The 57,671-nt window shown below is 41.0% G+C and carries 50 protein-coding genes (1 of these 50 running past the window's edge); 22 read left to right on the top strand and 28 right to left on the bottom strand.

Annotated features, from left to right (window positions below):
* A protein-coding gene (locus H6G74_RS24280) for a Uma2 family endonuclease (RefSeq protein ID WP_190970087.1) crosses the window boundary here: on the top strand, positions 1–73 show its end. 485 nt of this gene lie to the left of the window's left edge; only the last 73 of its 558 coding nucleotides appear in the window; its start codon lies beyond the left edge, outside the window; its stop codon occupies positions 71–73.
* 34 nt (positions 74–107) lie between these two features.
* On the opposite strand, the gene H6G74_RS24275 is transcribed toward H6G74_RS24280, so the two are convergent.
* Together H6G74_RS24275 and H6G74_RS24270 are read right to left on the bottom strand one after the other, a co-directional pair.
* On the bottom strand, positions 108–2,474 hold the full coding sequence (locus H6G74_RS24275) for a WD40 repeat domain-containing protein (protein ID WP_190970086.1): 2,367 nt from the start codon (positions 2,472–2,474) through the stop codon (positions 108–110).
* A 571-nt stretch (positions 2,475–3,045) separates the two neighbouring features.
* Positions 3,046–3,435 (bottom strand): hypothetical protein, encoded by a 390-nt coding sequence (locus H6G74_RS24270; RefSeq protein ID WP_190970085.1) that lies wholly within the window; start codon positions 3,433–3,435, stop codon positions 3,046–3,048.
* Positions 3,436–4,118: 683 nt separating this feature from the next.
* Between H6G74_RS24270 and H6G74_RS24265 the strand changes: the two genes are divergently transcribed.
* Positions 4,119–7,340, top strand: coding sequence for a Calx-beta domain-containing protein (locus H6G74_RS24265; RefSeq protein ID WP_190970084.1), 3,222 nt, complete (start codon positions 4,119–4,121; stop codon positions 7,338–7,340).
* 71 nt (positions 7,341–7,411) lie between these two features.
* On the opposite strand, the gene H6G74_RS31630 is transcribed toward H6G74_RS24265, so the two are convergent.
* Positions 7,412–7,543: a hypothetical protein gene (locus H6G74_RS31630; protein WP_277927180.1), complete on the bottom strand. Its 132-nt coding sequence runs from the start codon at positions 7,541–7,543 to the stop codon at positions 7,412–7,414.
* A gap of 244 nt (positions 7,544–7,787) precedes the next feature.
* On the opposite strand from H6G74_RS31630, the gene cobJ reads away from it, so the two are divergent.
* Positions 7,788–9,482 (top strand): precorrin-3B C(17)-methyltransferase, encoded by a 1,695-nt coding sequence (gene cobJ, locus H6G74_RS24260; RefSeq protein WP_190970083.1) that lies wholly within the window; start codon positions 7,788–7,790, stop codon positions 9,480–9,482.
* Between the two features lie 261 nt (positions 9,483–9,743).
* Here cobJ and holB read toward each other — a convergent pair whose 3' ends face one another.
* Together holB and tmk are read right to left on the bottom strand one after the other, a co-directional pair.
* Positions 9,744–10,712 (bottom strand): DNA polymerase III subunit delta', encoded by a 969-nt coding sequence (holB, locus tag H6G74_RS24255; protein ID WP_190970082.1) that lies wholly within the window; start codon positions 10,710–10,712, stop codon positions 9,744–9,746.
* Between the two features lie 92 nt (positions 10,713–10,804).
* A complete protein-coding gene (tmk, locus tag H6G74_RS24250) occupies positions 10,805–11,434 on the bottom strand; it encodes a dTMP kinase (protein WP_190970081.1) in 630 nt (209 codons plus the stop codon).
* 205 nt (positions 11,435–11,639) lie between these two features.
* On the opposite strand from tmk, the gene H6G74_RS24245 reads away from it, so the two are divergent.
* On the top strand, positions 11,640–12,251 hold the full coding sequence (locus tag H6G74_RS24245; protein WP_190970080.1) for a pyridoxamine 5'-phosphate oxidase family protein: 612 nt from the start codon (positions 11,640–11,642) through the stop codon (positions 12,249–12,251).
* 296 nt (positions 12,252–12,547) lie between these two features.
* On the opposite strand, the gene H6G74_RS24240 is transcribed toward H6G74_RS24245, so the two are convergent.
* A complete protein-coding gene (locus H6G74_RS24240) occupies positions 12,548–13,372 on the bottom strand; it encodes a class I SAM-dependent methyltransferase (RefSeq protein ID WP_190970079.1) in 825 nt (274 codons plus the stop codon).
* Between the two features lie 26 nt (positions 13,373–13,398).
* Entirely contained in the window at positions 13,399–14,196 is a 798-nt protein-coding gene (locus H6G74_RS24235) for an alpha/beta fold hydrolase (RefSeq protein WP_190970078.1), read from the bottom strand.
* A gap of 504 nt (positions 14,197–14,700) precedes the next feature.
* Between H6G74_RS24235 and H6G74_RS24230 the strand changes: the two genes are divergently transcribed.
* Together H6G74_RS24230 and H6G74_RS24225 are read left to right on the top strand one after the other, a co-directional pair.
* Positions 14,701–15,555, top strand: coding sequence for a class I SAM-dependent methyltransferase (locus tag H6G74_RS24230; RefSeq protein WP_242051341.1), 855 nt, complete (start codon positions 14,701–14,703; stop codon positions 15,553–15,555).
* A 173-nt stretch (positions 15,556–15,728) separates the two neighbouring features.
* On the top strand, positions 15,729–16,115 hold the full coding sequence (locus H6G74_RS24225) for a COG3650 family protein (RefSeq protein ID WP_190970077.1): 387 nt from the start codon (positions 15,729–15,731) through the stop codon (positions 16,113–16,115).
* 1 nt (position 16,116) lies between these two features.
* On the opposite strand, the gene nblS is transcribed toward H6G74_RS24225, so the two are convergent.
* Complete coding sequence (gene nblS / locus H6G74_RS24220) at positions 16,117–18,009, bottom strand: two-component system sensor histidine kinase NblS (protein ID WP_190970076.1); 1,893 nt, start codon at positions 18,007–18,009, stop codon at positions 16,117–16,119.
* A gap of 118 nt (positions 18,010–18,127) precedes the next feature.
* Positions 18,128–19,408, bottom strand: coding sequence for a phosphoribosylamine--glycine ligase (purD, locus tag H6G74_RS24215; protein ID WP_190970075.1), 1,281 nt, complete (start codon positions 19,406–19,408; stop codon positions 18,128–18,130).
* Positions 19,409–20,086: 678 nt separating this feature from the next.
* Here purD and H6G74_RS24210 point away from each other — a divergent pair.
* Both H6G74_RS24210 and H6G74_RS24205 read left to right on the top strand, forming a co-directional pair.
* A complete protein-coding gene (locus H6G74_RS24210; RefSeq protein ID WP_190970074.1) occupies positions 20,087–21,034 on the top strand; it encodes an NAD-dependent epimerase/dehydratase family protein in 948 nt (315 codons plus the stop codon).
* Positions 21,007–21,216: a hypothetical protein gene (locus tag H6G74_RS24205; RefSeq protein ID WP_190970073.1), complete on the top strand. Its 210-nt coding sequence runs from the start codon at positions 21,007–21,009 to the stop codon at positions 21,214–21,216. The genes H6G74_RS24210 and H6G74_RS24205 overlap by 28 nt, the downstream gene beginning before the upstream one ends.
* A 44-nt stretch (positions 21,217–21,260) precedes the next feature.
* Here the strand turns inward: H6G74_RS24205 and H6G74_RS24200 are convergent, their stop codons facing one another.
* Together H6G74_RS24200 and H6G74_RS24195 are read right to left on the bottom strand one after the other, a co-directional pair.
* Entirely contained in the window at positions 21,261–22,742 is a 1,482-nt protein-coding gene (locus H6G74_RS24200) for a site-2 protease family protein (protein WP_190970072.1), read from the bottom strand.
* A gap of 321 nt (positions 22,743–23,063) precedes the next feature.
* Positions 23,064–24,992 carry an alpha-amylase family glycosyl hydrolase gene (locus H6G74_RS24195; RefSeq protein WP_190970071.1) on the bottom strand — a complete coding sequence of 643 codons (1,929 nt, stop codon included), beginning with the start codon at positions 24,990–24,992 and terminating at the stop codon, positions 23,064–23,066.
* A 738-nt stretch (positions 24,993–25,730) separates the two neighbouring features.
* Between H6G74_RS24195 and H6G74_RS24190 the strand changes: the two genes are divergently transcribed.
* A complete protein-coding gene (locus H6G74_RS24190; RefSeq protein ID WP_190970096.1) occupies positions 25,731–26,783 on the top strand; it encodes a hypothetical protein in 1,053 nt (350 codons plus the stop codon).
* 10 nt (positions 26,784–26,793) lie between these two features.
* Here H6G74_RS24190 and ligA read toward each other — a convergent pair whose 3' ends face one another.
* Positions 26,794–28,830, bottom strand: a complete 2,037-nt coding sequence (gene ligA, locus H6G74_RS24185) for an NAD-dependent DNA ligase LigA (RefSeq protein WP_190970070.1) — start codon at positions 28,828–28,830, stop codon at positions 26,794–26,796.
* Between the two features lie 281 nt (positions 28,831–29,111).
* Here ligA and H6G74_RS24180 point away from each other — a divergent pair, with 281 nt between their 5' ends.
* Positions 29,112–30,080 (top strand): glycerophosphodiester phosphodiesterase, encoded by a 969-nt coding sequence (locus H6G74_RS24180; RefSeq protein ID WP_190970069.1) that lies wholly within the window; start codon positions 29,112–29,114, stop codon positions 30,078–30,080.
* Positions 30,081–30,374: 294 nt separating this feature from the next.
* Positions 30,375–31,076, top strand: coding sequence for a peptidoglycan-binding domain-containing protein (locus tag H6G74_RS24175; protein WP_190970068.1), 702 nt, complete (start codon positions 30,375–30,377; stop codon positions 31,074–31,076).
* A 125-nt stretch (positions 31,077–31,201) separates the two neighbouring features.
* Here the strand turns inward: H6G74_RS24175 and H6G74_RS24170 are convergent, their stop codons facing one another.
* From H6G74_RS24170 to H6G74_RS24160, 3 genes are all read right to left on the bottom strand, one after another.
* Positions 31,202–31,942 carry a superoxide dismutase gene (locus H6G74_RS24170; RefSeq protein ID WP_242051340.1) on the bottom strand — a complete coding sequence of 247 codons (741 nt, stop codon included), beginning with the start codon at positions 31,940–31,942 and terminating at the stop codon, positions 31,202–31,204.
* Positions 31,943–32,152: 210 nt separating this feature from the next.
* Entirely contained in the window at positions 32,153–32,842 is a 690-nt protein-coding gene (locus H6G74_RS24165; protein WP_190970067.1) for a Uma2 family endonuclease, read from the bottom strand.
* A gap of 65 nt (positions 32,843–32,907) precedes the next feature.
* Positions 32,908–33,456, bottom strand: coding sequence for a Uma2 family endonuclease (locus tag H6G74_RS24160; protein ID WP_190970066.1), 549 nt, complete (start codon positions 33,454–33,456; stop codon positions 32,908–32,910).
* A gap of 58 nt (positions 33,457–33,514) precedes the next feature.
* Here H6G74_RS24160 and H6G74_RS24155 point away from each other — a divergent pair, with 58 nt between their 5' ends.
* Entirely contained in the window at positions 33,515–34,018 is a 504-nt protein-coding gene (locus tag H6G74_RS24155) for a DUF29 family protein (protein WP_190970065.1), read from the top strand.
* Positions 34,019–34,078: 60 nt separating this feature from the next.
* On the opposite strand, the gene H6G74_RS24150 is transcribed toward H6G74_RS24155, so the two are convergent.
* Positions 34,079–35,500 (bottom strand): NADP-dependent isocitrate dehydrogenase, encoded by a 1,422-nt coding sequence (locus H6G74_RS24150; protein WP_190970064.1) that lies wholly within the window; start codon positions 35,498–35,500, stop codon positions 34,079–34,081.
* A 311-nt stretch (positions 35,501–35,811) separates the two neighbouring features.
* Here H6G74_RS24150 and H6G74_RS24145 point away from each other — a divergent pair, with 311 nt between their 5' ends.
* From H6G74_RS24145 to H6G74_RS24130, 4 genes are all read left to right on the top strand, one after another.
* Positions 35,812–36,534 (top strand): GUN4 domain-containing protein, encoded by a 723-nt coding sequence (locus tag H6G74_RS24145; RefSeq protein WP_190970094.1) that lies wholly within the window; start codon positions 35,812–35,814, stop codon positions 36,532–36,534.
* Positions 36,535–36,574: 40 nt separating this feature from the next.
* Positions 36,575–36,763, top strand: a complete 189-nt coding sequence (locus H6G74_RS24140; protein ID WP_190970063.1) for a type II toxin-antitoxin system HicB family antitoxin — start codon at positions 36,575–36,577, stop codon at positions 36,761–36,763.
* A gap of 111 nt (positions 36,764–36,874) precedes the next feature.
* Positions 36,875–37,027: a hypothetical protein gene (locus tag H6G74_RS24135; protein WP_190970098.1), complete on the top strand. Its 153-nt coding sequence runs from the start codon at positions 36,875–36,877 to the stop codon at positions 37,025–37,027.
* A gap of 87 nt (positions 37,028–37,114) precedes the next feature.
* Positions 37,115–38,236 carry an ABC transporter ATP-binding protein gene (locus tag H6G74_RS24130; RefSeq protein ID WP_190970062.1) on the top strand — a complete coding sequence of 374 codons (1,122 nt, stop codon included), beginning with the start codon at positions 37,115–37,117 and terminating at the stop codon, positions 38,234–38,236.
* Here the strand turns inward: H6G74_RS24130 and H6G74_RS24125 are convergent.
* From H6G74_RS24125 to H6G74_RS24105, 5 genes are all read right to left on the bottom strand, one after another.
* Entirely contained in the window at positions 38,233–38,406 is a 174-nt protein-coding gene (locus H6G74_RS24125; RefSeq protein ID WP_190970061.1) for a hypothetical protein, read from the bottom strand. The two genes, H6G74_RS24130 and H6G74_RS24125, sit on opposite strands and share 4 nt — an antisense overlap.
* A gap of 268 nt (positions 38,407–38,674) precedes the next feature.
* Positions 38,675–39,145 carry a hypothetical protein gene (locus H6G74_RS24120; protein ID WP_190970060.1) on the bottom strand — a complete coding sequence of 157 codons (471 nt, stop codon included), beginning with the start codon at positions 39,143–39,145 and terminating at the stop codon, positions 38,675–38,677.
* Positions 39,146–39,373: 228 nt separating this feature from the next.
* Positions 39,374–40,594, bottom strand: coding sequence for a retropepsin-like aspartic protease (locus tag H6G74_RS24115; protein ID WP_190970059.1), 1,221 nt, complete (start codon positions 40,592–40,594; stop codon positions 39,374–39,376).
* Positions 40,595–40,611: 17 nt separating this feature from the next.
* Entirely contained in the window at positions 40,612–41,676 is a 1,065-nt protein-coding gene (gene mtnA / locus H6G74_RS24110) for an S-methyl-5-thioribose-1-phosphate isomerase (protein ID WP_190970058.1), read from the bottom strand.
* Positions 41,677–41,728: 52 nt separating this feature from the next.
* A complete protein-coding gene (locus H6G74_RS24105) occupies positions 41,729–42,352 on the bottom strand; it encodes a TetR/AcrR family transcriptional regulator (RefSeq protein ID WP_190970057.1) in 624 nt (207 codons plus the stop codon).
* Positions 42,353–42,523: 171 nt separating this feature from the next.
* On the opposite strand from H6G74_RS24105, the gene H6G74_RS24100 reads away from it, so the two are divergent.
* From H6G74_RS24100 to H6G74_RS24080, 5 genes are all read left to right on the top strand, one after another.
* Positions 42,524–42,958 (top strand): YdhR family protein, encoded by a 435-nt coding sequence (locus H6G74_RS24100; protein ID WP_190970056.1) that lies wholly within the window; start codon positions 42,524–42,526, stop codon positions 42,956–42,958.
* 25 nt (positions 42,959–42,983) lie between these two features.
* Positions 42,984–43,415, top strand: a complete 432-nt coding sequence (locus H6G74_RS24095; RefSeq protein ID WP_190970055.1) for an SRPBCC family protein — start codon at positions 42,984–42,986, stop codon at positions 43,413–43,415.
* A gap of 158 nt (positions 43,416–43,573) precedes the next feature.
* Positions 43,574–44,500, top strand: coding sequence for a Sll0314/Alr1548 family TPR repeat-containing protein (locus H6G74_RS24090; protein WP_190970054.1), 927 nt, complete (start codon positions 43,574–43,576; stop codon positions 44,498–44,500).
* A 126-nt stretch (positions 44,501–44,626) separates the two neighbouring features.
* Positions 44,627–45,079, top strand: coding sequence for a DUF3531 family protein (locus tag H6G74_RS24085; protein ID WP_190970053.1), 453 nt, complete (start codon positions 44,627–44,629; stop codon positions 45,077–45,079).
* Positions 45,080–45,087: 8 nt separating this feature from the next.
* Positions 45,088–45,519 carry an NUDIX hydrolase gene (locus H6G74_RS24080; protein ID WP_190970052.1) on the top strand — a complete coding sequence of 144 codons (432 nt, stop codon included), beginning with the start codon at positions 45,088–45,090 and terminating at the stop codon, positions 45,517–45,519.
* 380 nt (positions 45,520–45,899) lie between these two features.
* Here H6G74_RS24080 and H6G74_RS24075 read toward each other — a convergent pair whose 3' ends face one another.
* From H6G74_RS24075 to H6G74_RS24050, 6 genes are all read right to left on the bottom strand, one after another.
* Complete coding sequence (locus tag H6G74_RS24075; protein ID WP_190970051.1) at positions 45,900–46,538, bottom strand: histidine phosphatase family protein; 639 nt, start codon at positions 46,536–46,538, stop codon at positions 45,900–45,902.
* Positions 46,539–46,681: 143 nt separating this feature from the next.
* Complete coding sequence (locus tag H6G74_RS24070; RefSeq protein WP_062295745.1) at positions 46,682–47,014, bottom strand: hypothetical protein; 333 nt, start codon at positions 47,012–47,014, stop codon at positions 46,682–46,684.
* Positions 47,014–47,400, bottom strand: coding sequence for a hypothetical protein (locus H6G74_RS24065; protein WP_190970050.1), 387 nt, complete (start codon positions 47,398–47,400; stop codon positions 47,014–47,016). The genes H6G74_RS24070 and H6G74_RS24065 overlap by 1 nt, the downstream gene beginning before the upstream one ends.
* Before the next feature lie 272 nt (positions 47,401–47,672).
* A complete protein-coding gene (locus tag H6G74_RS24060) occupies positions 47,673–51,836 on the bottom strand; it encodes a PAS domain-containing protein (protein WP_190970049.1) in 4,164 nt (1,387 codons plus the stop codon).
* Between the two features lie 2 nt (positions 51,837–51,838).
* Positions 51,839–52,288 carry a response regulator gene (locus tag H6G74_RS24055; protein ID WP_190970048.1) on the bottom strand — a complete coding sequence of 150 codons (450 nt, stop codon included), beginning with the start codon at positions 52,286–52,288 and terminating at the stop codon, positions 51,839–51,841.
* A gap of 276 nt (positions 52,289–52,564) precedes the next feature.
* Positions 52,565–54,811, bottom strand: a complete 2,247-nt coding sequence (locus H6G74_RS24050) for an ATP-binding protein (protein ID WP_190970047.1) — start codon at positions 54,809–54,811, stop codon at positions 52,565–52,567.
* A 161-nt stretch (positions 54,812–54,972) separates the two neighbouring features.
* Here H6G74_RS24050 and H6G74_RS24045 point away from each other — a divergent pair, with 161 nt between their 5' ends.
* Entirely contained in the window at positions 54,973–56,391 is a 1,419-nt protein-coding gene (locus tag H6G74_RS24045) for a DUF3370 domain-containing protein (protein WP_190970046.1), read from the top strand.
* A gap of 185 nt (positions 56,392–56,576) precedes the next feature.
* Here H6G74_RS24045 and H6G74_RS24040 read toward each other — a convergent pair whose 3' ends face one another.
* Positions 56,577–57,452, bottom strand: coding sequence for a M48 family metallopeptidase (locus H6G74_RS24040; RefSeq protein ID WP_190970045.1), 876 nt, complete (start codon positions 57,450–57,452; stop codon positions 56,577–56,579).
* Positions 57,453–57,671 lie beyond the last annotated feature (219 nt).

Genomic DNA, 57,671 nt, shown 5'->3' with positions numbered 1-57,671 from the left:
ACTCCCAATTCTCAGCAATATTGATTTAACTTTAACTGTTGAGCAAGTTTTTAGCTGGTTAAATCTTGCGTAAGTATTTTTCCAACTCAGCACTCAGCACTCAGCACTTAGCACTTTGCTATCAGTTGCCAAATTTTGATGGTTTTATCAGAACTACCACTGACAAGAAACTTACCATCAGGACTGAGGGCGAGAGAATTGACGGTTCCTGAATGTCCGGTGAGGGTGTAGAGGATTTCGTTGGTAGCAATCCGCCAGATATTAATTGTACGATCGCTACTTCCACTAAATAATAGTTTGCCATCGGGACTCAAGGCAATTGATTTCACTTCATCTGAGTGACCGTTGAGAGTCTGCAACAGTTTACCTGTCAGTAAATGCCAAATCTTAATCGTTGTATCCGCACTCCCAGTAAACAGCAGTTGTCCATCCCGACTCATAGCGATTGATTTTACCTCGCCTGTATGACCTGTGAGGGTGCGGAGGGGATCACCTGTATGGGGGTTCCACAGCCTGATTTTGCTATCGGAACTACCACTGGCGAGAATGCTACCATCAGGGCTGATGGCTACAGCATGAACGGATGAAGAATGCCAAAGTGTACAAATGCGATCGCCTTTGTGTAGATTCCAGATTTTAATTTTATTACTGCCACTAGCAAGAATTTGCCCATCTGGACTAATATTAACGACGTTGACTGGTCTTTGATGCCCTAATAGGGTGTGAATTAACTGACCAGTTTGTAAATGCCAAACTGTGACGTTACTTTTGGGATGTTGACAACTCCCCACCGCTAAAAAATTGCCATCTGGACTAATAGCCACTGATGAAACTTCACCTAAATTACCGGAGATAGTTCTGATTTGTTTGCCGGTTTGCAAATTCCAGATATTAATTGTTTGGTCTGCACAGCCACTCACTACTGTTTCGCCATCGGGACTAATAGCCACCGATGCAACTTTACCGGAATGACCAGTTAAGGTATAGATGAGTTCGGGAGATTCAAGGTTGCGTTTGTGTTTCAGGGTGGCGATCGCTTGTAAAATTTTTTCTGTAGAGGCAACACTTTGGCGATCGCCCACTGCGATAAAATATTCCTGGAGTTTGTAGATATATTCCTCATCTTCGATTTTGATGGCAGATTGCATTGCTTCTAGAGCATTGGGAAATGCTTGAGTTGCAACTTGACGCAATTCCAACCAAGTGTTAACCGAATAATCAATTTGTTCTGCTGCCCAAGTGCGATCGGGTAAATGTGATAAACTCTGGGCTAATTGTAAAGCTAATTCCGGAACCCAATATCGACGCTCTTTGGCCAAAGCTTGATAAACTTGCTGATAACCTGCGGCATACACCTGCAAAATATTATCTTCTGACATTGCCTGTACGGTCGGCAAATCCAGCCTATCTTTGAGAAAACTAGGTAATAACTCCGGTAATAATGGCGGTACATCATGATGGACTAAGTGATAAGCATCTGCTACCCAAGCCGCAACTAAACAGTGACAAGTAATTAATACCTGACAAAACTTAGCAATATCCTGCTGATTTATTTGGTATTTCAACGACAGTTTACTAATATCAATACCTTTGGACTGCCATTTTTCAGTCTTTTCTAAAATTGCTAAATTATGGACATTATCACCACCTAATTGATTGATTTCCTCTAAATCTTCCCCTAAATTAATTAATTCATCTCTAATTTTTTTCCATTCTAATGCCCGACTTTTAGCAAACTCTTGTAAAATTTCTTTATATGGTAAACGTGAGATAGTTTTATAAAAATAATTTTCCTGCCCTAAACCCCAGTAAGCAATGCGAAAATTTAAATAATCCCCATCATGGTCTGATTCTAAAATTAAAATTGGCTCTGTCTTCAACAGACTAAACAAAGCTTTAATACTAGATTCACTATGAAAACGTTTACTATCCCAAGCACCTGCTAAAAATTCTGTTGGTCTTGTTGGGTGATGTAGAGAATAATTGGTATTAATAAATTCTCGGATACCTTCGGCTAAAATTCTTTCAACTTCCGAAATTTCTTCAGGATGACAATCAAATTGATCAAACTTAATTTGGGGAGGAGCTAGAAAAATTTTTAAGGGAATATTTGTCCTTGTATTCCGAGTCTCTAAAATTTGCGAAGGATATAATCTTAATGGCCAGCTATCTAAAACTTTATTAACTTCAGGTAACTGAAGAGACGTATCTCTTTGCTGCTGTGCTATTTGTAATTGTGTTTCTCGTTGATAAACAGCTAATTGCTGTTGCAGGATTTTTTCTTGATGAAATTCATCTTCTGAATTTTTACTATTAGTTGTAATATTGACAAATTCAATAACTTCTTCGATAAATTGCGGTATTTGAGAATTTGTTGTCGTCAGACCTTCTGTTGTTCTCTTTTGTACTAGGTTGACAACTACAGGTGCAAACTCTAGTACGAGTTGGATAAGTAACCTTAACCCTTGTTCCATAAAGGGATGCCTGTTAGATAAATAACATTAATCTTGGAATAGGAAATACGTGTGTGCAGCAGTTTGTTATAAAGTACTGCTGCAATTCATCACTTAAAATAATCGCTATAAGTCATCCTACTACTGAGCGGGATCATATTTGCCCAGAAATTAAATTTTTAACTCCCTGACCAATTACCGAGCATCATAGTAGAATTGCCAGGAAATTTTGTCTAGCGATCGCCGCCTTAATTCAATTTTAAAATAGTCAGAAACCTAAGTAAACTAATTCCTGCCCAAACTTTTAAAAACCGAATAAATTTAAGCTTTGTGTTATAATTAAAGCTTGTATTAATATTCTAGCAATAAATTAGACTTAAATAATTAAAAACGGCTGATTTTTGGCATAATCAACAGCATAAATAGTAATGAGTGTGGGCATGATCATCACAACTCTTCATTAACTAATAATCTAGTAGTCAATGCCCACCTTAAAGATACTTAAGTATTTTGCGAAAATCAAAGATGATGTCTATATCTTCCACTTTTAGAAAGTATTTTACTAAAAAATACCCCATTTTGCCCGAAATAATTAAAATCTAATTCCTAGCTGCCCATTCAAACCTCTCACAGAATTATAACCAGCCCCCACGAAAACATTTTTTGTTGCACCCACCTGAACACCACCAGAAACAGCCACACCCTTATCTTGAGAATATAATCCCACTCCGACATAAGGAGAAATCACTGGTAAATTGATAAACTTCAACACATCTACTCCCGTCGCACCGTCAGGGCCATTTCCCACTTCCACACCCAAATTTAAAGCTCTTGCGCCCACAGCATAAGTTACATCACCCTCTTTGCTACCAACAGATACCCAAGGCTGAGGTACTAGTTGAGCTGACGCTTGGCTTGGTGCAAACAAAGCTAACAAACTAATTGATGTTATGAATGTTTTAGTAATAATTGCTTTTTTCATTCTTGCCTCTTGATATTAATCAGTAATCATGATTAATCGTGACGCATTTACCTAAATTAAGTGCCTGGTAGAAGAATTCAGAAGTCAGAATTCAGGAGTCAGAATCAGTCAGAAACAATTTAGTTAAAGATATATTGAGTTAAACAATATTTGTTTATTGCTGCTTAATTCTGCTTATTTGTACCTGATTTATTTTTGCAATTTTGCTGACTTTGATATCCATTTACCTAAACCTCACTAGCTGAACTGTATTTTTACCTAAGCTAGTTTTTTATACTGACTGAATTACACCAAAATCATACTCCTAATTTTATTCAATGACTAGTTGAAAGTAATGGAATAAATTAATTCTGTTGCAATTTTTAACTTCCTTCCTGGAAAATTCCGTATATTTATTTAAATTTTGCCGAAAATTAATAACATCATCATCTATTAATCAGCAGAAAAATAATAGTAGATAAACTCAGGTAAGCAGATTTCAACAGTATTAGAATGTAGCAAAATACATCCGTACTTTAAAATCTGTTTTGTAATTTCTCCATATTGAGTTTGCAATTGTTATGCCAAAAATAGCTGATATATAGATGCTCTTAATCATGTAGTTCCGACTCACGCAACTTTGACAAGCAATAGCTAAACCTCACTTTCCTATCGCTTGTGATAGTTGCGTAGGTCTTAATTTTATGAATAATATTTTGAATTCTGCTCTCTCGTTAACATACACTCAACTTAGCAACTTTTCTGATTTAAAAAACTTCTGGAATTTGTTTGAGACTGTTTTTGGCAATCAATATAACTACAATGCTGCCAATAATTTGCGTTCTCAATGGCAATCTGGAGACTTTAGTCAATTTCCAGAAATTGAAATTAATAGTAATAATATTTTTGACAATACTCAGATAGGTTATGTCAGTAGTACTAACAAAATTTATCTGTTAGAAAGCTTTGTTAATACAGCAACACCAGCAGCCATCAAAGCTGTTTTATTGACAGAAATTGGCAAATTTATTCATGATGCTGTTCAACCAACAGACCCCTCTGGCGATAAAGGGGCGATTTTTGCTGATTTAGTTCTTAATAATAGCTCAACCAACCTAGCACCTACATCTATCCTCCAACCTACACTGCTGCAAGCTCTTCAAGGCAGTAAGGCACATGCTCAAATTTGTAGTTGTTCTTCTTGTATGTTTGCGCCAGTCAATTTAAATTTAGTCAACGCGGAACAGTCACCAGTAGCCCAAGCAACATCAGGTGTTTTAGATTTATCCAAAACTTTCTTTTTGAATAGTTTAGCAGGAGCCAACCAGACAATTTATTTAGATTTCAATGGACATACCACTTCTGGGACTTACTGGAACACAGATTATAAAGGTGGGGCTAACATTGTCACTCCAGCTTTCGATTTTGATGGCAATACAGCATCTTTTAGTTCGGCGGAACTGGAACGAATTCAGTATATTTGGCAACGTGTAGCTGAGGATTTCAGCCCGTTTAATGTCAACGTTACAACCCAAGCGCCAACAGACATTAATGACTTGATTAAGAGTGGTTCTACCGATACTCGCTGGGGTGTGCGGGTTGTGATTGGTGGTAGCAGTAATGATTGGTTTGCTAGTGGGGCTGGAGGAGTAGCTTTTTTAGATTCATTTAATTGGAATAGTGATACTCCTGCCTTTGTATTTAGTGACATCTTGTCTGATAACGAAAAATACGTTGCTGAAGCGATTTCCCATGAAGTAGGTCACACTCTGGGACTGGAACATGATGGTAGAATTAGCCCCGCAGAAGAATATTATCGGGGACAGGGTAGCGGTGTTACTGGCTGGGCTGGAATTATGGGTTCAGGGTATTACCAGAATTTAACCCAGTGGAGTAAAGGCCAGTATGCTTCTGCTAACAACACTGAAGATGATTTGCAGATTATTACCACTTACAATGGTTTTAGCTACCGAGCCGACGATGCTGGTAATACAATTGCCACAGCAAAATCATTGACTATTTCTGGTACATCTGTCAGTGGTAGTGGCATTATTGAGCGCAACACAGATGTAGATTTTTATAGTTTTGTCACGGGTGCAGGTGCGATTAATTTGACAGTGAATCCCTTTAGTCGCGGCCCTAACTTAGATATATTGGCAAAGTTATATAATTCGGCTGGGACTTTAATTGCCTCGTCTAATCCCACTGATTTATTATCTGCTGCGATCGCCACCACAGTCACGGCTGGAACTTATTATTTAGCTATTGATGGTGTCGGCAAAGGAGATCCACTTTCTACTGGCTATACAGATTACGGCAGTTTGGGACAGTATTTTATCAGTGGCAGTGTTGTTACTTCTACTAACCCAGGCAGTGTTGTTAGTACTCCCACTAACCCAACTGTTACTCTCGCCTTATCATCCACTAGCGTCACCGAAAACGGCAGCAGCAATTTAGTTTACACCTTCACCAGAAGCGGCAGCACCTCCAATGCTTTGACAGTTAACTACAGTGTTGGCGGTACGGCAACCTTTAACAACGACTACCGCCAATTGGGTGCTAAGAGTTTCACCTCTACAACCGGCACAATTACCTTTGCGGCTGGTGCAAGTACAGCCACACTCACCATTGACCCCACAGCAGATACCACTTTTGAAACTGATGAAACTGTTGCTTTAACTTTAGCAGCTGGTAGCGGTTACACCATTAACACAACCACACCCGTCATCGGCACCATTGTTAATGATGATTTACTACCGACAATAAATATCAGTGGTGGACAAACTATTGTCGAGGGCAATACCACTTCACAAAATGTAACGTATAAAGTTACTCTCTCTAACGCCAGTAGTCAAACTATTACCGTTCAATACGCTACTGCTAATGTTTCAGCCATAGCAGGTTCAGACTATACTGCCACCGCCGGAACTTTGACTTTTAACCCAGGTGTCACCAGTCAAGTTATCAATATTCCCATTCTCGATGATTCTGTGAATGAAGCAAATAAGACCTTCACTTTCAGCTTTACATCTCCTACTAATGCCACCCTGGGTAAAAACACAACTGTTACCACAACTATTACCGATACTCTTAGTAGTTCTGTGACTACAACTCTACCAACAAACGTCGAAAACCTCACCCTTACAGGCACAGCCGCAATCAACGGTACAGGAAATGCAGGTAATAATATTCTCAAAGGTAATAGTGGCAATAATACTCTGAGCGGTGGCAATGGCAATGATACTTATGTGTTTATTGCTAACTCTGTTTTAGGTATTGATGGAATTATAGAAGCAACCACAGGTGGAATTGATACTATTGATTTGCAAAATACTACTATCTCCAGCAGTCTAAATTTAGGTATCACTACAACACAAACAGTTAATAAAAATCTCCAACTTACACTCTCTGCCAATGACGTTATCGAAAACGCCATTGGTGGTAAAGGCAATGACTTTCTGACGGGGAATACACTGAATAACTTTTTGACTGGTGGTAATGGTAATGACCAACTGCAAGGGTTAGCAGGAGATGATACTCTTTGGGGAGGACTAGGTAATGATATCCTCATCGGAGACGCTGGTAAGGATAAATATTTATTCCAGGCTGAAGGTGCTTTCACTACCAGCTTAGGTGTTGATCGTATCACTCAGTTTGAAGTCTTACAAGATAAAATTGTGCTGAGTAAAAATACTTTCAATGCCATTACTAATAATGTGGGACAAACTTTAACTGATTTTGCAGTTGTTACTAGTAATGAGTTTGTCAACGCCAGCAGTGCGCGGATTGTTTATAGTCAAAGCACTGGCAGCTTATTCTATAACCAAGATGGAAATGTCTTGGGTACAGGAACAGTGTTTGAGTTTGCCCGTTTAGGCAATAGTAATATTACTCTTACTAGCGGCGATTTTATTTTAATTGCCTAGTACAGCTACGCTAAAGTCAAAAGTCACCCTTCGTAAATCAAAAAATCCCCGACTTCTTTAACCCGAATTTCTCACGTATGGGTAGCGGGTGTGGTGAGTTTGGGGAGAGAGGGGAGTGTGGGGAGAGAGGGGGGAAAGATTTCTTCACCATCCTCCCACACCTCCCACACCTCCCACCCTTCCCACACCCCTGGATTTCTCACAAGAGAGAAATCCAGGTTTAAGAAGTCGGGGATTTTTGCCTCTTGATTTTCACAAATACAATAGGATTGCTATATGTAATACCAATTCACAATTCGCAAGTCGCAATTCGCAATTAAAAAACTTAGATACAGTAAACCTTTCAGGGTTTACATCTGTATCAGATTTTTCGTGAAATGGTATAACGTCTCTACAAGATTTGTATTATAAACTTTGCACAATATCTACTCAAATTCCAGAATTCTCATGATCAAGGTTGCACCTGCTGTTATAGTGTTGGGTCAAAATAGTGTAGCAATAGCTCGTAAAATGATGGGTGTCTTGCCAGGAGCAAGATTATATGGTTTAGCAGGACGAACTTCTGGAGTTGATGTTAGTTTTAGCAATTTTGGCGAGACTGTGCGCGAGTTGTTTGCTGCGGGAACACCTGTGATTGGTATTTGTGCTGCTGGTATTCTGATTAGAACTTTAGCTGCTTTGATTTCTGATAAGCGTCAAGAACCGCCAGTGTTGGCTGTGGCGGAAGATGGTAGTGCGGTAGTTCCTCTGTTGGGTGGACTGAGTGGAGTCAATGATTTGGCACGCCGCATTGCTGAGGTGTTGGATGTTCAAGCAGCAATTACAACTACCGGGGATATTCGGTTTCGCACGGCGTTGTTATCACCTCCTGCTGGCTATCATTTAGCCAACCCAGATGATGCGAAAACTTTTATTTCGGATTTGTTGGCGGGGGCGCGAGTTAAATTAGAGGGAACTGCACTTTGGTTGAGTAATAGTCAATTGCCAATTGATGCCCAAGGAGAATTGACTATTAAAGTTACAGAACGGTTGGTAAATTCTACAGCCAATTGTCTGGTTTATCATCCCCAAACGGTAGCGATCGCCATTACTCAAACTAATGTTAATTTAGCTACAGTTAAACAACTACTGACTGATGCTGAAATTGCACCCGCCTCTATAGCTGGAATCTTTGCACCTCTTTGCATTGCTGCTCATCCAGAAATTCACAATATCGCTGAGGCGTTTGGTGTACCCACGCGCTTTTTTACTCAAAACCAGTGGAAAGGCGCACAAGCAATGGCTTTAGCTATCACTGGTGGTCAACTCATCCCGACGACATCTGCTGATATAGCCCTGGCTATTGCACCCGCACCCATTGACCCCAACACCATCGGTCAACCACGGGGTAAGTTAGCCATTATTGGGACTGGCCCTGGTGCAGCACAGTGGATGTCTCCAGAAGTCAAAGAAATTCTCAGGTTGGCGACTGACCTTGTAGGTTACAAAACTTATCTTGATTTAGTTGGGTCTTTAGCTGATGATAAGCAACGCCATGAGTCTGACAATCGTGAAGAAATAGCACGGGCTACAATGGCGCTAGATTTGGCTGCTACAGGTAAGTATGTCGCTGTGGTTTCCTCTGGTGATCCTGGAATTTATGCAATGGCGGCGGCGGTGTTTGAAGTCCTCGACCGTCATCCCAAACCAGAATGGGACAGTATCGAAATTTATGTTGCACCGGGAATCTCTGCAATGCAGGCAGCTGCGGCAGCAGTAGGCGCACCTTTGGGACATGACTTTTGCGCGATTTCACTGTCAGATATTTTAAAACCTTGGTCAATTATCGAACAACGAATTGCGGCGGCGGCTGGAGGAGATTTTGCGATCGCCTTTTACAACCCTGTCTCTAAAGACCGCACGTGGCAACTTGCAGCCACTAGAGATATATTGCTGCGGTATCGTACACCAAACACCCCCGTAGTATTAGGCAGAAATTTAGGCAGACCAGGACAAACAATCAAGGTAATTTCTCTTGAGCAATTAACACCAGATGTCGCTGATATGCGAACAGTGATTATTGTTGGTTCTAGCCAAACCAGGACTATTCAACGCCGTGATGGAAGTGTTTCAGTTTATACGCCGCGTCGATATGCCCAGTAATTTCAGTCAGCAAGCCCTGATTAAGATTGTAGGGTGGGCATAATCATGCTCACCCTACAAAATCTATACCCGAATTTCTCACGTATGGGTAGCGGGTGTGGGGAGAGAGGGGAGTGTAGAGAGTGTGGGGGGAAAGATTTCTCTTCACCATCATCCCACACTTCCCACCCCTCCCACACCTCCCACACCCCTGGATTTCTCACAAGAGAGAAATCCAGGTATACACTCTGAAATATATAAATAATTACTCATATGCACATCTTAGTTCTGCACATTACATTGTTGATGTACAGATAATAAAGTACATTCCCAAACTAAACGCGGTTGGGCATAAACGAAAAGTGCCTTACGTGCTTGTTCTAGCTGATTAATAATTCCTGGCTGATGCCATTTTTGCCAATAAGAATGTTGCAGATAATCAATTAACCATAGTTGTGATTCTGTATCTAAATCCTTATCAATTTTCTTAGCTAGTTCTAAAGCGTGGCGGGCAGATTTTGGCGCTGCGGTGAGATGTGTGAGTAGCTCAGAGGGGATAACTTGTAATTGTTCATAACAGGCGATCGCATTTCCGGGACTACCAGCCGCTATACTCAACACAGCCGGATGCTGCAAAATTTCTGGATGATTTGTTTGCTGCAATACTTGAGTTAAAGCTGCACTATCTAAACAATAAAAAGGAATCTTTTGACAGCGCGAAACCAAAGTTGGCAAAACAGACTCCGGTGCAGGTGCAATTAAAATAATCGTTGCTTGTCCAGGTTCTTCTAACGTTTTGAGTAGTGCATTTGCGGCTGGTTCCGCCATTGTTTGCGCTTCTTCCAACACCACCACATTTCTTGGTGCTTCCAAAGCCGGACGACTGAGAAACTGTGTAATTTCCCGAATTTGTTCTAACCGAATTAAAGGTGGTGCTTTGCGCTTGAGTTTCTTTTCTGCTGCTTCGGCGGCTGTTAATCTTTGCCCTTGATATTGATATGTTGGCTGTACCCACAACAAATCAGGATGATTCCCTTGACGCACTCGATTCTGCACCGATGCAACCAAATGTGTTTCCACAACACTAGAAAATAATAACTCGACAAAACAACGAGCCGCTAAACTTCTGCCTACACCCTCTGTCCCCACAAACAAATAAGCTGGCGCAACTCGATTTTGTCTCACAGCCTCAGTCAGCAATTCTATAGCTTGCTGTTGTCCAACAAGTTGTGCAAATGGATTGTTAGTCATCTCTGTGCGTTTCTGTGCTACGCCAGTTGCTACAACGCGGGGAACCCACGCAACGCACTGGCCCCTCTGCGTGAAACTGTCATCCCTTCAGTTTAAACTTGCAAACGTTGGCGCAAAATTTCTTGAATAACACTGCTGACAGTTTCTTTACTCAAACTACCATCAACTCGCACAATGCGGGATGGGTGCGCCGCAGCTAACTGGCTATATCCTTGTTGAACGCGGCGATGAAAAGCGATGGTTTCTTGTTCAATGCGGTCTAAACCTACTGCGTCGCCACGTTTGCGGCTAAGTCCCACCTCAACATCCACATCTAACCAAATTGTCAAATCACTAGTTAAGCCAGATGTGGCAATATCGTTGAGTTTTTCAATTAAACTCATATTCAAACCCCGACCGTAACCTTGATAAGCAACGGTAGAATCAGTGTAGCGATCGCACAATATATATTTTCCGGCTGCTAAATTGGGTTTGAGTTCTTGTTCAACATGCTGGGCGCGATCGGCCGCATATAATAACAATTCAGTTACATCTGCAACTGGTTTATCCTCCGACTTTTCCAACAATAAACGCCGCAAATGTACACCTAACTCTGTTCCCCCAGGTTCACGAGTGACCACTACTGAAATACCCAAACTTTCTAACCATTGACAACAAAGCTGCATTTGTGTTGTTTTTCCGCAGCCTTCTACCCCTTCAAATACAATTAATTTGCCACTCATACTAGTTTACCGAAAATATGGGTTTGAGGTTCCTCGCCCTTTAAAGGCGACTTTGTTTAATTTAGGGGAAATCTGGGAATTTTAGCATCGAATTTTTTGTAAAAGGAGACATACTTCCGCTTGCTTGTACTGGTCTGTACTCATAAAAAATTGCCCATATCAAGAGTTGGTATCCACCCTCGTAAAGTTCACTTAGGAGTCCATTATGCCGCGCAAATTTGGAGAAATTGCTTTTACACCAGAAGTTCAAGCCGCACAGTTACAAAGGGGTTCGCGGCAAACTTACGAACGCTACATTGCCAATGGCCCAGCTAATGATTCAATTACCCCACAAATAGCAGAATTTATTGCTCATCTTGATGGATTTTATTTAGGAACAGTCAGTTCTAATGGCTATCCATATATCCAGTTTCGCGGCGGAGCGCCTGGCTTTCTCAAAGTCATAAATGACAAAACCTTGGGCTTTGCTGACTTTTCTGGAAATGTGCAGTACATAACAGTCGGTAACTTATCAGGAGAAGCCAAAGCATTTCTATTTTTAATGGATTATCGCCATCGAAAACGTATCAAAATCTGGGGAACAGCCGAATATATTGAAGATGATGCTGTTTTGATTGAGCAACTCCGAGTTCCCGACTACCCAGCAGAAATTGAGCGAGCAATTCTGTTTCATGTCGAAGCCATAAGTGAGAATTGTCCCCAGCACATTCCCATTCGCTATTCTATGACTGAAGTTGAAACAATGATGGCTCCTTTACAAGCACGAATTGCCGAATTAGAGCATTTGTTAAGAGAAAAAAATTCTCCATCTGATTGAAAAAGAAACTCTCAGAAGTTGTTTGAAAAGTGATTGGTTGTAATTATTCACTTGTCGAAGTGTTCCCTATTTCTACAAATGCATTTAATTTTGTGCAACTTACTTCTAGCCTCCTGCTATAGCAGTCCTAAATCATTTGTTAAATTTCTGGGTTCTTATCTTGGCGCTCTTGGCGACTTGGCGGTTCGATATTTTTTAACGAACCGCAAAGGGCGCAAAGGACACAAAGAAAGAGAAAGAGGAAAAGAAAGAGAATTTCACAAATGATTTAGGATTGCTATATAATTTGCATAATTTTAAATTTTTCTGCCAATATGAAAAGCAGAAATATATGAAAGTAGCAAATTCCCACCAAAATCATTATCAATTCTTTGACTTAACTCAGCAAATAAAGCTTTTTTAATATCTGGCTCTAATTTAATATAAGGAGAATAGGTATTGAGCAACGTTAAATATTCATCAGTGCTGTAAACTACCTCAGATTTAACTTGCCCAAATTGAATATCTTGAAATTTGCCTGAATCAATTAATATATTGCCAAATTCTTGAAATACTTTTTGTTGGGCTTCCCAATCTTCATAACGGTCGAGAGAGGGAGCGTGTTTTTGATAAACTGTCGACAAGCTTTGATAAACCTCATAACTCGGTTGTAATTCCTTATTCCAGAATAAAAGTAAATGACCATTTGCTTTTAAAGAACTTGCCGCTTTGGGATATCCTACTTCTGCTGGTATCCAATGAAAAGAACTGGCAGCTAAAACAGCATCAAACTGTTCAGGTTGCAAACTCCATTCTTCAAAAGAAGTATTGTGAATTTCCACATTTGGATAAAAGTAACAATTTTGTTTAGCTAACTCATAAAAATCTGGATTTGGTTCTAAACAAAGCATCGAATAACCTAATTGAGCAAAGGAAATTGTTGCTGTTCCAGGGCCACATCCTACTTCTAAAATTTTTGCATCTGGAGATAATTTGGAAAGCTGAATAACTTGCTCAATAAAGTTTTGGGGATAACGAGGTCTAGCTTTGTTATATGCCTCTGCTGCTGGCGAGTACCAATTTTTTCGTACTTCCAAATCTTTTTTTGCAAAGCTGGCTATTGTTTGTTTGAGGTCTTCCATAATTTATTTCATTAGAAGTAAAATGATTATTTAAATTTACTTAAAAAATTGAGTATAGCTTGAGCAACTATTTCTGTGGATTCAATTAAAAAGCCATGACCACCATGTTCAATCACTTGCAGTTCAGCTTGAGAGATTTGTTGAGCAAGTTTTTCAGAAAATGCTACAGGTGTGAGAATATCTTGTTTGCCAACCATGACTAATGTTGGACAATGAATATCTTTAATTCTCTCTGTTGTATCATGATTAATAATGGCGCGGCTTTGATGGTAGATTCCCTGTGTTGTCGGTGCGAAAGGATAGTTTATTGCCCATTCAATTAGTTGGTCTACCATTTCGGGAATAGAGTAAAAATCATCAGTAAATATCCAAGGTAATATTAGCTTTTCATATAACATTAAATCTATTTTTCCGGCAAGATGACCCCAAGTCTCAATTAAACTATTAAAGCGTTCATTGCCTTTAGAGAAGGAAGAAAGTAATACTAAACTCTTAACTTTTTTAGGATATAACAAGGCTAATTCTTGAGCGATTTGACCACCCATTGAATGACCAATAATATGTGCTTGTTTGATACCAAGAATATCTAATAATGCGGCGGCATCTTGAGCCATTTGCTGAGTGCTATAAGGACTATTGGGAATAGAACTTTGACCGATACCTCGGTTGTCAAAACGAATAACTTGATACCGAGAGATTAGGTGTGGCAACAATAGCGACCAATAAGTGCGATCGCACATAAAGCCTGCAATCAACAACACAGGTTCACCAGTACCTTTAACTTCGTAAAATATGTCAATTCCGTTAACCTGAACTTTGGGCATTACTAATTCATCATAATTGGCTTTACAGCAGCTTCAAGAACTTGAAATCTACTTTAAGTTATTTTCCCAGATAATTGCATCTCATCAAATTAGAAAATCGATAATATACCCGAATTCATACCCATAACTCCGAAATATGTATAAGATTTAGCATCAAACAAAAACACGTACTTTTCCTAAACTTTGTATATTTTCAAAAATCCTCAATCTTAAATTCATGAACCTTCAACAGAAATAATGAGAACTAGTATTTGCGAGATTTTACGGAAGACTTACCTAGAAAAAGCAGGATAGGTTAATTAAAAAAAGTAAGTAATATCAACAACTTACAATTCAGCTTTCAGCCCAGGTAAATCGGATTATGCAGAATACAAAAATTACAGTCAAATAAATAGCTTAGTTATATTTTTGTTCACAAATTTTCCCAGTTTATTCATCAAAAAGGAGGTAATAGTTATCAAAGCTGTTGAATATTCCACCCTCAAACCTTACCTGGCATCTAACATGAATGCTGACTTAGATGCACAAAGCATTTTAATTTATCCCATCTCGCAAAAAACCTTAGCAATTGAAGCCAATAGTTATTACTTTGGGCATCCTGAATGGGCAAAAAACTACTTTGAAGCTTGTCACCGTAGTGATATATTCAAATCTCGCTGGCAAGCTGCCACAGGTAGTTGGGATGACAAAATTGTAGTAGACATTGGTTGCGGCCCTGGTAATCTCTTTGCCACACTTGGCGGTAAGCCAAAATTACTCATTGGTGTGGATGTGAGTTATGGCGGACTGGAAATGGCGCAAAGTCTTGGCTATGTACCTGTGTTAGCAGATGCCCATAACTTGCCTTTTGCCTCTGGTTTTGCTGATATTGTGGCGGTAAATGCCACTTTGCATCATTGTGATCAAATGGATGTGGTTTTAGCAGAAGCAGCGCGTTTAGTTCGTCCTGGGGGAATTTTAATCACCGACCATGATCCTCATCGCAGTGCTTGGAATTTCCAAGGCTTGGGTATGTGGTTATGGCAATTGCGTTTAGGACTTTATCGGTTAATTAAACGCGGTGGTCATGCTTCAGTCGCAGAACAAAATTGGGGACTAGCCACCGAAGTTCATCACCGTCCAGGGGATGGAGTCACAGCAGAAATGTTTCACAGAACTTTAGAACCCCTTGGGTTTACTGTAAAAACTTACCCTCACAATCATCAGTTGGGTGCAGAAACTTTTGAGGGTAATTACGGTCAGTCAGAATGGAAGTATCGCTTTGCTCAATTTTTGTCGGGGATAAATCCCAATTCACCACAAGCAGCCCTATCATTGATGTGTGTTGCTACCCGGCATACTGGTGAGGCGAAAGGCTAGTACAACAGGGCAAAAGTAAAAAGGCAAAAGTAAAAATAGTTATACCACAAGCTTTTTAGCAATTCCAGATGATCAGTGAGCATGGTCGCAGTGTGGTCTGTTTATTGACGCCAATCTGTACTAGTATTCTGACTATTGAATTCTCACTATTCATTCTTTAAAAATCTTGAGCAATGAAAGCTTTTATCTCTTACATCGCTTTTTTGGGACTGAGTGCTAGTTTACTGGCGTACAGTTCTAGTTTGCAAGCAGTCACTCCTAGTAGTGAAAAATTTATCGCTTTAGGTACAGAACCTTTTTGGAGTGTAACTGTTAGTAAAAATGGCATTGTTTACTCTTCGCCGGAGGTTAAAAAACAAACCTTCCCTTATGTCCAACCTCTAGCAGCCCAAGGTCGCCCTGCTGATTTGGTCAGAGTGTACCGATTTAGGGGTAACAATACATTGATTTTACAAAAAGTTAGTGCTTGTAGCGATGGAATGTCAGATAAAAACTACCTTTACTCGGCTGTTTTGATATTGGGTAATAAAGTGTTAGAAGGTTGCGCCCAAAAACAGTAATCTAATCACATAAAGCTAAATCAAACCAGAAAGTTGTCCCTATGCCAACTTCACTAACCAAGTGAACTTTACTACCATGTCTTTCTACAATATTTCTGACAATTGATAAACCCAAACCAGTACCTTCTAAGGTGTGGACTCGGTTTTCGACGCGGAAGAAGCGGTCAAAAATGGCTTGTTGGTCTTCGGGTGCAATACCAATACCAGTATCAGATACTTCTACGCGCACACGGGGAGATTGATTTTGGGAGTTGGGTTTGGGATCTAATTGGTAGGCGCGGATTGCTACTTTACCACCAGCTTTGGTAAATTTCAGAGCATTGCCGACTAAATTGGCTAAGACTTGGAGTAACAAATCATAGTTACCCATGACTAGCGGTAAACTGTGGGCAACTTCTTGAATGAGTTCAATGCCTTTATCTTTAGCGTTGAGTTGATAAGTCCGCAGGGTTTGTTCGATAGCTTGGGAGAGGTCTACACCATCAAAGTTGTAACTACGACCAGATTCTAACTTAGATAAGTCTAAAACATCGTTAACTAAACGAGTCAGGCGATCGGTTTCATGGTTAACGGTTTTGAGAAAATCTTGACGCTGTTCTACACTCAAATCTTCGCCGTAGTCGTGCAGAGTTTCAATAAAAGATTTGATATTGAATAACGGTGTCCGCAGTTCATGAGACACGTTGCTGATAAATTGGCTTTTGGCTTCGTTGAGTTCGACTTCCCTTGTAATATCTTGTACAGTAATTGCAATTCCTTTAATACTTTCCCGTTGTAAATTAAGTACCGTAGTTAATAAAATCCGAATGGTGCGTTTAGTTGGTTGGTTAAGATGAATGCGGAACTCAGCACTGTCGCATTCACCCGCAGCCATTTCGTACAAGGGACGGGTGATTTCCATTTGAATGGCTGGGGGTAATTGATGCAGCACATTACTACCGACTACATCATTACCTTCCCAGCCGAAAATCCTTCTGGCTGTGGGGTTGACTAAAATTACCTGCATGTTGTTGTCAATCAACACAGCACCATCAGCGATTGTCGAAACCAAAGTTTCGAGTTTGGCTTTTTCGGCGGTTAGTTCCTCAATATTTTGTTCTTCATAGCGTTCTAGACGCTCTGCCATATCATTAAAACTGAGAATTAACTCTCCAAGTTCTCCGCCTAGGGGTAAATCGATGCGCTGCTTAAAATTCCCGGTGGCGATTTGTTTGACACCAACTAGCAGTTCTTTAATCGGCTTGGTGATGGTTAAAGCATTAATTACCCCCGCTAAAATCACCATTACCCAAATTGTGATAAACACGGCGATGGTAACATCACGGGTGAAATTAGTAGAAATAACTGCCGTTTGGTTGGGGTTGATGCCAATAGCCAAGACACCCAAGTATTTTTTGTTGACGATGAGGGGGACAAATACATCGGTGACAATGCCATCTGGGGTGTTATGTTGCCGCACCATTGGCTTATCGTCATCACCAGGGTAATCTTCTGGTAATTGTATCCGCCGCTCAATTGTCAATAAAGAGTTTTCCACCTCTGCTTCCCAAAAGGGAATTCCGAAAAAGATTTTGCCGCCTTCGTCAGCATAAAGCATATACCTCACACTGGAAGTACTGCTATAAAATCTTTGGGAAAATTGGGCAATCTCAGTGAGATTATTTTCTGCAATGAGGGGGGTAACGTTAGCAGCAAGCAGCAGTCCCAAGTCGCGGCCGAATCGGGTGTCATTCAAACGTGCATCTTGCTGAATTGTATTTACAGCCCAAAAGGTCAGACCACTCATCACCAAAGAAACCACCAAAGTGGCAACAGCTAACAGCTTAGTTTGGAGGGTGAAATCTGACCACCAATTGGCGATCGCTTCTCGGATTGTTTTTAACAGAGCTAACATTTTCAATCAAGTTGTTAGTAGTTTTTGTAATAAACCCCAACAACTAAAAAATTAACAGTTAATTTGACTAATGGGGTAGGGTTAGGGGCTAGGGGCTAGAGGCTAGGGGAAAAGTTTTTTACTCAGCACTCAGCACTCTATGACCAATATCTCTCCTATAATATATTCCTTCAAACTGGATAGATTTCAGCCCCGTGTAAGCTTGGGCGATCGCTTGTTGAAAGTTTTTGCCTGTGCCAGTTACATTTAATACCCGTCCGCCATCAGTTACTACTTGCTGTTGGTCGTTCAATTTTGTCCCGGCATGAAATACGGTGACTGTGGCTGTTTCGGCTGCGTCAATGCCTGTAATGACTTTGCCTTTTTGATAATCCCCTGGATAACCGCCAGAAGCCGCCACAACTGTAGCTGCTGCGCCACTGTGCCAAGTAATGGGAACTTCGCTTAAACGCTTTTCGACACAAGCCAAAATTAAATCTAATAAGGGTGTGGCTAACAATGGCAAAATTACCTGAGTTTCGGGATCGCCAAAGCGACAGTTAAATTCCAACACCTTAAAGTCGCCTGCTGGGGTAATCATCAACCCGGCGTAAAGTACACCCCTGTAGTCTATACCTTTGCTGCGGAGAGTGGCGATCGCTTTTTCTAACACATCTGTTTGCACCCTAGCCATTAACTCTGGTGTGGCAATGGGCGCTGGACAGTATGCACCCATCCCGCCAGTATTTTCACCTGTATCACCTTCACCGACTCTTTTATGGTCTTGTGCTGGCAGTAGGGGACGAATGGTTAACCCATCGGTCAAAGCTAACACCGATACTTCTTGCCCAAATAAACATTCTTCAATGACAACAAACTCACCCGCACTGCCAAACTGCCCTTGAAAAATCGCATCAATGGCACTCTCAGCTTGTTCCATCGTTGTAGCAACTATTACACCCTTACCTGCTGCCAAACCATCAGCTTTCACCACTATCGGCGCACCTTGAGACTGCACATAAGATTTTGCCGCCGCCGCTTCCGTAAATACCGCAGCCTTCGCTGTAGGAATACCAGCTTCTTGCATTAGTGCTTTTGCCCAAGCTTTACTCGCCTCAATTTGCGCCCCCGCTCTGACAGGGCCAAATACCATTAGTCCTTGAGCTTGCAGGTAGTCTGTAATTCCCTTCGCCAGTGGAACTTCTGGCCCCACTACTACCAAAGAAATTTGATTTGCTAAGGCGTATTGGCTGATTCCCGCAAAATCATCCACAGCCAAGGGCAAATTCTGACAACCTGCCAGATTAGCTGTACCGCCATTTCCCGGTACACAGACGACTTGCTCAACTTGCGGGGATTGCAATAATTTCCATGCTAGAGCATGTTCACGCCCGCCGTTACCTACAACTAAAACTTTCACTGATTTCCTCTTGCGTGCCTTGTGACACGAGAACAGTCTAGGAAGTCAAAAGTCAATTTTTAACTCTTGCACCATTGACAGTGGTAGCCAGATTGCCACCATGCTGTACTAGAACTACTCGCGGATCAATTTTTCACTAATTTAGGTACTGATGCAAGTCCTGGGTTGAGAGTCTAGAGGCTGGGGGTTAGGGGCTAGTACAACAAGGCAAAAGTAAAAAGGCAAAAGTAAAAAGGCAAAAGTAAAAAGAAAGAATAACGATACTACAAGCCTTTTAGCAATTTCTTATGGTCTGTTTATTTACGCCAACCTGTACTAGTAGGTTGGGTGAAGGCGCATAAGAAATATTGGAAACAATATGCCATGTATATATTACGCCGTAACCCAATACCCATAGGAATTATGTAAAACATTTTGGTAGTTTGTTTTCTTCATAGCATTTGTTGGGTTCCACTACGTTCCACCCAACCTACGCAAGAGGCGATCAACTAAAAACTAGCCACTATGTTGAAAATTAAATTTTTATCAGAAAATATCAATAAATATACCTAAGTAATTCTGCGATGTTTCTATGATTAATTTAAACATTACTGCTAAATGATGACGTTTATACAAGATAAGTATTAACCTGTGAATATTGCAATCAGGGAAATATAAAAAAACGGGTCAAGAGGGAACATGGCTAAAATTATTGTGACCGGAGCAGCAGGTTTTATTGGTTCTCATGTTGCAGAAGTACTGCTGAAACAAGGAGAAGAAGTAATTGGGATTGATGAGTTTAATGACTACTACGATCCGATATTAAAACGTAAGAACATTGCTCTTTTAAACTGCTGGTCTAACTTTAAATTAATTGAAGGAAATATTCAATTTTTAGATTGGCAAAATTTACTCCAAGATGTAGAAATTATTTATCATCAAGCAGCCCAAGCCGGAGTTAGGGCGAGTTGGGGTGACGGTTTCCGTGCTTATACTGAACGGAATATCAATTCGACACAAGTTTTATTAGAAGCAGCTAAGGATGCAAAACATCTGAAAAGATTAGTGTTTGCTTCTACATCCAGTGTTTACGGTGATGCGGAAACTTTACCCACCCACGAAAGTATTTGTCCCCATCCGGTTTCACCTTATGGGATTACCAAGTTAGCCGCAGAAAGGTTGTGTGGACTATATCAGAAGAATTTTAATGTGCCTGTTGTAGCATTGCGCTATTTTACAGTTTATGGGCCGAGACAGCGCCCAGATATGGCATTTCATAAGTTTTTCAAGGCTATTTTGCAAGATGAAGCAATTCCGATTTATGGGGATGGACAGCAAACACGGGACTTTACATTTGTGAGTGATGTTGTGGCGGCAAATTTGGCGGCGGCGAGTGCAGCAGAAGCTGTGGGGAAAATTTTTAATATTGGTGGTGGTAGCCGAGTTGTGTTAACTGAAGTCTTAGATACAATGGCGGAAATTGTTGGTCAGCCAATTAAGAAAAACTACATTGAAAAAGCAATGGGAGATGCACGCCACACGGCTGCGGATATATCCCAAGCCCAGAAAATTTTAGGGTATCAGCCACAAGTATCGCTGCGAGAGGGGTTAACACAAGAATGGCGGTGGGTGAAGGGATTATATTAAATGAGCAAGATTTGGATGTAATGCGATCGCATTTTAGGAGTGAAAGTCACAAATCTCTGAAAACTCCAGCGATCGCTTTTTTGGTAGAAAATTTCATTCAAATCTTAGGTATTGGTTTTGATGGTGCGATCGCTACTTTATGCTTTACCGCCTTGGGTTGGTTAATCACTAAATTTAAATAAAAATGGGCAAGGTTTTACACCCTACCCATTTTTGCAAAACCAATTTAGCCAATGCCTAAACGCCCAGCTAAACCGGGAGTTAAAGGCAGAAGAGTGGCAATCATTAAAAATAGTGCCAACAGACCTAAAGCTGCTCTAGCGTCATCGGGTTCGCTGATTTCGTTTAAGCTGGGGCGTTCTAAATCTCGTTGTAACAACAGAATGACAATTGCCCAGTACATTGCCAAGGTGTTACCGAGAGACACTAACGCCAGCAAAGCTACAGTGGCAAATGTGGCTCTTCCCGCAGTTTTGCGCCCGTAAATTGCTTGGACGATGCGTCCACCATCTAAAGCACCGGCTGGCATGAGGTTTAAAGCGGTGATGACTAAGCCTAGCCAACCAATAATTACTAAAGGATGGACGTTAACTAAGGGTGATTGTAAGGCGGAACCGAGAACGACTCGCGCCAAACTGCCGACTAAAATGGAGCCTTGGAAAAATTGATTGGGTAATTGAAATAAACTACCTGGGTGAGAAAGCAGTAACCCGGCAATTAACATGATTAAAGAGACGATACCGCCAGCGGCCGGACCTGCCAAGGTAATATCAAATAACGCAGTGCGGTTGGGTAAGAGAGATTCAAAGCGAGTAATTGAACCAAAAGAGCCAATCTGCACAGCAGGTAACAAGAAAGGCCAGCTAAGGCGGACTTGGTAACGCCGCGCTAATACCCAATGACCAATTTCGTGGGCGATTAAAATGACAAAAATGCCGAGGCCGATGGGTAAGGCTTGGGTTAACTTGGCTGGGTTGGCAAATAAATCAAAGTTGAGGAGTAACCCGGCAGTTTCTAAACAGGTAGCAATGGTAGCGATGAGTAAAATCCCAGCAAATGCTTTCTGCCCTGCGGTGGTGGGACGGGGATCGTTGCGGCTAGGCAGTACAATCACTACAGGTTTACCGTCTGTATTTTCTACTAAAAACAGGCGATACTGCTCACCCAGACGTTCTCGCAAGTTGGCGCTGAGGCGGTTGTGAACTTCTTGGGGTTCACCACGTAAATTACCTTTAAAGATAGCGCCTTCTTGGTAGGCGATCGTTTCTGTGGCGAAAAATGTATCCAGTCCAAAAATGCCTTTAATAGCATTTAAGTCAGTTTCGGGAATTGATAATACTTCAATTTTGAGTTCGGCAGTGACTGGTGGTGCAGTATTACCTTCTGATGTGGTATCAGCAGCCAGCCTTTCTGTTGCCCGTTGCTTGAGGATGGCATCTTGTCCCGCCGCCCGTAATTGTCTGCCAAGGTAGATATACAACCCGGCAGAAGCTACTACTAAGAACAATATGCCGACGATGTTGAGATAAACGCCGGCAGCAAACAAACCAAAAAATAACAGCCAGGGAGTCATCAAAACCACTGACTGCAACCAGGCTAAGATTCCCAGTTTTCCAAAAGGTCTGGCGCGATAAAAGCCCCAACCTAAAATTCCGAAAGCTACTAATACAATTGCTGCAATTATAGGAGTCTCTGAGGAAGCAAACATTTCCAAACCCTTCGCTGTGAAAGACCAAGCCTAGTTGGTCAGGTGTGAGAAGCAGGAGGCAGCAGGCAGAAGGCAGGAGGAAAAGTATTATTATTCCTAGCATTCGTGCTTTCTGTCTGAAGCTCTATGCTTTTATTAATGTATAACGCCACCTGTTTTTCGCTCAAATCAATCGAAGGGCGAGGGGGACAAGGGAGACAAGGGGGATAAGGGAGACAGACTCGTGTAGGTTGGGTGGAGGAACGGAACCCAACATTCTCAAGACCCTGTTGGGTTACGCTATCGCTACACCCAACCTACTTCACTTCAGACTTCAGACTTCTAAGATTCTCTGCCTGTTGCCCAGGTATCGCGCCATTTGACTGTGCCTTCTTTGGCGACTACCCAACGGCGGGGGGTGGTGTTTTCTCGCAGGGGCGATCGCCCTTCGCGCCATAAGGCATATTTATAACTGATTAATTTGCCAGCACTTTCATCAAAGGGAATCTCGGCAAACCAAGTATTAGTGTTGATATATTCTAGGGGATAAGCTTTGCTAATATCCCAGTTGCCTAATTCTGGGCAGTCGCCTGTGACGACGATGGTTTCACCTGGTTGGGTTTGTACGCCATTCAATTGCACCCGAATGATGGTTTGACCTTTGATGCGTTCGCCTACATGGCTGAGGACAATTACTCCCCGTTCTTCTAGGTGTAGGTCGTAAATTTTGCCGTCTTTGACTTCGTATTTATTGCGGGTGATGACACAAGTATGTTCGCCGTCGGGTAATTCTGTCTCGATTTCTGGTAAGGTGACTTCGCCGCCACGGTTGAGGGCGACAAAACACAGGGAATCACGATAACGGCGGATGTAGCAGTAAACATCGGGGGTGATGTATTTTTGCCAATGGCTGCCCATTGAAATGGCTGGGTTGAGCCGCCGTAAGCCGGAAAGTAAGCGGATGTAACGATAAATTTCGGTATCGTTGTCCCATTTTTCCATCATGGGGCGGTTGTAGGGGTCATTACCGCCATCGGTGTCGTTATGCAGATACTGTTCTGTACCGTAATAAATGCAGGGAATACCACGGGATGTCATAATTAGGGCGATCGCTACTTTCAACATCGCTGGGTCAGGGTTCAGCGATTGAAAGCGTGGCATATCGTGGTTATCGATGAAGGTAATTAACTCGGTTGCACCATTGTAGCGGTAGTCTTCATCAAAAATGTATTGAATGGTTTGAAATCCATTTTCGGAACCTTGGGCGAGGGCGGCGCGAATGGCAACACACAAGCCAAAGTCTAGAATAGTCATCCCGGAATTATTGGCAAACTCTAAAGAGCGATCATCACTGGGGCCACTATAAATCCATTCGCCAAAAATAAATACATCTGGTCTGTGGTTGTACATATCACCTGTAAATTCTTGCCAAAACCAGATGGGCATGTGTTTTACAGTATCTACCCGCAGTGCATCTACGCCTCTATCTAGCCATTGTTTAATTGCAGATTTAATATAATCCCGATATTCACTGTTGTTTTCATTGAAGGTAGCTAAACCAGCTAATTCACAGTTTTGAACTTGCCATTCATCTTCCCAGTTCTGCACTTCACCGTAATGGTGATACCAGTTATTCTCATCGTTGTGGAAGTCGGCAATTTTTACGCCGTCATCATACAATTCACCTTTACTACCACTGGTATCAGGGGTACTGTGGTTACAAACAATATCTAATACCAACTTCATGTTGCGTTTGTGCAACTCATCAATTAAGCGGTCAAAGGTAGTATTTCTGGTTTCTTGGGTTTCATTTAACGAAGGGTTTTCATCTTTACCAATATACCTGGGATTGATGCGTTTAAAATCTTTTGTCCAATAGCCATGTATGGCTGCATTGCCTACAAATAATTCTTCTACCTGCTCAAATAAAGGAGTTAACCAAACAGCAGTAACTCCCATATTTTTCAGATAGTCTAACTTGTCAATTACGCCTTGCAAGTCGCCGCCCCAATATTTACCCCAGTCCTGCCCAGTGGGGTCATACAATTCTGGGTTAATACCTTCGCTATTTTCGGGGTCGCCATCATGAAAGCGATCGACCACGATAAAGTAAATTGTTTCTTGGCGAAATTCAATATCTCTGGTGTAAAGAAATTCTAAATTAAGTTCTGTATCTGATGGTGGGGTTTGGATGATCGCTTCGACTTCGGCTGTGGATGATTCTACTTTGTACTGCTCTGGTGAGAATTGGGATGGAGGTGTTTGCACCATAAAAGTTTGAATTTAAAGATTTACAATGTGTTGCTTTGTACTTCGGTATTATGCCATCCTGCTCTTGGTAAAGAAAATCTATCAAGAGCTAGTTTATATTTCTATCGTTGGATATATTTCCCTTGCTAGGGGTTGAAAAATCGTTGTTCTAGTAGTTTTTTCGTCATCAATATTAAATTAAGCGTAAGATTTTGGCTTGAGGGAAAATTTTGTGTTGTTAACATTGTCAAGATTGTAAGATACAAAGCACTTAATTTTTAAGTGTTTTTATTTTTAGGTAGAGAAATAAAATTTATGTTTTCTCAGTTTTATCTGATGATGAGAAAGTTTATAGAACTGTTAAAAAAAATTATAAGTTGCTTTTTTATGGTAATCATTAGCAGTAGATGAATAAGGAAATTTAAGAGAATAATCCCAAGTGAGTTTTCCAATACTCAATTTAAGCCGGGAGTGATGATTATCTAGGAATATTTGGGTAAAGGTATTACTAATATGACTTACGTAAAATTATTATGAAAAAATAAACCGCAAAGGGCGCGAAGGACACGAAGTTAAGAGAGTTTTAGAGAGTTATTGCGTAAGTCTGGACTAATTATTATTTAGATGTTTCATTTGGAGGATGAAGAAAGGTTAGAGGATGCCATACAAGTAAATTTTGATATTAATGATTTGAGGAAAAAATTCAGGCGATCGCCCATTATTAACCAAACTGGTAAGCAAGCAAAAGAGGTAACATTTATGACTAAATATGACAAGGTTTTTAATTCACAAAAAACACTAACAGAATCTTTAACACCAGAAGAAGCTGTCGCTGCAATTGCTGTCGTAACTGCGCTTGCTGATGCTTCGGTGGAAGAAATAGATCCCGAAGGTTTAGCGGGGATTTTGTGGCAATTTGAGGTTTTTGAAGCATATTCTGAAGATGAACTATTAGAAATTGTTGACAAACTCATCGATATCGCAGAATCACAAGGGCTAAGTCCGTTGTTTAATACTGCTAATGAATCGCTCACTGAAGAAGTTTTATTAGATGGTTTTGCGGCTGGAGTAGTGACACTTTTAGATGAAGAAGAATTCACTATTCCTAAAAGTAAAGAACCTTTTTTGAAAAAGTTGCAAGAAGCTTTGGAGTTGGAAGATGAAGAAGCTGATGAAATTACTAAAGAAATAATTGCAGCTTTTCAAGCAGGAGAGAATGCAGAATATTTGGAGGAGGAAGAAGGGATATTAACTGAGGTTGAATATATCGAAGATGTTTATGAATCGCCTTTAGGGAATTTTACAGTTCCGATTCCGGTTGACGCAGAACAAGGAGGGAGAATTCAAACGCAAGAAGGTGTGGTGGGTTTTTCTGATGACTTTGGAACTTTGCTCAGAATCGATTATTATCCCATACCACCAGAACAGTTAGAAGAATTAGAATCAGAAGGGCAGGAAGAATATTTAAAAACTATTTTAGTTGATAAATATGTGCCGCAGGCAATTTTTGCACATCTGCCAGATTCAGAAATCAAGTATGGCGAATATTTAGAAGATATTTTTGCAGGGGCATATTATGCCTTAGTTGATATGCCGAAAGGTTCAACAATGTCTCAACAGGAAAATAACGGTAGTTCTACGAGATTAGATGCCTATCGTGGATTGCTGGCCTTTATTAATGGCGAGTTTTTATATATAGTTAGTAGTCAACGCAGCTTTTTAAATGGCGAAACACCAAATGATATTGCTGAAGAAGCTGAGTACATTAAAGATAATATTTTGTCCTTTGTGGAGACGATGGAATTTAGTTAATTTCTCCAGTTTATTCGTCAGTTAACATCTGGAGTAACTGTGCCTCAGTTAACTGAGTAATTCCTAAAGACTGGGCTTTGGCTAATTTAGAACCAGCATCTTCTCCTACTACCAAATAATCAGTTTTTTTGCTGACGGAATCAGTTACTTTACCGCCTGCTTTTTGGATGAGTGCTTTAGCTTCATCTCGCTTTAGGGTGGGTAATGTGCCTGTGACGACAAAAGTTTTCCCGGCAAACTTTTGATTACTTTCACCCATAGTTGCCGTTTCTTCAGCAGCTAATTGTAAACCTGTATTTCCTAACCTTGCAATTAAAGCTTGATTGGCATCAATATGAAACCACTGATAAACAGACTGGGCGATTTCTGCACCAATACCATAAATACCTGCAATGTCTGATTGCTTGGCGGTTTCTAATTTCTCGACGGTGGGATACTTTTCGGTAATGAGTTGGGCATTCACACTGCCGACATGACGAATGCCTAAGCCATACAATACCCTATGCCAAGGTTGATTTTTTGATTGGGCGATCGCATCTACTAATTTCTGTGCCGATTTTTCCCCCATTCTCTCCAAACTACATAATTGCGCTTCTGTCAAGTCATACAAGTCAGCTACAGAATGCACCAAACCTTTATCTACCAGTTGATGCACTAATTTTTCCCCCACACCTTTAATATCCAAAGCATCCCGGCTAACCCAATGTTCAATGGAACCTTTGAGAATAGCTGCACAAGAAGCATTGACGCAACGAGTCACGGCTTCTCCTGATTCTCGCACCACTGGTTGACCGCAAACAGGGCAATGGCTAGGCATAACAAATGGTACAGTATCAGCCGGACGCAGTTCTTTAATTACCCGCACCACTTCGGGAATAATTTCCCCAGCTTTGCGAACAATTACAGTATCACCGATGCGGATGTCTAATTGGGCGATGCGATCGCTATTATGTAAAGTAGCACGAGAAACTGTTGTTCCCGCCAATTGTACCGGACGCATCTCTGCTAACGGTGTTAACGCCCCAGTTCTACCCACATTCACCGCAATATTTTCCACACGGGTGGGTGCTTCCTCGGCTGGATACTTCAACGCCACCGCCCAACGCGGGAATTTTTGGGTAAACCCTAACTGTTCTTGCAGTTTAAAAGCATTGAGTTTGACCACTACACCATCGGTCATGTAGGGTAAATTCAATCTTTCCGTATCCCAGTATTTGTAATATTCTGCTACTTCTGCCAAAGACTCACACAACTGATGATTGGGATTTACCCGAAAACCCATTTTTTGCAATAATTCCAAGGCTTCCCATTGGGTATTAGCAATACTCGCATCATCCATCCCCGGAATATGCAGTGTATAGGCAAAGAAATCTAACCGTCGCCGCGCTACAATACGCGAGTCCAATTGTCTGAGTGTACCTGCGGCGGCGTTGCGGGGGTTTGCAAATAACTGTTCGCCTGCTTTTTGTCGTTCTTCGTTGATTTGTTTAAACACTTCCAACGGTAAAAATGCTTCACCGCGCACCTCTATTCTTTCTATCGGTTCTATCCCATCAAAGTTTAAACGCAAGGGAATAGAACGAATTGTCCGCACATTTTGGGTAATTTCTTCACCCGTAACCCCATCACCTCTAGTTGCACCCCTAACTAGCACGCCATCTTGGTAAGTCAGCGCCAAAGCCGAACCATCAATTTTCAACTCCGAGACATATTTTACCCCGTCGGTTGTCGGGAGTTGTCGCCGCCAACGTTGATCCCAAGCTTGCAACTCATCAATATTAAAAGCATTCTCTAGACTATACAAGGGGATATTATGCCGCACTGAAGTGAAATGAGTCGCCGGTCTTTCACCCACACGCTGAGTTGGACTGTCGGGTGTCACCAATTCAGGGTACTGTGTTTCCAACTGTTGTAATTCGCGGTATAGCTGGTCATAGACTGCATCCTCCATGATTGGTGCGTCCAAAACATAATAGGCGTAACTTGCTTGTTGCAAAAGCTGGCGTAATTCTTCTATGCGCTTGAGTTCGGGCTGAATCTGAATCATTATTCTTATAGAACGATACTAAGTAAATATAATTTTATTTGTTGGGATAATTCTAGGTTAATCTTCTTGGGTATCAAAAGGTATGAGCAATAGGTAATAGGCGATCGCATCCCGTCCCCCAATATTAACATTTGTTAAAAAAATGCCCATTAATTATAGACCTGTTGCATCAATTCTGATTCTGCTGACTAAATAAATAATTTTGCTCTAACCCTTTGCGTCTTTGCGCCTTTGCGTGAGATAAAAAATTCTCCTTTCCCAACACACATACAATCATCCTCATGAATAAAAAACCAATCATTATTGCTCATCGCGGCGCGAGTGGCTATCGCCCAGAACATACTTTAGCCGCTTACGAATTAGCAATTAATTGTGGTGCAGACTACATTGAACCAGATTTAGTTTCAACTCAAGACGGTGTTTTAATTGCGCGTCACGAAAACGAAATTTCCGAAACCACTAACGTTGCGAAGCATCCCGAATTTGCTGAACGACGCACAACTAAAATCATCGATGGCGAATCAAAAACAGGTTGGTTTACAGAAGACTTCACCCTGTCCGAAATCAAAACATTACGCGCCAAAGAAAGAATCCCTCAATTACGTCAGCAAAATACTATTTATGATGATTTGTGCGAAATTCCGACACTCCAAGAAATTATTGATTTAGCCAAAAATTATAGTAAACAATTAGGTCGTAATATTGGGATTTATCCAGAAACAAAACATCCCACTTATTTTAGAAACATAAATTTAGCTTTAGAAGAACCTTTACTTGCCACTTTAGGTTATCAGAAAGAAAATGTACCGATTTATATTCAATCATTTGAAGTGAGTAACTTACAAGATTTAGCCCAAAAAACTCATTTACCTTTAGTACAGTTAATCAATCTTACTGGTCAACCTTATGATTTTGTCGTTAGTGGTGATATTCGCACATATACCGATTTAGTGACGCAATCAGGGTTAGAAGAAATTGCTAAATACGCCCAAACAATTGGTATTCATAAAGATATTTTAGTTCCTAGAGATGATCAAAATCAATTGCGATCGCCCACATCTGTTGTTGCAAATGCCCATGCTACTAACTTGCAAGTACACGCCTGGACTTTTCGCAACGAAGACTACTTTCTACCTCTTGATTTTCAAGGTAATCCCCAAGGGGAATATGAACTATTTTTTAGTTTAGGGGTTGATGGTGTATTTAGTGACTTTTCTGATACTGCTTTAAGTGTGCGCGATCGCAGCTAATCACTTGATATTTCTTAATACTTGCTCTGCCAATTTAAAAAACTAAAATTATACTTAAGGCTACTTCTAAAAGTATGCAAAATATCCTAAATCAATAACTATCTAGTCTTACTTTCTCCATCCCAACCTCTATCACCATAGAGTATTTCACAGCAACTAACTAGTACAGGTCGGCGTAAATAAATAGACCAGAAGGAATTGCTAAAAGGCTTGTAGTATCGTTATTCTTTCTTTTTCTTTTTGCCTTTTTACTTTTGCCTTGTTGTACTAGTGCATACCAAAATAAAGGTAGTTATGGTAACTAAATTAGACGCATTTAAATCACCTCGATTTATCGGGAAACCTCTTTTAGCAGACGTTGATTTTTTTGATTCACTAGAAAAAATTGATAAATTTGCGACTGATGCAGGTATCAAAATTTATGTCACAAGTTCTACCCGTTTACAAGGCGGCGTAGTGTCAGGCGCAATTGTCCGTCCTGCTAGTCGTTCAAATCATTTAGTCGGTCACAGCATTGATATGAATGTGATGCTAGGAGATAAGCTATTTAACAGCAATGCTCTTGATAAAAGCAACTTAAAAAATCTACCTCAAAGCATTCAAAACTTTATTCAAAGCATACGTAATGACCCGATGTTGCGCTGGGGAGGAGATTTTACACCCGCAGACTCAGTTCATATTGATGATGGTTTAAATGTCAGAGATCCCGCTACTTGGGATGCAAAATTTCCCATTATCCAAGCGGAAATGCGAGCTTTATCCCAACCTAATTCGGTTTCTGGACAGCCAAGACTATTATTTTTGACTGACCCACCCATGCGAGGAGATGATGTACTTGCTGTACAAAACGCTCTCAATCAAAAAGGCTTTAATCTCAAAGCCGATGGTATATTTGGCGCAGCTACCGATGATGCTGTTACAGCATTTCAACAAAAGCAAGGTTTAACAGCAGATGGTATTGTCGGAGCAGGTACACGCAAAGCATTGGGATTGTGATATTGGGAGAAGGCAGAAGGCAGGAGGTAAAATTACAAAATATCCTAATCTTTCTGTAAAAAACAAGATCCCCGACTTCTTTAAGAAGTCGGGGATCTGAGCTTATTTGTATTTACCAATCAACCTTAATAAGCAAATTTATTTGCTGCTGCAAATCGATTGTTAATCTCATCCCAGTTAACAACATTCCACCATGCTGTTAAATAATCAGCGCGGCGGTTTTGATAGTTGAGATAATAGGCATGTTCCCAAACATCATTGCCGAGAATAGGATATTTTCCTTCACTAATGGGATTATCTTGATTTGCTGTGGTTGTAATTTCTAACTTGCCATTTTTGTTACGTACAAGCCAAACCCAACCACTACCAAAACGTGCAGCACCAGCTTCGTTAAATTGCTTTTTGAAAGCTGCAAAATTACCAAAATTTTGATTAATTGCAGTGGCGATTTCTCCTGTTGGTTCTCCGCCTCCCTGCGGCTTCATAATTTTCCAAAACATCGAGTGGTTGACATGGCCACCCCCATTATTACGAACTGTTGTACGAATATCTGCGGGAACTTTGCCCAATTTGCGTAACAGTTCTTCAACAGGTTTGTTTTTCAGTTCTGGGTGTTTGTCTAATGCAGCATTCAAATTTTTCACATAAGCTGCATGGTGCTTATCGTGATGGAACTGCATTGTTTTAGCATCAATGTGTGGTTCTAATGCTTCGTAAGGGTATGGTAAAGGTGGTAGTTCAATTACGCTTGTAGTGCTTGGTGCTTGACTAACAGGTGATTTATCAGCCAACGCCAAAGAATCTAATGCAAAAGTACCTGCACCTGCACCCAGTAAAAACAAGAAATGTCTGCGGTTAAGAGTCATAAGAATTTTTTACAGCAAATCTATGCAATTTGTTGTCAATTTTTATTGTCATAGATTTAGGCTACAAAACATCACCTTTATGGCTTAACTATCAAAATAAATATAGGACAAATTTACTTGTGTAGGCAGGGAATAGGGCATGGGGAGTAGGGAGTAGGAAATAAGCCTTATCTAAGTTCACTGATTTTTTCAGCTATTGTTAAATTTAGGTTAAATACTATCAGGATCTACACCCAAAGCTTTTAATCTCTCTGCTAGTAATTGGGCGCGTTGTTCTGCTTGTCGAGCGCGTTCGTCACCAGTCAGTAAAATACTACCAGCTTGGTCACACCAACGCAACCAACTATCATTTCTCCCTTCAAATTCGCCAGTCCACAAAGTAACGCCTAAACCAATATCTTCTAACCAATTATTTGTCGTTTCTAGATAACGTCTACCCTTAATCGTATAAATTCTTAAAACTTGCTCTCCCAAATTTTGCTGGGGGTCATAGACAATATAATAAGCAACTCGCATTTTTTCATAAATTTGGAGTTTCTCATCTAATTCATTGCCCTTTTTATTAGAGACAATTTCAATTACCAGTTCTGGTGATTTACCAAATTTCCAAACAAGGTAACAGCGATTTTCTTTTTCCCACCAATTCTCCGGTGTTTGAACATCAAAACTCACAAATACATCAGGAACGATCGCAGGTTCGGTATATGTATGGTAAACCCCAACATTAGCTGCCGCTAAAAAAACATGATTTTGTAAAGAACTATAAAGGGAACTAACTAAAAGGCGTTGTTGTTTGGCAGAGACAAGATTATCTACTGGCGTATCATCTTCAGTTATGAGTAGGTTAGCATCTGGTATGTAACAATTATCAATATCTTTGACTAAAAGTTGCTCACCCATGATTTTATCCACTACTGAAGGGTTGTATTTATTATAATTAAAATTCTTACTGCTCTCAACCTGATTTAACCTAATAGTTCGTTCACCGCAACATTAAAACCTGGAAGTACAGTTTGAGTTCTGGCTACTTCACCTGCAATAAATACGAGTCGCTGATTTTTAGTAATTATAATAATCCAACTATTTTCAGGAAATACTAACCAAACTTCTTCACTACCAGATTGCAAATATTCTTGAGATTTGGCAATCATATCTTCTGCTAAATCTGTAGGGGAAATAATCTCAGCTATTAAAGGAAAACTTTGCGGTAAAACCGCAGGTTCTCCAAATTGCTGCATCAGTTCTGGGGTAAGATAAGCCACATCAGGACGACGACCTTGTTTGTTAGTCAGACAAGGTGCTTCTGTATAAACCTCACCGCCTTGTTCACTAGTGTTTTTATAATTTCTCCAGTAAAAGTATAAATTTCCTTGTATACGGCTGTGTTTCAATGTCACTTCTTCTTTCTCCAGCAGTTCCCCATTTACCCATTCTGTACCTTCTGGGGGACTTTGCAGCCAATCTTCTAGGGAATAGTTTGTTGAGGTATTTTCTTTAATTGGTGTGATTACCATAATTATCTATTCTTATGGGCAGGATATGATTAATATTATGACTTAGAGGTTAATGAAAATGACACAAGAATTAACCGACCTCAGAAATAGTATTTTACAAGGACGTTACGAAGATGCTTTGGCGATTGTTGATGAGTTAGAGGGGATGAGTAGACAGGCAATACTGAGAAATATTCAATCTTATTTAAAAATTTTATTGATTCATTTAATTAAAAATCAAGTAGAAAAGCGACTAACAAATTCTTGGTCTGCGTCTATTCGTAACTCTGTACGAGAAATTCAAAAAATTAATATTAAAGACAATAAAAAATCTTATTATGTCAATCAAGATGAATGGGAAAGTTTAATAGAAGATGAAGTAATTGAAGATGCGATCGCAGATGCTAGTTTAGAAGTTATGAACGGTACATATAACCAATTTCAACTAGCTGATGTAGTCAATAGGCAACAATTAATGCACAAGGCTGTAGAATTTTTACTCTTGACTTATAGTTATTCATCAAAAGAATTACCCAAAATTGTTGCAGAAAAATTGATTCAATTACCTGGTGCTGAAGATTAGTAATTTAAAATCATCAGTCCTTTTAGGATGGGAAAACCCCATCCTAATAATTAACGGAAATTAACCGAAATGTTGAATAATTGCGTCGGCAAATTCAGAACATTTGAGAGGTTCTACAGGTGGTTCCATTAACCTTGCTAAATCGTAGGTGACTTGACCATTAGCGATCGCATCTCCTAAACCTTTCTTAACTAAGTCGGCTGCTTCTTGCCAACCCAGATATTCCAACATCATCACGCCAGACAAAATCACTGAACCAGGGTTAATTTTGTCTAAGCCTGCGTGCTTGGGTGCTGTACCGTGAGTTGCTTCAAAAACGGCGCAAGCATCACCAATATTCGCGCCTGGCCCCATACCTAAACCACCAACAATAGCGGCGGCTGCATCCGACAAATAATCGCCGTTGAGGTTCATTGTAGCCAGAATTGAATATTCATCTGGTCTGGTTTGGATTTGTTGAAAAATACTGTCAGCAATCCGGTCATTGACCATGACTTTATCTTTCCACTTGCCATTGCCGTGGCTATCCCAAATTGAGTTAAGAACTGTTTCCACTTCCTTGACAATTTGCGCTTTTTTCTCTTGGGTAAGAGCATCAAAACCAGGGTCAATTTGACGGGCGTTGTCTTCTAGGGAAATATTGGGATTTTTCTCTTTGTTGCTTAAAATCCAAGATTCCCGTTCTGTAACGCACTCTTGACGGAATTCGCTGGTGGCTAGTTCATAACCCCAATCACGGAATGCGCCTTCGGTGTACTTCATGATGTTACCCTTATGCACCAGCGTTACCTGTTGCTTGTGTTTGGGCAAAGTTAAGGCGTGTTTGATGGCGCGACGTACTAGACGCTGGGAACCAGTTTTGCTGATGGGTTTAATCCCGATCCCTGCATCGAGGGGAATTTGCTTTTTCCCGTGTTCTGGGGTGGCGGGGATCAGTTCTTTGTTGAGGATGGAAATTAAGCGTGAACCGATTTCACTACCTTGTTTCCATTCGATTCCCAAATATATATCTTCAGTATTTTCCCGATAAACAATGACATCTAGCTTCTCAGGGTTTTTGTGGGGTGAAGGCGTACCAGCATAGTAACGGCAAGGGCGCACGCAAGCATACAAGTCAAAAATTTGCCGCAATGCCACGTTTAAAGAACGAATCCCACCACCTACAGGAGTGGTCAAAGGCCCTTTAATTGCCACACCATATTCTTTAATCGCTGTCAGAGTATCTTCGGGTAAATACTGATAAGTACCGTATAAATCACAAGCCTCATCACCAGCGTAAATCTTAAACCAACTGATTTGGCGTTTACCCTGATACGCCTTAGCTACCGCCGCATCTAGTACCTTTTGGGTAGCAGGCCAGATATCAATACCTGTGCCATCGCCACGAATAAACGGGATAATTGGATTGTCAGGCACAACTGGCTCACCATTCTTAAAGGTGATTTTTGATCCACTAGTCGGGGGGGTAATCTTTTCGTACATAGTTCCAACACTCCAGAAAAACATAAAAAGTACGAAGTATGAAGTTTGAAGTATGAAATATCAAATATAAATTTCACCTTCAGCCTTAATGCTTCATCTTGCTTGGGTTCTAGCCTAAGCGTCTCTAACTTCTAGCCCCGCAATATGCAGATTTTCCCCCTATTCCCCTTTTACAGCATTTGGGGATTAAGTGAAACTGACGCAATTTTGTACGATCAAAAATAGTAAACTACTTTTCGCTATCAGTGTTTCATCATCAAGAATCCACGATAGCGATCGCTTGTTCACTGACCGCTAACACGAGTAATGGCATGACAGACCCAATGATTGTATCAGGCACTGCTAATGACATCGACTCCCTCAGACAACGCTTAATCGCTGGGTCTCTTCAAGTCCAACAACAGATCATCCCACAGTTAGCCGAATTAGGTAACGAGGGATTGGAAGTGTTGAGGGAATTTTTATTGAAACGTCGTGAGTCCCCAGCAACTTGGATTGATGGTAAAGCTTACCAAGTCCTTTACAACTCTGATGCACCAAACGCCAGAGAATTTCTCCAAACAAATTTTCCTGAAGGCATTGTACCTCTAAAATCAGACGCAGGGATCAATTACAAACCTTTACAACAGCTACTTGCTGCTCAAGACTTCCAAGCCGCCGATCGCATGACTATTGAGAAAATGTGCGAAGTAGCAGGGCCAACGGCTGTCAAGCGCAAATGGCTGTATTTTACGGAAATTGATAATTTCCCTGTGACTGACTTACACACCATTAATAATTTGTGGTTAGTTCATTCGGAAGGAAAATTTGGCTTTTCGGTACAGCGCGAAATTTGGTTAAGCCTCGGCAAAAATTGGGATAATTTCTGGACGAAAATCGCCTGGAAAAATGGGAATACTTGGACACGTTATCCTAATAGCTTTATTTGGGATTTGAGTGCGCCAAAAGGTCATTTACCTTTATCTAATCAACTGCGAGGTGTGCGAGTTATTGCGTCTTTATTTGCTCATCCGGCGTGGACGAATAAGGGATGAAGTGTGAAGTATGAAATTAGTAAAATCGTAAAATTAAAGTATGCGGAATAACATCAAACGCGAATTTTACGTCATTATTGAACGGGATGAAGATGGCTATTATGTCGGAGAAGTCCCGCAGCTAAGAGGTTGTTATAGCCAAGGAGAAACAATTGATGAGTTAATGGTCAATATTAAAGAGGTCATTGAGCTTTGTTTAGAACCTGAAAGTAATGAAACAATACTGTAGCAATCCTAAATCATGCGTGAAAAATAAGATCCCCGACTTCTTAAAGAAGTCGGGGATCTGAGTCTCTCAATTTTCACAAATAAAATAAAATTTCTGTAGGATTAGCAGCCTATGAATAAGCATAAGGTAGAAATAGCAGATGATTTGCGTTCAGAGTATAACTTAAAAATTTTAAGAGTCAGAAAATTTGGCTCTGAACGTAAGAGTTTTACTCAGACAACGATTCGTTTAGAACCTAATACTAAACAGCCTGAAAATAGTTAATTGTTAATAGTCATTATTCCTTAGTTATAAAAATAAAGGGCAAATGACAAGTGACAAATGACAAATAACAAAGGACAAAATTAAATAATGGCTAAAGTACGTCTTGAAGAAATTAAACGTCGGTTTAATAACGTCACCGCCATCGAAGATATTAGCTTTGAAATTCCCGATGGCGAATTTTGGGTGTTAGTCGGGCCTTCTGGTTGTGGGAAATCGACAATTTTAAGGACGATCGCGGGTTTAGAAACTGCCACTTCTGGCAAACTATTTATAGGCGATCGCTTAATGAATAACATCCCCGCCAGACAGCGCGATGTGGCGATGGTGTTTCAAAACTACGCCCTTTATCCGCACATGACGGTGGCGGAAAATATCGGCTTTGGGTTGCAGATGCGAAAGGTGGACGCGAAACTTATTCAAGAACGAGTAGCGACGGTGGCGCGATCGCTTTCGTTGGAACATTTGTTAGATCGCAAACCCAAACAGCTTTCTGGTGGTCAGCAACAACGGGTAGCATTAGGAAGAGCGATCGCCCGTGAACCACAAGTATTTTTATTAGATGAACCTTTATCTAATTTAGATGCTCAATTGCGCGATGATACCAGAGCCGAATTAAAACAACTCCATCAAGAGTTAGGAATTACCACGGTTTATGTAACTCATGATCAAGTTGAGGCGATGACCTTGGCTGATAAAATTGTGGTGCTGAATCGGGGGAGAATCCAACAAATTGGCGAACCCCAAAGCATTTACGCGCTTCCAGCAAATCAAATGGTGGCAACTTTTTTAGGCAATCCACCAATGAATATTTTGTCAGCAAAATATACCAATGATGGCTTTGATGTGGGTGAACAATTAATAGCAATTCCCGAAGTTGTCAGGGAAACATTACAACTGCGTCCAGGGCAAAGTTATGATTTAGGTATTCGTCCAGAACATATTTCTATTAACGAACCACAGAGGCGCAGAGAACACGGAGAGGAAGAGGTAGGAGAGTTGCTGGTAGATGTGAAGGTGGTTGAGCCTTTGGGGAGAGAAACTTTAATTAGAGCCAGCTTACCTGGTTCGACAGTGTTGTTGAATGTGCAGCTTGGTGGAAATGTGCGGGTGAATGTAGGCGATCGCTTATCCTTACAATTAGATTTAACTCAGTTATTTATCTTTGATTCTATTACTGGAGATAGAATATTTCCTGAATTATCAAATTAAGTATTGGGTAAATTATGCTGCTGCCACTTCTCAGTTTCACAAGCAGTTTGATCATGTAAAACTCTACAACTAATTACGGGATATAAATAGAGAAATGCTAATCCAATAATCACAAAAACCCAAGCAAAACGAATAGCCCAGGTTTTTAGGTTAAATGTTTTTTTATACATGAATACTCTAGATTAGTTTCGCATCCTTGGTCATACCAAATCGATATGAAGAAGCGTATACAAATATCTTGCACCTAGCCCCGACGATTAAAATCGCGGCTATAAAAACAAAGTCCGCCTATCGCGCTTGCGCTGCGCTTGGCGCACCACGCGGACTAAGGTAAAATCAAGCCTTTTGAGCCTGCGGAGGCAGGCTTTGTTTGTATAGCCCCAGACTTCAGTCTGAGGGGTTTATATGCTCTTATAGAATTGGTATCAGCTATATTTTTCACTGAGTCAAAACTTCCATCTTAGTAATGATTGATTCTTTTTTAGTTTTGCCACATGGTTCAGCACTTTGACAATCACTTACCGATTCAATTGTGTAAGATGCACGCACTTTTTTGTTTAAAAATTTCGCTGATTCTGCACAAATCTCAAAAGATGCGCCTACCGGACGTTCAATTCCTTGCTCATCAATTAATGTGACATAACACAATAAATCACCGTTGACTAATTCTTTGACTGTACCAAGAGTTGGTAAATCTTTTGTCGATGTTTCTGGGTTTTCTGATGGCGCAACTTCGGTTGTGGGAGTTGCTTCAGGAGATGCAGTCACTTCAGAGATTGGGCTAGGGCTTTGGGTAATTTCAGATTTAGTTGTCGGGGTTTCTTGACTAACTTCTGTAGAGGAATTAGTACAACCACTAATCCAAATTAGACAAATAATTAATCCAGTGATGAAGCTAGGTTTGTTCATAGTTAGAGTCTATTTATAAAGTATAAGTAGGATGTGTTACGGCTGTGTAAGGATTTGGCAATGTAGACAAAATAATATCTAGCCGTAACGCACCAAGTGATAGTTTTGCGTTACTATTGGCTTGATTTTACAAGAGTCCACATGGGCGGACTTTGTTTGTATAGCCACGAATTCCATTCATTGGGGCTAGGTGCTTTACCGTACTCAGCACTTTCAACTCAGCACTCTTCATTCCATTAATAAAGTTTGTAAAACTAAACTTCCCGATTGCACAACTCCTAGTGCATTGGGTTTATCAAAGCGCCAGTGTTGTTGATATTGATTGAGAAAGTTTTGTCCAATAATACCTTCTACACCAGGAAGTTTGAGAATATTACTTTGCTCGACAATAACAGCATCAATTTCAGTAACTTGATGTTGCTGAATTTGGAGTTGATTTAATTTAATTTTTTTAACTGTTTCCCGTCCTCCTAAACCGAATACTTCTGCGGTTTGGGCGTTGCGAGTGTCAATTTTTAATTTTTGAGCGATAGATTTAGAAACTGCGATTGTATAAGCTCCTGTATCTAAAACAAAATTAAAAGGCCCTTGACCGTTAATGTAAACTTGAGTCGTTAAAATCCCAAAGGTTCCCTTTAAAGGAATAGCACCCGCAACAGGATTAGAAGGTGGTAATAGTTGTAATTGTTGTTTTTTGGGATTGAGAACAACATCGAATTTACTGAGAAAATCTAATCCTAAAACTCCAGATATATCTTGTGGTAAGGCTGGTGTAGGTAATTCTAAGCCATAAAGACCAGAAACAGTAGCAGAATTTACACTTAAACCTGGTAAGATATGAGTCTTAACTTCTAGGTTTTTGAAATTATTACCAATAACTGGTTTATATTCTAAAAGTCCATTGGGAATAGGTTTACTATTCAGACCTAATTGTTCAGCAATTTGAGTATTGATAATTGTTTGACCACTGCCAGTATCTAAAATAAAAATTTGCGTTTGTCTGCCAATACGGACGGGAATTCTAAACACAGAACTCTTACTATCTAATTGCAATTTGATGTTGGCTCGTCCTTGACTAGTTGATTGCGGGAGTTTCACACCAACCGCTTCCATAAAAGCGGTGACGCGCTCAATAGCATCAGGGCGAAACTCTCCATTTGAAGTTAAAGTGAGAATTTGTAAAGCACATTTTGTTGTGATAGCTTCTGATTCAGCTTGATTGATTAGCTGTTGATCAGAAATTTTAGCCTCAGCACATTTTGAGACTTCTTGTAAAAGTTGCTGTCCAAGATTAACTTGACCAGCCGCAGGTGTCGGTAACAAAGAAACTAGACTACTGAAAAAAATGCCTGCTGTAAATAAATGAGAAAGCAGGCTTTTGCTTCGGTGGGAATTTTGGTTGGTTGGAGTCTGGTATTTTTTCCGCCGAGGCTGAATAGTAATTTGCATAAAAACAGTGATGATAGTTAGTTAACACACTGTTTTAACTGGTACTTTGCTAAATCACCAGATGCAAATGCTCCATTTTCTGTAATGATGGCTGTAATTAACTCGGCTGGGGTGACATCAAAAGCTGGATTGTAAAAATCTACGCCTTCTGGGGTGAGTCTGGTATCTCCAACTTGATAAATTTCCTCTGGGTGACGTTCTTCTATAGGGATTTGACTACCATTAGATAAGGCAAAATCAACGGTGGAAAAAGGCGCAGCGACAAAAAATGGTACATTGTGAGCTTTAGCCACGATCGCTAAACTATAGGTACCAATTTTATTGGCTGTGTCACCATTAGCCGCAATGCGATCAGCACCAACAACAACAGCGTGAATTAAACGCCTCTGCATACAATGGGCGGCCATGTTATCTGTAATTAATGTCACAGGTATATTTTCCTGTACACATTCCCAAGCTGTGAGTTTTGCACCTTGCAAGCGGGGACGAGTTTCGTCAGCAAACAGCTTTTCTAAACGCCCTTCGCGCCAAGCAGAACGCACCACACCCAAAGCTGTACCATAACCCGCAGTTGCTAACGCGCCTGCATTGCAGTGAGTCAGTAAAGTTAGCTTTTCGGGTGTTTTCGGCAATACAGTTAAACCATGATCACCAATCGCCTGACAAGTTTGCAAATCTTCTGCATTAATGGCTTGGGCGGTTTGGAATAAAACTTGTTTGATATCTTCGACGCTTCCCTCAGTGGTGTGGGCAGTTTTTAACATCCGACTAATTGCCCAGAATAAGTTTACCGCCGTGGGACGAGTAGAGCCTAATAATTGCGCGATATTTTCTAGCTGGGTTAAAAATTCAGTGCGTTCCTTGGTGATAATTTCTCTCGCCCCCAGATACATCCCGTAAGCCGCAGCCACCCCAATAGCCGGCGCACCCCGTACAATCATCGTTTTAATCGCCCGTGCCATATCTTCACTACGATGAATTTCCACAAAGGCGTATTCATTAGGTAAACGGGTTTGGTCAATGAGTGATACGGAATCATTGTGCCAAATAACTGGATAAACTTGGTTTGCAGGGTTTTTCATAAAACAGCTTAGGTTGAAAAAGTGAAGTAGGCGATCGCAAAGGTGTGAAAATTTAAAAACTGCGATTGTCAGAAATGCTATATACGGCAATTCCATCTAATAATAAATTGACAAATACTGATACAACATCTCTTCTAGAAGTTTTTTCTGAGAATAGATTAGTAGTTTGGTAAGCAATGGACAGAATTGCTACTCCATGCACCATCGCCCAGATTGCTTTTGTGATTTCGTAAGTATCGCCAGCAATCAGTTCTCCATTTTCTTGACCAGCTTTTACCAGCTCAAATAATTGGTTGAGTGAGGCTTGGGCAACTTCTTCTAAGTTGGGATATTGGGCTACATCTACAGGACGAAACATGATTTGCACATGATTGGCATGATTGATGGCAAATTTGACATAAGCCTGACTGGCTGCAATTAACTTTTGACGAGTACTGTTATCAGCTTGAGATATGGCAGATTCTACGTTAACTGTCAGCAGACGAAAGCCTTCTTGGGCGATCGCCGCCAGTACAGCTTCTTTATCGGCAAAGTGCATATAAGGCGCATTGTGACTGACTCCGGCTTTCTGCGCCATTTTGCGTAAACTCAGCGCCTCAACCCCATCCTCCGCTAACAGTTCTATGGCGATCGCCAGCAGAGTATTGCGTAAGTTTCCATGATGATATTGAGCCATATTTTTCTTTTTATATTGACACTGCCAATATTTTAGTTTTATATTGGCAGTGTCAATATATTACTGATTGACTAATTGAGTGTCCAGAATTCATAGCAAAACAGTCTTTTCTTATAGGAAAGACTGAAAGCAATAGCTCAAATTTCTGCACAATTGAAAATCCCAAATTTTATGAATCAGAAGATTCTCTTTTTTATGGCGATCGCTATATCTGCAATCACCGGATGGCTGCTAGGTAACACTAGCCCTTGGATAAAACCGCAATCAAATGATCAAGCAATGGCACAAACAATAACAAATTCTATGCGTATTTTACAAATCAACTTCAAATATAAAACATCCACTGCTGAATTTAAACAGCAGATGCTCGAACATGCGCCTCGTCTTGCTGCTGTCCAAGGATTGAGATGGAAAATTTGGTCAATTGATGAGATAAATCGAGAAGCCAATGGCTATTACTTATTTGAAAATGAAATTGCATTAAACAATTATCTCGATAATGTTTTTTTTGTTGGTATGGGGAATAATCCCACAGTGGGCAATATTGGGGTTAAAAAATTTGAGATTCTCCAAGAGCCTACTGCTATTACGCGAGGCCCAATTTAGTAAAAAATGGGTAGGAAAATTAACGATGAAATTTAGTCATACTCTGAAAACATCAGCTTCACCCGAAAAAATCTGGTCAATTTGGACAGATGTAGAGCATTGGTCAAAATGGGATACAGAATTGTCTGATGCTTATTTAGAAAGTCCCTTTGCACTGGGAGCCAGAGGTAAACTTACGCCAAAACAAGGACGAGTTTCAACATTTAAAATCTCACAATTAATTCCAGGCAAAAGTTATACTTTTACAATTAACTTGCCATTGTGTAGTTTAAATGTACATCGCTATCTTAATGTTCAATCAGATGGCACATATTTTACTCATGAAATAACATTTCAAGGATTGCTGGCTTTTTTATTTGGTCAAATCTTAGGGCGACAATTTCAAGCAGTATTACCGAGCGTTATGCAGAATGTAAAGCAAATTGCCGAATTAAGACAGTCATCCAAGAATTGCTAACTTTATCAAACACCGTACTTATCAGAATAGTTGCTCACCATAAATTATTGGTCAAGGGAACCTAAGAGTTGTCAATTAAGACAAAATAGTTAGTGCAGAATTTTGCATTATAGATAGTATACAAAGCTATTTTCCACCTACATATTCTGAGGGTGCTGATGACTCAACCATTTCCCACTGCACAAATAGTTTTTACTAAATTAACTAAAGTTGCCCAGGTAAGTTTTACGGCTGCGATCGCATTTCATCTTTGGGTAACGCCTTCTTTGGCTGGCGACCCCTTTGGTCGCAACCAAGCACATCAAATTGGCGATCATACAGAAGCCGCTTTTAAAGCTGTTTTCCAACAAGGTAATTATCCCGAAGCCGAACGTCACCTCAAAGAAGCTTTAGCAAAAGAACCAAATGAACCTTTAGCTTATGCAATGCAAGCATCGTTAGCTTATGCCAAGGGAGATTTCACAGGTTTAGATAAATACAGCCAGCAAATTTTAGACGCTGGGCAGAAATTAGTTGCTAATGACCCTTTGCGTGGTAACATATATACCGCCGTTGGGCATTTCTTTGAAGGTGCGGTAATTGTGACGCGGGAAGGTGCGGCGAAAGGTGCGACTCAAGCTTTAGGTCGGTTGCGCCAAGTTTATGAATATTTAGATAAAGCCGAAGCGATTTCGCCAAAAGATCCCGAACTGAATTTACTCAGAGGCTATATGGATTTGATGCTCTCTGTTAACTTACCCTTTGCCAATCCTGATGAAGCGATTGGGCGGTTAGAGACAAGTGCAGCACCGAGATATTTGGCAGACCGAGGCATTGCGATCGGCTACCGAGATTTGAAACAATACACTCAAGCCTTAGATTATGCCAATCAAGCGATTCAAGGCGCACCAGATAACCCAGAGTTGTATTATCTCAAAGCCCAAATTCTCAAGGAAAAGGGAAGACGCGAAAAAAGTCAAGAGTTGCTGCGAGATGCGATCGCCAATTTTGACAAAGCTTTGACCAAAAAATCCCAATTACCCGCTAGTTTAGTCAAACAAATTGAGCGGGAACGCAATAGTGCAGTTAATCAGTTGAAGAATTAGGGGCTAGGGACTAGGGGCTAGGGACTAAAGAATATTGTTACAGACTTAGCCTCCAACCTCCAACCTCTAACCTCTACTCCCTACTTTGATATGCTTATTTTGAACGACAGTAATTGAGATAGTTGAATGTACATTCAGTTTCGTGAATTTAATCCGTTTGATGTCTGGATTTGGTTGCAGTTTAGTACCATTCCTTCGCAACGGGAAAAAGAATATATAGAAGAAGTTTTTAATTCCTGGTTTTACTTGGGTAAGTTGGGCGCGTTTAATGCTGAAAATCTACAAGTCCAAGAAACAGGGCTAGAAATTAGCTATATGGATTATGATGCACAAGGCTACGACAAAAGCTTGTTAGCCTTGATGCACAACATGGGTGAGATTGAGTATGAAGGACAATGGGCGCGTTGTTGGTTCGACTTGGGAACTAGTGATGCGATCGCTTTAGATATTCTCATCAATGCCCTCACCCAGCTGAGTGAAGAATATGTCACTATTGAACAATTGTATATTGGCGGCGAAAATGAAGATTGGCCTGTAGAAGATAGCGAAAGCCGTTCTTACTCCATATACGATAATTAGTAACAAGAATGAGTAAATCAGGGGAAATTCGGGTCATAGCTTTAGGACTAATTCGGGATGGCGAACGCATTTTTGTTTCTGAAGGCTATGACCCAGCAAAGCATTCAATATTTTATCGCGCCTTGGGTGGTGGCGTTGATTTTGGTGAAACTAGTCATGCAGCTTTACAGCGAGAATTTCAAGAAGAAATTCAAGCTGAGTTAACTAATATTCGCTATTTGGGCTGTATTGAAAACTTATTTATCTATAACAATCGGCAAGGGCATGAAATCATTCAACTTTATCAATGCGATTTTGCTGATTCTAAGTTTTATCAACTAGAAAGTTTAATCTTTTCGGAATCAGGAACCCATCATCATCGGGCATTGTGGGTAGATATTGCCCGTTGCAAATCTGGCGAACTGCGGTTAGTTCCAGAGGAATTTTTTAATTATTTATAGCAGAAGGCAGGAGGCAGGAGTAATAGTCTTACTATTCCTGATATTCAAGCTTTGAAATTTTCCTCACATCTCTGACTACTGCTATATATAGCCCAATACGGTTCAGTTAAGAAAAACAAAAAACGAAAAAATGATTTTGGAGGGGGTTTGGGGGACGCAACCGTCTCCCAATCGGGGGATTGGGGGATTCTCCCCCAAATCTTGCTCATTGTCTGATGGGTAAAGCAGAAATTGAGAAATCAACTCTCATCACCTTAACTGAACCGTATTGATTTATAAAGCCAATATTTTTTCGAGAGTAGTTACAAGTGATCGCAAAACCCAACATCATCTAGACTTTGTTGGGTTTCGTTACTTTAACAATTTACATTTGTGGCAATTTACGTTCCTGGACGAGAGCGGAGATGATCTGGTATGTGATGGCGATCGCCTAATATTTCTAACAATGGCCCATGAACATCAAATTTCACCATACTTACCGACGCAACCAAAATATTCACCCGATAGCGATAGCGTCCCAAATCAATTCCCAGTAAACTGCAAAGCAGAATCCGAATCGTAGCTTTATGAGAAACTACTAACACATTACCTTCGGGATGCTTTTCTTGAATTTCCGCAATTACAGGCATAGAACGGTTCGCAATATCTACTGCTGTTTCGCCACCTTTGGGTGCATTCCAAGCAGGTTCTGTCAGCCATTTTACATAGTTTTGGGCATAATTTTCTTGAGCAAAAGATTTACTCTTAGCTTCCCATTCGCCATAACTACCTTCTCTCAGTCCATCACGCAACTGCATATCCATACCAGTAGCATCACAAAATGGTTTGGCAGTTGCAATTGTGCGCTTCATTGGGCTAACATAAACCGCTTCCCACTTCAATTTCTGATAAACATTGGCAAAACTTTCTGCCATCTGTCTTCCTTCTTCTGTCAATTCGGCATCAGTTTCACCGCAGAAATTCCCACTTTGACTAAAAGTAGTTTCGCCATGTCGCAGTAAATATAAATTGAGTGTCATAACTTATATTGCAATTGAGATAAAAGAGTTTGTGTAAAAATAAAATACCATCAATCTCACAATTGAGTCTGTAACATCAGGACAAAGTAATCAGCCAAAAAAGTCAATCAAATACAATCTTGTCTTCTGCCTCCTCCTAATATCTACTCATATCGATGTTTTTTAGATTTAATCACTTCAATCACATCATCATGACGTTGCCCTTCAATAATGTCATTTAAATGAATTTTGCCTTCAATATATTGCAGATGAATCCGCCATCCAGATAATTTATCGATATCAGCACGGTAAATTGCTTGTTTAATACCTTTAACTTTTCGCAGTCTAGTTTTAGGAAAAGTTCTAGTCCGGTGACATTCATTATCTTCTAATTCTGCTAAGGCTTCGAGAAAATCAATTTTTAATTCATCAGGCAAGATTTTCATAGCTTCATAAATTACACCATGCTCATCAAAAAGTGGTTTAATCTGTGGCATCAGCTAGAGTGAACCTCAACTTCTTGATTTTGCATACTAAAATCTTGATAGAGATACTCAGCTACGGAATTATATGCTTGGGTAGCATCTTCTGTACTGACAACTCTAAATAAAGTGATGACTGTTGTATCAAAAATCGGATCATCATCTATGGTAAGTATAATTCTTATCTCTTTATCGATTATTAAGGCATAAAGGGAAGAATCATACTCAGTATTAAATTTAATATTTTTTAGTTTAAATGCTTGATTTTCTAGTAAATTTCTATTTTTGGAAATTAGGTCAACATACCGATTTAATTTCTTAACAATTTTAAATTTTTCTCTATTGTTAAATTTTTCCAAGTCTTTTTCAAATTCTTTAGTTGATTCAATGAGTATTTCCATTTAATTAATGCTTGAATCAGAATACGAAACTGAGTTTAATATAGCTGATAATTATAGATAATTGAAGTGTGATTGTAGCAATCCTGTCTGAGTTATGAAAAAATATTCTTTTTAACTAACCGCAAAGAACGCATAGACGCGATAGCGGCTTCCCGAAGGGTAGGACACAAAGAAAGAGAACAAAGAGAAGAAAAAAGTTCACGAATGATGTAGGAATGCCATAGCGTAAAGCAGAATACGTAAATTTTAGAGGCTAAATCTGTTTGGTTAACTTAAGATTTATGAGCGAGTTCGGAGACGGTTTCTATTAATTTATCTAAATCAACTGGCTTAGAAATGTGGTGTTGAAAACCGACAGATAAAGAACGCTGTTGGTCTTCTATTCTGGCATAGGCCGAAAGCGCGATCGCACCTATTTTTCCGCCTTTGTCTGCTGGTAAGGAGCGAATTTGTTGGATAAGTGTATAGCCATCCATATCGGGCATTCCAATATCACTGATGAAGACATCTGGTTGAAACGACTCCAGGGAAGCTAAAACTTCTGCCGCACGGGTAACAGCTAATATCTCTGCACCGTATTGTTCCAGCACGGCTGTGACTAATTCCCGCGCATCCGGTTCATCATCCACAATTAAGACTTTAATTCCGCTTAAATTTAGTTCTGGTGTTGATAACTCATCAGGTTGATTTTGCAGTGATTTAGTAGCTAACAAGGGCAGTGTAACTGTGAATATCGCCCCTTGTCCTTCACCGGGGCTGTCAGCCTGAATTGTGCCGCCGTGGGCTTCCACCAAATACTGCACAATGGCTAACCCCAATCCCAACCCACCATATTTACGAGTTGTCGAAGCATCTTCTTGGCGGAATGATTCAAAAATATGGGGCAGAAAATCGGGTTTGATGCCTTTACCTGTATCGCTGATGGTAATTTGTGCTTGATTATCTACTCGCTGTAATTGCACATCTACTCGTCCACCAGCCGGGGTAAATTTAATCGCATTCGATAGCAGATTCCAGAAAATTTGTTGTAGTCGCGCCGAATCACCGGATACTTGACCAATTGGGGGCAGAGTGGAATGTAATAAAATTGATTTGGCGACGGCGGCTGTTCTGACTGTATCCAGGGCGGATTCTAAGACAAATACTAAATTTACGGGAGCCTCATCTATGTTGAGTTTGCCCCGCAAAATCTTCGCCACATCTAGCAAATCATCAATTAATTGACACTGTAATTTAGCGTTACGTTCAATGGTGGCTAAAGCTTCGGCGGTTTTGGCGGCATCAAATTGGCGGGTTTGCAGCAGTTTTGCCCAACCTAAAATCGGGTTGAGGGGCGATCGCAATTCGTGAGAGAGAATGGCTAAAAATTCATCTTTGATGCGGTTGGCGCGTTCGGCTTCGGCTCTAGCTAGTTGTTCTTTTTCCAACAGCAAACTACGTTCTTCTTCGGCTTGCTTTTGTTCTGTAACATCAGTATTTGTGCCAAACCAACGTAATATTTGACCCTGCTGATCACGGATGGGAATAGCACGGGATAGAAACCAACGATACTGCCCATCATTACCCCGGAGGGGAAAGGTATCTTCCCAAGCCTCACCTGTTGTTAAACAGTGGCGGAAGTGTTCTAGCACACGCTTCACATGCTCAGGATGGTGGACTTTTTGCCAGCCCCATCCCTGCATTTCTTCTAGGGTTGTACCTGTGTAATCAAACCAGCGTTTGTTGTACCAAAATATCCAGCCGCTTGCGTCCGCCATCCAAGCAAATTGCGACATATTATCAGCCAGGGTGCGGAAGCGTTCTTCGCTATCTTGCAGTGATTGTTCGGCTTGTTTGCGATGGGTAATATCTCTCCAGGTGGCAACAAAGCCATCACCAAATTTCGCCACGCGGATATCAAATGCTCTGGTTAAATATTTTTCCCCATATTTATCGGTATAAATCAGGTTTTCTTTAACGAGTGACTTTCCGGTTTCGACTACCTGATAGTATTCATCAAACAAGCCACTGTCTCGATGTCCTGGCAATAATTCACACAGCCCCCGCCCAATTTGCTGTTCATAGCTCATTTGATTGTTGACGCAAGCTGCATAATTCACATATTCAGTGCGAAAATCGATAATCTGTCCTTGCTCGTTTCTAATAGCAGAGTAAATTCCCAAGCAATCTAGGATATTTTCTACGGAAGTGCGGAAGCGTTCTTCACTTTCACGCAATGCTTGTATAGCTTTTGTTTGCTCAATTAATGGCCAGATACTTACTATAGTTTCTTGCAATAGGGCAACTTCATCAGCACTCCAGACTCGCGGATTTGGCGAGGAAACAGTTAATACTGCGACCAACTGCCCCTGATAAATACAGGGAACGCAAACAAGTGCTTGAATTTGAAAACAAGCGTAATTTTGAGCAAAAGCAATTGTTCGAGAATCTCTGGTGATATCATGCACAACGAAAGCTTGATTGGTAGCAAATGTAGCTTGCATTTCTGAGGTGGCAAAATTTGAAATTAGTTGAATTATCGGAAAATTCTCAAAATTGCGAGACCATATTCGCTCTAAAGTATAAAGACTTTGTTGTAAATCAACTCTGCCCAAGGTGCATCGGTTGACATTGAGGTACTGTCCCAAGCTGTTGACTGTTTCCGACATCATTGTTTGAGCATCTTGGAGATGGCGCAAGCGCAAATCTAGTTGGGTAAGAAACTGCTTGTTAAGTTCGCGCTGTTTGCGGGCGGTGATGTCTTCTGCGATACCTGTAAAGCGATAAATTTCGCCTGTTTCGTCTTTTAACCCAAAGCATCGGTCTCTGACCCAACGAATGCTGCCATTTGGTAAGATGATGCGGTATTCTTCATCAAATTGATTGGCGATCGCTTTTTCTTCAAAAGCCTTAGCAACAGATTCTTTGTCTTCTGGATGAATTAAATTAACCCAGTTACTTTGATTAGTATATAAATCTTGGGCTTTGAATCCCCAGAGACGCTCATAGGCAGGACTGACATAAATCACGCGATTGTCAGGAACCTCTTTTATCCAAAAGACAGCATTAATATTTTCTGCAAGTTGACGAAACCTTAGCTCGCTTTCGTGTAAAGCTTCGGCTGAATATTTGCGTTCTGTGATGTCTATATCCAGTCCCGTCATTCGCAGTGGTTGATCGTTCTGGTCGTAAAATACTTTACCTTGGCTCAATGCCCAGCGAATGGTGCCATTGGGGTAGACTACCCGAAATTCAATCTCATAGTTTTCGCCTGTAGCAATGGCATGATTTACAGATGTTAGAACGCGATCGCGATCATCAGGATGCACTCTCTCAAGAAACATCTCAAAGGAACCGTCAAACTCTCCTGGTTGCAGCCCAAATAAAGGTTCCAGGTTATCTGACCAGGAAATTAGCCCTGTCTGAATATTCCAGTCCCAGGTGCCAATGCGAGCCGCTAACAGTGTGATATGCAGCCGTTCTTTACTTTCTCGCAGTTCTATTTCTACTCGTCGGCGTTCAATTAATTCATGTTGTGTTTGCTGATAAAGTTCTGCCTGTCGCAGGGCGATACCTAGGGCAGTGGCTAATTCTTGGAGCAAATCGATTTCTAAAGGCTGCCATTGACGGGGGGCTTGACAATGATGCACAATCAGCATTCCCCACAGTTGTTGGTCTTGCAAAATCGGCACGACTATTTTGGCCTGGACTTGTAAATTTGTTAACAATTCAATGTGCCAGGAATTCAGACTGCCATCATAAATATTCGGTTTGACAGAGATTAATCCCTGACGGGCAAATTCAGTGTAGTATTCTTTGAAACAAGGGTCATACAAGCAAGTAGACAACAGTGGTGTCCATGCTCCACCGACTGATTCGTTGGTGACAATGCCGCTATTATCAGACTGCCAACGGACAATCACAACTCGGTCGGTGTGGAGAAACTGCCTTACTTCTGTGACTGTTGTTTCCAGAATTTCCTGCAAGTCTAAAGATTGATGAATTTTTTGGATAATTTGTGCTAGTAATCTTTCTCGCTTGATGCGCTGTTGTAATTGATTCCGCAACTGGACTGTTTCAATGGCTCCCTGAACTGCTCGTTGCAAAGTTGCTGGGGTAATGTGTTCTTTGACGAGATAATCTTGTGCGCCTGCTTTCATGACTTGGACAGCGATCGCTTCACTGCCTTGGCCTGTTACCATAATTACGGGTAAGTCAAGCTGTGGGCTGGAGGCTTGTAACTGAGCGAGAAATTCTAAGCCATCCAAATCAGGCAAGCGATAATCCAGTAAAATGACATCTGGTTGTTGCTGGCAAAGTTCTATGCCTTGGCTCCCCAAGGTTGCTTCCCAAATATTGTAGGAGTAATCGCGATCGCGCAACAAACATTGCCGATAAAATTCTCGGTCTTCTGGAGAATCGTCGACAATTAAGACGTTGCGCCGAGCTTGAACCATGATTAATACTCCAGGTGTTCAGGAAGTGTTGTCACCTCAAACCAGTATTGGATCAGCGTTTGCACATCTCGTTTTAGCTGCTCAAAATTAATCGGTTTAACGATGTAGCTGTTGACTCCGTAGCGGTAACAATCTTCGATATCTTTGGGGTTATTGGAGGTGGTAAATACCACAACCGGAACGGTCTTTAGATTATCATCCTGCTTAATCTGGCGCAATACTTCTCGGCCATCGGTTCCCGGCAGATTTAAATCCAAGACAATCAGTCCAGGAAAAAAGCCGATGTCGCTATAGTTACCAGTATGATGCAGAAAAGCCAAGGCTTGCTCTCCATTGACACATCGCTGAATCGGCACTTGAATGGGCGATCGCTCCAACAATCTTTGTAGGGCTTCAAAGTCTTCGTTGCTGTCTTCCACCACTAACAGCAGGGGGATGGGCGCAGTTCTCATTGTCTTTAACTCGAATTTTTCACGTATGGGTGGGGAGTGTGGGGAGTATAGCGAGAGGGGGAAGTGTGGGGAGAGAGGGGAGTGTGGGGAGTATAGCGAGAGGGGGAAGTGTGGGGAGTATAGCGAGAGGGGGAAGTGTGGGGAGTATAGCGAGAGGGGGAAGTGTGGGGAGAGAGGGGAGTGTGGGGGGAAAGATTTCTTCACCATCCTCCCACCCCTCCCACACTTCCCACACCTCCCACACCCCTGGATTTTTCACAAGAGAGAAATCCAGGTTTAAGTAATTGCCTCTGCTGCTAGTGTAAAGTAAAATGTACTACCTTGATTTGGTGTAGATTCTACCCATATTCTACCGCCGTGGCGTTCTACAATTTTGCGAGCAATGGTTAAGCCAGCACCAGTTCCACCGCCAAACTCATCTCGTCCATGTAAGCGGCGAAAAATTTGAAAGATTTTGTCTAGGTGCTTTTCTAAAATGCCAATGCCATTATCACGCACATAGAAAATTGGCTTTCGTGGGGTGTCTTGCTGGAGAATATAGCCAATTTCTACCCATTTTTGGGCTTTATCGTTGTACTTCATGGCATTGCTGATTAAGTTTGTGAATAATTCATTTACCTGGGCGCGATCGCATTCTATACTGGGCAGTGTTTGGGGAAGCCGAAATTCTATTTCACTGTGCGGCCGAGTAATGCTGAGGGTATTGATTACCTGCTGGACTAACTCATTCAGGTTGACTGTTTGCCGCATAATTTCTGCGCGTCCCAAACGGGAGAAATGCAGCAGGGAATTAATTAAATCTTCCATACGCTGGGTTAAGCGCACCAGGGTTTGCAATTTCGCCACCCCATCATCCTTCAGCGTCTCGGCATAATCTTCCATTAAGAAGTTAGCGTAGTTGTGAATCCCGCGTAGGGGTTCTTTCAAATCGTGGGAAGCAATATAAGCAAAAGAATCAAGTTCTTCGTTGCTGCGGCGTAATTCAAAATTCATGGAGGCGAGTTCATCCGCTTGTCGTAAGACAATCCCCACAATCAAACTCCGCAGTTCGGTGACGGCGGCAATTTCGCTGGGTTTCCAGGGCAAAGCGCAACCCCACACTGTTTCTTGCCATAACTCGAAAGATTTGCGCGGCGACATTCGCCAACTGCCATCAGATAATACTTCCACAGGTTTATGCGGATTGCCACCCCAGTTGACAGTTTCGATCACCTCTGGGCGAAACCAAATCAGGTAATTGTGCTGTACTCGTGAAATTTCCAAAGCTAACACACCACTAGCGATCGCGCGGAATGATTCACCTTGGGGATAATCTTGAGAGAGCGATCGCGTGGCAAATAAACTATGATGTAGCCGTGGTTTCGTCCAGTTCAGTAAAGCATTTACCTCTGCCTCCGATGGCACTTCACCCACAGAGATAAATTGATTACCACTGCAAATTACTGCCCCTGTAGCATTTACCAAATTCAGTAATTGAGATTGTAACTGCACCATCCCATTCAAAAAATACTTAGACTGGGACAAAGCCTCCACAAATTGAGTTTGTAAGGACTTCAACTGCATTTTGTAATCAATATCTTCACTGGCTTCTTTGTTCGCCAGTTCCACAGACATCACCTGTCCAATAAATTCACAAATGGTACGGATGTTGTAAGGAATATATTTAGGTGATGAATGATGGCAGGCAATTAATCCCCAAAGCTGTTGATTTTGCAACAGCGAAATAGACATCGAAGCTGTCACATTCATATTGTGTAAGTACTCCAAATGAATTGGAGACACACTCCGTAAGACTGACAAACTTAAATTGAGTGGTTGATTTGTCAGAGGATTATTGTGAGGAATTAACGACGCAGGTTGGTAGTTGGCATCAGGAATCAGCCGTAGCCAATTGAGAGTGTAAAGATGTCGCGCTTGCTTGGGAATATCCGAAGACGGGTAGTGTAAATCTAGATAAGGAATTTCCAGGTTTGTATCTTCGGCAATCACACAGCCTGCACCTTCTGCATCAAATTGATAAACCATCACTCGCTCAAAGCCAGTAATCCGCCGTATTTCTTGGACAACAACTTGGGACATTTCTCGCAGTGTGGCGGCTTTTTGCATCCGGGTAATTGTACCTTTTACCTGATGATAAAAATCAACAAAATCAGCTTTTTGTTTAACTTTTTTCGGCTCTAGTTCCAAAAGAATCACTGTATCTGAGCGGTGGACAATGCCATCAAAATACCGCGATTTATTGCCATGTTTAATTGATAAATCCAAGGGATTAATTGTCTCGAAATCTGCGGTGAGGCATTGCTGAATTTTTTGAATTTGCTTGGTATCAAATAAAACTGATAAATGTTTGCCTAAAAGTGCATCTGGTGGATGACCAATAATTTTTTCAGTGTTATCACTAACTTGGATAATTTCGAGGTGAGCATCTTGCAAAACCAGCAAAACTCCGTGAGGCTGAATTAAACCTGGAATGTGAATCGGCTCGCGATCGCAATTTGTTAAATCTATTATTTCATCAGCCATACACTAACCACCCAACTCCAGCCACTGCCCGTAACTGATCTCCGTAATCTCCCTTATTGTAATTTTAGATTTTAGATTTTAGATTTTGGATTTTGCATTAATTCGTTGAACTCACGTTGTAGTTAGCAGAAATATCGTCAACACTTCCATTTCCTGAATTTATGACCCAGAAACTAGCATTACCAATATTCACACTTTTATTTGGACTGGCTATTATTCAAGCAGCCGGCTGTACAACTGATAAAAATAATTCCGCAGTTGTCGCTCAAACTTCCCCCAAACCAGCCCCCCAAGAAATCATCCAACCAGGAGAAGTCCGCGCCTTACCCGGTAAGTTAGATACCATCCCGGTGTTTAACAGTAACAGCCCCGAATGGATTAAAAATGAAGGAATTTTACTTTCTACCTTTCCCACTAATAATAAAAAAGTCCCCGCCGCCCACCTCAATTTTCCCTTTCAGGGACGCTTTGATTTATTTGCCCATCATTACACCCACACTCCCAAAGATTTACAAACCCTATATATCGGTGTCATACTCCACAACCCCAGTAAAAAACCTGTGACAGTTAATGTCTTGCAGGGCGCAAGTTATTTAATGCAGGATGCGCCCTTTGTGACCTTAGCGCCTTACCTAGAAAATAATGATGGCAAGGTTTATTCTGGGCCAGGGGCGAGGGCTGTCAGTGATGTGTTGCGCGGTGTGCGTCAAGCAGATTTCCCCGCCAAGTTTGTCATTCCTCCTGGTGGTAGCCGGATGTTATTAAATCATCCAATTCCTGTGAGAAATTTAGCCAAGCCTGTGAATGGTCGTTCTAGTTTTTTGCGTTTGCAGAGTAGCGGTAAAGTATATGCGGCTAGTTTGGCGATGTTTGCTAAAAAAAATGCCGATAATTCTGACCGTGCGCCAACTTTAAGCGAATGGCAAGCTTTATTAAACAATGGCAGTTTTGCCGGGCCGAGAGATAAAACCCCAACCCCACCCAATGCTACCAGTGGTTCACTCATTTACGGACGTGTGGCTGGTGTTTCTCAAGGTTCCCAATGGCAAGCTAACTTGGTAGATAACCCCAAAGCCCAGTATTTAACTATTTCTGAACGCGGTAAAGGTATTTCTTATCCTTTAGTTACTCTCCGGGGAGGTCGATTGGGTACTGACCAAATCCAAACCGCTAAAATGTTGGTGCGCTACCCTGATACCGCCTACGAAGCGCACGGTAATTATGGGGTGGAATATAACCTGAGTTTGCCGTTAAAAAATCAGACAAAGCAAACTCAAAAAGTCACCGTCACCCTAGAAACACCTTTAAAAGAAGACAAGTTATCTCAAAAGGGCGTGCGTTTCCGCAAACCATCACTTGATTTTCCCTTCTTTCGGGGTACAGTGCGACTGCGTTATGTTGATGACCAAGGACAAAAGAAAACGCGGTATGTGCATTTATGGCACAGAACTGGCCAGGTTTTAGAACCATTGGTACAATTTGTTCTCCCACCCGCCAGCCAAAGAAATCTACAAGTAGACGTAATTTACCCACCAGACTCAACACCACCGCAGGTTTTGACTGTCCGAACTTTAGAGTAGTAATCAAAATTACTCATCCCCGAATTTCTCACGTTTGGGGAGAGGGGAGTATAGAGAGAGGGGGAAGTGTGGGGAGAGAGGGGAGTGTGGGGGGAAAGATTTCTTCACCATCCTCCCACACCTCCCACCCCTCCCACACTTCCCACACCCCTTCTCCCCACTCGCTACTCCCTTTGAATGACAATTTACCAGTTCCGCCAACCGCCTTTTGTTGATACTTCACCAGAATTTTTCAACCCATGAGTTTGCAGTAAAGTTTGATATTCTTGACTACTCGCCCAACGGTCAATTTCTCTGGCGCGTAACACTGGTACAGGATGGCTTAATTGGGCTGTGCGGGAGGCTTTCACCATTTCGCCCAATTCTGTTTTACTAATTTCATCATAAGCACGGGCTTGGGCAACAAAGGCATCAAGGTTGAGTTGTGGTGCAAGTGTAGGCGAACCACCAGCAAGTTTCATGAGTACAGACATGACCACCTTGGGGTTTTGGGTGGCTAGTAAAGCGGCGCGATCGCAAGTAAACTCAGCACAGCGTAACCATTCTAAAAGTTGTGTTTGGATGGCTTGCGCCAAAAAATTCCCCACATTCGGCACAATTGCTGCCGCTAATACCAGTAAATTTACAGGCGTTAAATAAACACTATGGTCGCATTTAAGATGCCCTAACTCATGGGCAATTACCGCCTGAATTTCTTCTGGGGTGAGGATATCTATCAACGAAGTATGCAGCACCACAAAAGGCTGTTTACCCCGCATCGCAAAAGTATAAGCGTTGGGTGCTGGATGTTGTCGGACGTATAATTGCGGCGGTTCAATATCTAAAACTTTGCAAGCTTCTAATAATAATTTATGTAAATCTGGCAGTTGATTTTCACTGACTAAAACACTAGAAGCAATATTTTCTACATAAAAAATCTGCTCCGCCATTGGCCCCAGCCAATTTCGCACCATCAAATCAATACCAGGTATTTGTTTGAGAGCTTTGGTAGATTCCAAGTCTAAGGGATGACGAAAGGAGTCAGCTTTTAAACCAATTAGCGGGGTTTTGATGAATGACATGATATAGCCAGCTTGAAAAAAGACTGTAAAAATTTGGCTGCTAATTTAACAGCCATCCACAAGCTAGTATAACGATTCATTCAGTGGAAGAAGGGGGGAAGAGTGGCTGACAGGTGTAGGTTTTTTACAAAGGTGTGAGTAGTCAATCACTCTCGACAGAAAATAAAAGCAGAATCATAGAGTGAAACAGAGGCTCAAATGCTAAAAAATGAGTACCTC

This window comes from Nostoc spongiaeforme FACHB-130 (assembly GCF_014698475.1).
In the GTDB taxonomy this organism is placed as follows: Bacteria; Cyanobacteriota; Cyanobacteriia; order Cyanobacteriales; family Nostocaceae; genus Nostoc_B; species Nostoc_B spongiaeforme.
Note: the sequence above shows the minus strand (reverse complement) of the source record. Positions and strands in the feature narration are given on the sequence as shown.

Coding starts and splice junctions, on each gene's coding strand:
- H6G74_RS24175 (WP_190970068.1), top strand. CDS start 30,375: ATGGTAACTAAATTAGACGCATTTAAATCACCTCGATTTATCGGGAAA.
- tmk (WP_190970081.1), bottom strand. CDS start 11,434: ATGAGTGGCAAATTAATTGTATTTGAAGGGGTAGAAGGCTGCGGAAAA.
- H6G74_RS24145 (WP_190970094.1), top strand. CDS start 35,812: ATGACAGACCCAATGATTGTATCAGGCACTGCTAATGACATCGACTCC.
- cobJ (WP_190970083.1), top strand. CDS start 7,788: ATGATCAAGGTTGCACCTGCTGTTATAGTGTTGGGTCAAAATAGTGTA.
- H6G74_RS24180 (WP_190970069.1), top strand. CDS start 29,112: ATGAATAAAAAACCAATCATTATTGCTCATCGCGGCGCGAGTGGCTAT.
- ligA (WP_190970070.1), bottom strand. CDS start 28,830: ATGATTCAGATTCAGCCCGAACTCAAGCGCATAGAAGAATTACGCCAG.
- H6G74_RS24240 (WP_190970079.1), bottom strand. CDS start 13,372: ATGGAAGACCTCAAACAAACAATAGCCAGCTTTGCAAAAAAAGATTTG.
- H6G74_RS24060 (WP_190970049.1), bottom strand. CDS start 51,836: ATGGTTCAAGCTCGGCGCAACGTCTTAATTGTCGACGATTCTCCAGAA.
- H6G74_RS24225 (WP_190970077.1), top strand. CDS start 15,729: ATGAAAGCTTTTATCTCTTACATCGCTTTTTTGGGACTGAGTGCTAGT.
- H6G74_RS24130 (WP_190970062.1), top strand. CDS start 37,115: ATGGCTAAAGTACGTCTTGAAGAAATTAAACGTCGGTTTAATAACGTC.
- H6G74_RS24070 (WP_062295745.1), bottom strand. CDS start 47,014: ATGCCACAGATTAAACCACTTTTTGATGAGCATGGTGTAATTTATGAA.
- H6G74_RS24075 (WP_190970051.1), bottom strand. CDS start 46,538: ATGACACTCAATTTATATTTACTGCGACATGGCGAAACTACTTTTAGT.
- H6G74_RS24050 (WP_190970047.1), bottom strand. CDS start 54,811: ATGGCTGATGAAATAATAGATTTAACAAATTGCGATCGCGAGCCGATT.
- H6G74_RS24155 (WP_190970065.1), top strand. CDS start 33,515: ATGACACAAGAATTAACCGACCTCAGAAATAGTATTTTACAAGGACGT.
- H6G74_RS24080 (WP_190970052.1), top strand. CDS start 45,088: ATGAGTAAATCAGGGGAAATTCGGGTCATAGCTTTAGGACTAATTCGG.
- H6G74_RS24135 (WP_190970098.1), top strand. CDS start 36,875: ATGAATAAGCATAAGGTAGAAATAGCAGATGATTTGCGTTCAGAGTAT.
- H6G74_RS24125 (WP_190970061.1), bottom strand. CDS start 38,406: ATGTATAAAAAAACATTTAACCTAAAAACCTGGGCTATTCGTTTTGCT.
- H6G74_RS24165 (WP_190970067.1), bottom strand. CDS start 32,842: ATGGGTGAGCAACTTTTAGTCAAAGATATTGATAATTGTTACATACCA.
- H6G74_RS24090 (WP_190970054.1), top strand. CDS start 43,574: ATGACTCAACCATTTCCCACTGCACAAATAGTTTTTACTAAATTAACT.
- H6G74_RS24100 (WP_190970056.1), top strand. CDS start 42,524: ATGAATCAGAAGATTCTCTTTTTTATGGCGATCGCTATATCTGCAATC.
- mtnA (WP_190970058.1), bottom strand. CDS start 41,676: ATGAAAAACCCTGCAAACCAAGTTTATCCAGTTATTTGGCACAATGAT.
- H6G74_RS24095 (WP_190970055.1), top strand. CDS start 42,984: ATGAAATTTAGTCATACTCTGAAAACATCAGCTTCACCCGAAAAAATC.
- H6G74_RS24200 (WP_190970072.1), bottom strand. CDS start 22,742: ATGTTTGCTTCCTCAGAGACTCCTATAATTGCAGCAATTGTATTAGTA.
- H6G74_RS24265 (WP_190970084.1), top strand. CDS start 4,119: ATGAATAATATTTTGAATTCTGCTCTCTCGTTAACATACACTCAACTT.
- holB (WP_190970082.1), bottom strand. CDS start 10,712: ATGACTAACAATCCATTTGCACAACTTGTTGGACAACAGCAAGCTATA.
- H6G74_RS24245 (WP_190970080.1), top strand. CDS start 11,640: ATGCCGCGCAAATTTGGAGAAATTGCTTTTACACCAGAAGTTCAAGCC.
- H6G74_RS24120 (WP_190970060.1), bottom strand. CDS start 39,145: ATGAACAAACCTAGCTTCATCACTGGATTAATTATTTGTCTAATTTGG.
- H6G74_RS24040 (WP_190970045.1), bottom strand. CDS start 57,452: ATGTCATTCATCAAAACCCCGCTAATTGGTTTAAAAGCTGACTCCTTT.
- H6G74_RS24045 (WP_190970046.1), top strand. CDS start 54,973: ATGACCCAGAAACTAGCATTACCAATATTCACACTTTTATTTGGACTG.
- H6G74_RS24205 (WP_190970073.1), top strand. CDS start 21,007: ATGGCGGTGGGTGAAGGGATTATATTAAATGAGCAAGATTTGGATGTA.
- H6G74_RS24235 (WP_190970078.1), bottom strand. CDS start 14,196: ATGCCCAAAGTTCAGGTTAACGGAATTGACATATTTTACGAAGTTAAA.
- H6G74_RS24055 (WP_190970048.1), bottom strand. CDS start 52,288: ATGAGAACTGCGCCCATCCCCCTGCTGTTAGTGGTGGAAGACAGCAAC.
- H6G74_RS24085 (WP_190970053.1), top strand. CDS start 44,627: ATGTACATTCAGTTTCGTGAATTTAATCCGTTTGATGTCTGGATTTGG.
- H6G74_RS24115 (WP_190970059.1), bottom strand. CDS start 40,594: ATGCAAATTACTATTCAGCCTCGGCGGAAAAAATACCAGACTCCAACC.
- H6G74_RS24105 (WP_190970057.1), bottom strand. CDS start 42,352: ATGGCTCAATATCATCATGGAAACTTACGCAATACTCTGCTGGCGATC.
- H6G74_RS24195 (WP_190970071.1), bottom strand. CDS start 24,992: ATGGTGCAAACACCTCCATCCCAATTCTCACCAGAGCAGTACAAAGTA.
- H6G74_RS24150 (WP_190970064.1), bottom strand. CDS start 35,500: ATGTACGAAAAGATTACCCCCCCGACTAGTGGATCAAAAATCACCTTT.
- H6G74_RS24275 (WP_190970086.1), bottom strand. CDS start 2,474: ATGGAACAAGGGTTAAGGTTACTTATCCAACTCGTACTAGAGTTTGCA.
- H6G74_RS24065 (WP_190970050.1), bottom strand. CDS start 47,400: ATGGAAATACTCATTGAATCAACTAAAGAATTTGAAAAAGACTTGGAA.
- H6G74_RS24160 (WP_190970066.1), bottom strand. CDS start 33,456: ATGGTAATCACACCAATTAAAGAAAATACCTCAACAAACTATTCCCTA.
- H6G74_RS24210 (WP_190970074.1), top strand. CDS start 20,087: ATGGCTAAAATTATTGTGACCGGAGCAGCAGGTTTTATTGGTTCTCAT.
- H6G74_RS24230 (WP_242051341.1), top strand. CDS start 14,701: ATGAATGCTGACTTAGATGCACAAAGCATTTTAATTTATCCCATCTCG.
- nblS (WP_190970076.1), bottom strand. CDS start 18,009: ATGTTAGCTCTGTTAAAAACAATCCGAGAAGCGATCGCCAATTGGTGG.
- H6G74_RS24190 (WP_190970096.1), top strand. CDS start 25,731: ATGACTAAATATGACAAGGTTTTTAATTCACAAAAAACACTAACAGAA.
- H6G74_RS24140 (WP_190970063.1), top strand. CDS start 36,575: ATGCGGAATAACATCAAACGCGAATTTTACGTCATTATTGAACGGGAT.
- H6G74_RS24170 (WP_242051340.1), bottom strand. CDS start 31,942: ATGACTCTTAACCGCAGACATTTCTTGTTTTTACTGGGTGCAGGTGCA.
- H6G74_RS24270 (WP_190970085.1), bottom strand. CDS start 3,435: ATGAAAAAAGCAATTATTACTAAAACATTCATAACATCAATTAGTTTG.